Source organism: uncultured Paenibacillus sp. (genome assembly GCF_963515335.1).
Classification (GTDB): domain Bacteria; phylum Bacillota; class Bacilli; order Paenibacillales; family Paenibacillaceae; genus Paenibacillus_I.
Genome location: NZ_CAUPYC010000031.1, coordinates 1 through 44,850, shown reverse-complemented (window position 1 = coordinate 44,850; position 44,850 = coordinate 1). Strand labels below are relative to the sequence as shown.

Sequence of the window (44,850 nt, the reverse complement as noted above, 5' to 3'; positions counted from 1 at the left end):
CCGGAAAGCCTTGCTACGCCTGGTGCTGGAAAATTATGTCGCCAAACTTGGGTTGTAACTATAATTGTTACAGATGGCAGCCGCCTCCTTGGAGCCGGCACCTTATCCTATTTGAAACGAAAGGAAGGAACTACATGTCCATTTATGTTACAGGCGCCACAGGCGAGCTTGGAAGCCTGGTCATCACTCATCTGCTGAAGCAAATGTCCGCAAGCCGAATCACCGCGATCGTCCGCAATGTGGAGAAGGCCTCGTCTCTCGCCGAGCGGGGAATTGAGGTTCGTTACGGCGATTATTCGGATCCCGCCTCGTTGGCGAAAGCTTTTGCCGGCGCATCGAGGCTCCTGTTCGTTTCGAGCTCGGACTCCGACGACACGAACCGGATCGTGCAACATGCCAATGTGGTCAAGGCCGCAAAGGAAGCGGGTGTCGGACACATTGCTTATACAAGCTTCGCGTTCGCCGAACAGTCCGCCATTCCGCTCGCCCATGTCCACCTGGCTACCGAGCACGCGATTCGCACGACGGGCATTCCCTATACGTTTCTTCGCAACTCCCTGTACACCGAGGTTTTCGTGAATCCCGCTTTGCATGCATCCGTGGAACACGGCGCCGTCGTAACCAATACGGGAACCGGAACGTTGAACACCGCCACCCGCAACGATCTCGCCGCGGCGGCGGCCGAGGTGCTCGCGGGCGAAGGACACGAGAACAAAACTTACACACTGGTGTCCGATCAAACCTGGAGCTTCGACGAGTTGGCCCGAATCATGTCCGAGATCACAGGCAAGCCGATCGTCCATCGCGCCGTTTCCTTTGCTGAGCAAAAGAGCATGCTGATCCATGACGCCGGATTGCCTGAGCCGGTCGCCGGGATGATCGCCGGTATTTATCAGGCGGTTGCCGAAGGCGAGACTTCGAAAACATCGGGCGACCTGCGCAGCCTGATCGGTACCCCCGCCCCGCTGAAAGATACCGTGAAGCAAGTGCTGCAAGCATGAAAGGCCAATCTCCGGAGGTGCGATATGAAGGTTGAAATCTGGTCCGACTATGTCTGTCCGTTCTGTTATATCGGGAAGCGCAAATTTGAAGCGGCGCTCGAGCGCTTCGAAGGCAAGCGGAATGTGGAAACGATCTACCGCAGCTTCGAGCTCGACCCGAACGCCCGGCGCAATGCCGGGCACGACGTGCACGACATGCTGGCCTCGAAATACGGCATGAGCCGGGAGCAGGCCATGGCGATGAACGCCGATGTGGGCCGTCAGGCACAGGAGGTCGGGCTCAACTATCGTTTCGATACGATGATTCCGACAAATACGTTCGATGCCCACCGTCTCTCGCATTTTGCGGCCGCGAATGGCAAGGCGCATGAGATGACGGAGCGTTTGCTGAAAGCCTATTTCACCGACTCCAGACATATCGGTGATCATGAAACGTTGGCCGAGCTGGCGGATGAAGTCGGGCTCGACAAGCAAGCGGCGGCCGAAACGCTCGCCGGCGGCGATTACGCCGAAGAGGTCCGCTTCGACGAGCAAGAGGCGACTCGGTTCGGCGTGCGCGGTGTACCGTTCTTCGTCATCAACCGCAAATACGCCGTCTCCGGCGCCCAGCCGAGCGAAGTGTTCCTCCAGACGCTGCAGAAGGCATGGGAGGAAGAACGGCCCCTCACCATCCTGAACGATCCGGGGGACAGTGCGGCGGACGCGGCTTGTGTCGACGGGATCTGCGCCCCCTCCGCTTCGAAGACCGCGAACAACTGACGCCGAGCGCGCGGTCTGCTCGCTATGGTAAGCTAAAGGGACTTTCCTCAGCCGATGAAGAAAGTCTCTTTTTGCCATGTATAAAAAACCGTCATGTACCCCATTCGCCCTCCGCGAATAAAATAAGGGATAAATTGCATCACGGGATTTCGATCAAAAGGAGATCTGGTTATGGCCGTACAAAGAGAAATTGACTACGAAATCGATTTCGGCAACCCGGAGGTCACTTCCGGCATTTCCGTATTTTCGAGAGAATTCGACACCGCTTTCGCCTATCACGGGGACGACCTGGGCACGGCGTATACGAAAAACCACACCGTGTTTCGCCTGTGGGCTCCCACCGCAACCGAGGCTTATGTCGTGCTGTATGACCGCTGGGACGGCGAGCCTTCGCAAACAATCGCCATGAATAAAAGCGAATGGGGCACCTGGCTGCTGGAGGCGGACGGCGACCTTCACGGCAAATATTATACCTATAAAGTGCTGGTCGGCGAGCAGTGGAACGAGGCGGTCGACCCGTACGCCCGCGCGGTCGGCGTCAACGGCGACAGAGGCTATATCGCCGACCTCGCCGCAGCCGACCCGGAAGGCTGGCCGGGCGCCAAGCCCCCGCTTGAGTCGCCGCTCGATACGGTCATTTACGAGGTGCACATCCGCGATCTCTCGATCCATCCCGACAGCGGCATCACCAATAAAGGCCGATATCTCGGCTTGACCGAGACCGGCACGCGGGGACCGGACGGCATCAAGACCGGGCTCGACCACCTTCTTGACCTCGGCGTGACGCACGTCCAGCTTCTGCCGGTTTTCGATTACAGCACGGAAAGCGTGGACGAAACCCGTCCGCACGAGCAGTACAATTGGGGGTACGACCCCAAAAACTACAACGTGCCCGAGGGCTCCTATTCCTCCGACCCTTACGACCCTCTTGTCCGTATCCGCGAGCTGAAGTCCGTGATAAAAGCGCTTCACGATCAAGGTCTGCGCGTCATAATGGACGTCGTATACAACCATGTGTACGACGGCTACCGCGTAAACCTGGCGAAGCTCGTGCCCGGTTACTATTTACGGTACAAGCCGGACGGCACGCTGTCCGACGGCTCCCACTGCGGCAACGACATCGCTTCCGAACGGCTGATGACGCGCAAATACATCGTCGACTCCGTCCTCTACTGGGCGCGATGCTATGGCTTCGACGGCTTTCGCTTCGATCTGATGGGACTGCTCGACGTGGAGACCATGCAGGAAATACGCCGCCGGCTGGATGAGCTCGATCCTTCGATCGTCACGCTGGGCGAAGGCTGGGATATGGAAACCGAGCTGCCCGAGCCGCTGCGCGCCAACCAGCATCAAGCGTCCAGGATGCCGCGCATCGCCCATTTCAACGGATTTCTGCGCGATGCCGTCAAAGGCGGGGTATTCGACCCCGGCTCCAGAGGCTTTATCGGCGGCGACGACGGCATGGCTCAGAATATCCGCAAAGGGCTGGCGAGCGGCATCCCCTACAACGACGAAATTCGCCTGTTCGCGGACGAACCGGACCAGACCGTCAATTTCGCGGAGTGCCACGATAATTACACGATGTGGGATAAGCTGATGCTGGCCGCTCCCTGGGATTCGGACGACATCCGCACCAGGATGCACCGCTTGGGCTCGGCGATCGTGCTTACCGCCCAGGGAATCCCCCTTATTCACGCCGGCCAGGAATTTATGCGGACCAAATACGGTATCGAGAACAGCTACAACTCGCCCGACAGCATCAACCGGATGGATTGGCGGCGAGCCGCCGAGCGGAAGCATGACGTGTGGTATATGAAGGAGCTTATCGCGCTGCGCAAAATGCATCCTGCGTTTCGCCTCCGCACGGCGGAGCAAATTCGGGAGCATCTCTTCTTCGAACCGTCGCCTGAACGCACGGTCGCCCTGACTCTTCGGAATCATGCCGGCGGCGATCCTTCCAAGCATCTGTACGTGCTCTACAACGCGCGCGACGAACAAGTAACGGTCGAGCTGCCGGACTTGGGAAACTGGCGGCCGATTTGGGGGCAAGCGCATGTGGCAGCGCTCCAGGGAACGGCATTGACCGTAAACGGCATCGCCATGATCGTGTTGGAGATTGGCGAATAAAAAGGAGGAGCCCTTCGGCCCCTCCTTCTAAAAATCCCAATCGCGCCGTTACCCGACAGTCAGCCGCAAACGAATGCCCGACGGGTCGGTTACGAACCAAGCTCCATCCCCTTCTGCCGCTTCGACGCCGCCGCTTCGCAGATTTGCGAGCAAGGCATCCAGAGCTGCTCGGTCCGGCAATATAACCGTGGCGTACGCGATGCCCGTAGCGTTGTCCGGAGCCGGCCCCGCCCCGGCGCCCGCCCAAATATTCAAACCGAAATGGTGGTGGTACCCGCCCGCCGCCCCGAACTGGGCGCCCATGAACACGGTGGCATCCGCCATCACATCAAGACCGAGCAGACCGCAATAGAACCGTTCGGACTGCGCCAGATCCGCCACATGGAAATGAACGTGCCCGATCGTCGTGCCCGCGGGAATCCCCGACCAGGGATGCCCCTCCGCCTCCTGGAGCAAACCGTCCCAGTCAATCGGATCTCCGCCCATTCTGACATGTCCTTCCGCATCATAGGTCCATTCCTCGCGCGGACGGTCCCTGTAGATCTCAATGCCGTTGTTGTCCGGATCCGAGATATACAGGGCTTCGCTGACAAAATGATCGGATTGGCCGATATGGATGCCGGATTCGATCAGCCTGCGCAGCGATAAACCGAGGTCTTTGCGGGTCGGCAGCAACAGCGCGAAATGATACAGTCCGCTTGCCGATCTTCGTTTCGTCACGACCGCCTCCGGAATCTCTTTCAAGGCGACAAGCGTGTTTTGCCCGTCCGCCGTTAGCTCGGCCGTGTTTCCGTTGCGATGCAGCGTCTTTAACCCCACAACCTCCTCGTAAAATCGTACGGACCGCTCCAGATCGCTGACCTTGAGCTTTACCTCGCCGAGCCTCATGTCAGGATGCATGCGGTAGGTCATGACAGGTTCCTCCTCTTCCCGCGTTCTCCGATATGCCCGGAGCGCTCCACTTTGGTCCGCAAGTAATGTGCGTTATATTCCGACAGGCCGCCCCACAGCGGCATGCGCCCCGTCACGTTCATGCCGGAGGACTGCAAGGCCTCCAGCTTCTTCGGGTTGTTCGTAATCAGCGTGACCGGCTTCCGTCTCAGATGTTGCAGAATGCCGATCGCGTCGGAGTAATTGCGGGCATCGTCCTCGAACCCGAGCTCCAGATTCGCTTCCACGGTGTCGAGGCCGTTCTCCTGCAGCAGATAAGCCATCGCTTTGCTGAACAGGCCGATGCCTCTTCCCTCGTGATTCGCCAGGTAGAAAAGCGCGCCCGAGCCGCGGGCGATGATCATCCTCATCGATTGCTTGAGCTGGTAGCCGCAATCGCAGCGTTCGCTCCCGAAAATATCGCCCGTATGGCAGATGCTGTGCATCCGGATTAACGCATCCTCCGAATGGGCAAAATCACCGTACACGAGGATGCTCGACTGCTGCTTTTCCGCGAGATTATAAGAAGACAACTGCTCGATCAACGTTTCGGTGTCCGGGTTTTTCAAGCAAATTTGAGCCGCCGTGTCCTTGACCGGCAGCCAGCAGTACCACTGAAAAAGAACGGTTTCGCCGTCAAGGTTCACCGGCAGCTTGATCGGTCCCACGAGAATGTTGGCCCCGTCCCCGCTCGGGATCGTCTGGATGCGTTCGCTCAACAGGTCGACGATCTTAGTATGGATCATGGCGAAGACCCCTTATGAATGGATTAGTTATTACTTTTCGTAAGTAAGTATATAGTAGTTAATTTCATACGTCAAGTTACTATTTATATTTAAATTATATAAACACTTCGAGTAAGTATATGATATACTGGTTGGCGAGAGGTGATACCATTGAACGAACAAAACATATGCCCGCGGTTTGAGAAAGCGACGGAGCTGCTGAGCAAACGATGGGTAGCATTGATCGTATACGATTTGCTGTCCGGTCCGAGGCGGTTCGGCGAGATCGATGCCGACCTGGCCAACCTGAGCGGCAAAATGCTGGCCGAGCGGTTGAAGGAACTGGAGAACGAAGGCATCGTGAAGCGCGAAGTGTATCCAGAGACGCCGGTTCGAATCGAGTACTCGTTGACGGAGAAAGGCAAAGCGCTCGAGCCGATTCTCGGCGAAATCGCGAAGTGGTCCTCCGACTGGATTGAACTCAACAAATAGAGAGATCCCGCCCGAAGGCAGGATCTCTCTTTCAATTTCACCTAGCGTTACGGCTTGCTCAGCCGCTGCCAGTGTCCCTGAATCGTTTCCAGCAGCTGATCGCGGTTCTCCTTCTTCGCGATATACGCCTGCATGGCGGAGCCGATCTCCTGCGGCAGGCCTTCCGGGAATTTGAACCAGTTCCAGCTAAAGAGTAAACACGCCTCGAAAAAGGGTAAACGATACCAAAAGGACAAGGAGGTTATACCCGTGCCATTGCAAGGAAAACGCGTAGTCGTGATCGGAGGCACATCCGGGATCGGACTGGCGACCGCCAAGGCGTTTCTCGATGAGTCCGCCCAGGTCGTTATAGCCAGCCGTTCCGCCACCAAGCTCGCGGAAGCGAAACAGCTGCTCAGCGAACAAATTGAAGCGCACGAGCTCGATTTCCGCAGCGAAGAGAAAGTGGAGACGTTTTTCAACAAGCTCGAAGCGCTGGATCACCTGGTCGTTACGGCCGGCGAAGGCGCAATGGGCCCATTCGACGAATTGCCCGTCGCCGCCGCCAGAAATGCTTTCGACAGCAAGTTTTGGGGGCAATATATCACCGTGCGTGCCGCGCTCCCTTATTTGAACAAGTCGGGCTCCGTGACGTTGACGTCCGGCGTATACGGCTTGCGGCCGCCCAAGGGCGCATCCGCCCTGGCCGCGATCAACTCCGCGCTCGAAGGCCTGGTGCGCGGGCTCGCGGTTGAGCTTGCGCCCCTCCGCGTCAACGTCGTATCCCCCGGTGTCGTCGACACCCCGATCTATGCCGCGATGCCGGAGCAGCGCCGCCGCGGCATGTTCGCCGGCGTCGCACAGCAGCTGCCTGTCGGTCGAATCGCCCAGCCGGACGACATCGCGCAATCGTACGTTTATCTGGCGAAGAACGGCTTCACCACCGGTTCGGCGGTACTCGTCGACGGCGGAGCGCATTTGGTCTGATCCGTTACGCAGCAATAAGGCGGAGCCGCTTGGATGCGGGCTCCGCCTTATTGTTGTCAGCCTCCGATATGGGACATCTCGACTTTCTTTTTTTTCAGCCCGGGCGTATTGGAGAGCCGGACTTCCGAATAACGGTCCTCGCGGACACGCCAGAAACCGGTGATCAGCTCACGGATTTCGTCGTCGCTTCGGCCCCCGCGCAGCGGCTCGCGAAGATCGGCCCCCTCCGAGGCGAACAGACAGCCGAACATTCGTCCCTCCGCCGAAATTCTCATCCGGGTGCACGTCGAGCAGAACGCTTGCGTGACGGAGGAGATCAATCCGATTTCTCCGGGCTTCCCGGTTTCCTCCGCATAGCGGTACCGCGACGCCACTTCTCCGTAATGGTTCGGCTCCATCGGCTCCACCGGCATCTCCGCATGAATTAGCTTCACGATCTCCTGGCTGGGGACGACCTGATCGAGCCGCCAGCCGTTGCTGTTCCCGACGTCCATATATTCGATGAACCGCAGAATGTGGCCCTTCTCACGGAAATAGTTCGCCATCGGCAGCACATCCTGCTCGTTCACGCCCTTCTGGACGACCATGTTCACCTTCACCTTAAGGCCCGCCGCCGACGCGGCTTCAATGCCTTCCAGCACATGGGAAGGCTTGAAGCCGCGGCCGTTCATCCGGCCGAACCGCTCCTCGTCCAGGCTGTCGAGGCTCACCGTGATGCGGCGCAGCCCCGCTTCCTTCAGCGCCTGCGCATGCTTCGCCAGCAGCGAGCCGTTGGTCGTCATGGCAATATCCTTCACGCCGTCAACCCCGTTGATCATCCGGATGAGCTTCGGAAGCTCGCGGCGCATAAGCGGCTCACCGCCGGTAATGCGTATTTTTTCCACGCCGAGCGACACGAAAATCCGGGTAATCCGGGTCAGTTCCTCGAACGTGAGCAGCTTTTCCCTGGGAAGGAATTCATAGTCGGACCCGAACAATTCCTCCGGCATGCAGTACCGGCAACGGAAATTGCATTGGTCCGTAACGGACAATCTCAAATCGCGCAGAGGGCGCCCAAGCTTGTCATGTATGTGTCGAACCGGTTCTTGCATAGCTGATCACTCCCTGTTATCCTTCTACACTATAACAAAAACGCTTGCTCTTCAAGCGTTGGTGCGACAATATATAAAGGAAGAGCTTGCGGCTGCATTTCCGGCCGCATCTGCGCGTAATCGTCTATCAACCCTATTGAAGGAGGAGCTTATGGACGCCAATCGGAATAAGCGCTACTCCCGCCAAATACTTTTTTCTCCGATCGGGCCTGCCGGGCAGGACAAACTGGCGAACAGCCGGGTCGCGATCGTCGGCGCGGGCGCGCTCGGCACGGTGCTTGCGAATCATATGGTGCGAAGCGGAGTCGGGTTTGTCCGGCTGATCGACCGCGACTTCGTAGAGGAAAGCAATCTGCAGCGGCAGATGCTCTACGACGAACAGGATGCCGGGAATCATATGCCGAAAGCAGCCGCCGCGGCGGAGAAGCTGCGCAAGGTGAACTCGTCGGTCACGATCGAGCCGGTCATCGGGGATGTACATGCCTATAACGCGGAAAAGCTGCTGGCCGATGTCGATCTGATTCTGGACGGGACCGATAATTTCCAGATTCGGTACCTGATCAACGATATCGCGGTCAAGCACCGGATTCCGTGGATTTACGGCGGGGCAGTCAGCTCGAACGGGATGTTCGCGGCCATCCGGCCGCATGAGACGCCCTGCTACCGCTGCCTGTTTCCGAATCCGCCGGCCGGCCGCGGAGATACTTGCGATACGGTTGGGGTCATCGGGCCGATCATCCATATTATCGCCTCTTATCAGGCCACCGAAGCTTTAAAGATCCTGGTCGGTGCGGACAAGCATTACAATCCGTACCTCGAGCAGTTCGAGCTGTGGCATAACCAGCATATGCAATTGAATATCGGCAAAGGCAAGCGAGAAGACTGCCCGGCCTGCGGCCGCGGCGAGTTTGATTTTCTGCATCCGCACACGGAAACCGAGGAAATCTATACGACGCTGTGCGGCAGGGACTCCGTGCAGATCACTCCAAGCGGCGGGCGGTCCGTAAACCTCGAGGAGGAGGAAAAAGTGTTCGCGCGGATCGGCAAGGTGGATCGCAACCCGTTCCTTCTCCGGTTCCAGGTCGACGGCTGCACGCTTGTCCTGTTCAAGGACGGCCGGGTCGTCGTGCAGGGCACCCAGGATATCACGACGGCCAAGTCGTTGTATGCGAAATATATCGGCCATTGACCGTCGGAAAAAGCAAAAGCACCCTTCCCCAGCCGTTAATCAGGCCATGGAAGGGTGCTTCGCATGCGCTGCACCATTAAGTCCTATATTTTTCTGTTATTTTCGCAACTTCTGCGTCGGAACAATAACCCAACGTCCGGTACTAGGTTAACGCCCAGAAATTCGTCGATCTCCCAAGTGTGCCCCTCATAAGACAAGGTGTAACCAGGGATCTCATACTCGACTGAGGATAATCTCGTCAGGAAGCTGCTTTGACATCGATGGAACCTGTCTGGGATTGTACGCGATCATCTCTGAGGAGTATATGGAAACGAACATTTTGCCTCCTGCCGCGGTAGCCCGTATGATTATCGGTTGATTGTATTGGTTGCGAAACGCAAAATCCGGGCCGTACCAGCTTACGGTTGCATCCCGGCCGGGAAGTACATACGGGACGCTGCGGCTGTGGGAGTATCTTTTGACGATCTGAAGTCCTGCTCGGTCGGCAGCGTTGAATAAAGTCGAAGAAACCTGACAAATTCCGCCTCCTACCCCCTCCGACAGTTCCCCTCTCACGATCACAGGCGCATTCAAGTAACCCTTTTCCTTCGTGCGCTTTCCGACAACCTCATTAAACGAAAACGTCTCTCCGGGAAATACAACCGCATTATTAATGGTCTTAGCGGCTCGACCAATGTTATAGGAACGATTAGTATTGGCTGCATTGAAATAGGTTACATAATGACCAATCTGTTTTTCCGTAATCTGCACGAGCAGTTCACTATCTACCTTCGGGTAAATCATCTTAACGCGGGGATTGATGACGGCAGGTCCATTGCTGAATACATAAGTGTAAAACTGTTCGCCGAACCTTTGTTCATCCAGTTTCTGCCCCAGCTTTTCGGGTATAATGGTTCGTTGTTCATTCCACTTTGCGTTTTGCGGTGCCACAAAAAGCCGGTCATTAAGTTCTTTCACCAATTGCTCGTATTTGTATGGGTCGGCAAGTGTTGCGCCCGGCATTGTAAAATCTTCGCGGTTAATCGTCACGGATTGTCCTGGAAGTTGGATCGTTAGCGTATCGGTTTCGCTTATAGGCTGAGCAAATAGCAATAGTGAAATGAAAACCATCCGCTTCAAATTGCGCACCTCTCCCGTTATTTCATCTCAATCGTTTCCATTCGCCATGGCTGCCACAAAGCGTTTCTTCTCAATTGAAACACCCATACAGCGCTTTTTTTTGATCCGGCACTGAAAACGTCCGCCCTTATCGGTATATCTGCGGCCAACATGTCGCTCATGTCCTTTTCAACATAATCGGAAGTTCTGCGAATCGCGATGATCGGTGAGATGTCGCGCCTTACGTAAAATGCCGCGTGTCGTCGATGCTGGAACAGAGCAGACACGATTTCAGGATCCTTTTGATTGATGGCGGTAAAATATAGGTCCACCATTTGAAATGGCGATGAACGTTGAACATACGGCAGAAGACTGCCCGCCGCTTTATGAACCATAACCTGATGATCTCGATCAACTTGACCGGTTCCGTGCGTGCTGCTTCCGAGAAAATGGATACAGAAATGACCCCGAAACCCATTGTCCGGAATACCGTCTCCGCCATGGGGCATCCCGTGCATGGAGGCCGCGACGGTTTGTCCATTTTTAATGACAAGAATCGCCTTTCTTTTCCAGCTCCATTTGCCGCCGTATATTTGTTTCATTACCTCGGTATCCCGTTTCGTTAACGGTTGTACATCTGCATGCGTACTTCCAGCCCTCCTCTGTACTTGAAAATGAAGCCCGGTTTGCAAATCGGTCACGGTAAAAATGGACTTCAAATACAGGAACCGCTTCCCTTCCTCCCAAGTCATCATTTTTCCGTAATGCGTTATTCTCAATGCGGATACATATTTTTCGAGCAACTTCTTCACATGGTTCGGGGGCATAATAAGTTCGGCACGCCTGATGTCATACAGGTTACAGGACGGATCAACGATGTACGGCTTTTGTGTTATTTCGAGATATGTATCCGAGACTGGATATTCATTTGTTTTCATGGTGACGCCTTTAAACAGCATTTTTATCAATTTAGATGGGACTGCAACTTGTGACTGGTATGCAGCCTCCGGTGAGGACTTCACGATTAATTGAGCTGATTGATTTATTTCTGAAGGCAATGCTTGTACAACGGCAGATTCTGAACTTATCAGGCAGCAAACCAATAACAGCAAAATGATTCTGTTCGGCACTTCTTCCTCCTCACTTCCGCCATTTCGACGTTTTAGAAATTGCCTATTCGGTGCGATTTGATTCCTCCAGTTTTATCCTGCAGGAATGCCGGGTAGAATAACGATTGGATTTGACAAGCCCTTCTGCCGGGTTATCGCCGGAAGTCAAAAAGACCGCCTCTTCGGTTAATGGAAAGTACGACCCCACCATTCCGAAAAGAGGCGATCTCATGAATAAGTCTATTATATGATCGGTTCGGTTGTCCGGCCCGTATTAATGCCAATTTTGATACGGATGCTTGATTAAGTTTGAATTGTAATATTTGGAATCGCCGGATACCTCTTCGCCGATCCAGTCGGGCTTGCTGACCGCTTCGTCTTCGGTTTGCAGTTCCACTTCGGCAATGACCAATCCCTCGTTGGCGCCCAGAAATTCGTCGATCTCCCAAGTGTGCCCCTCATAAGAATAAGTGTAACGATATTTTTCGATGATGGGCTTTTCACAAACCGAACGAAGAAGCTCGTCGGCATCCTTCACGGGAATCTCGTACTCGAATTCGGATCTCGTAAGGCCGATATTTTTGGTTTTGATCGTCAGATAACCTTTATCCCCGGCAATCCTGACCCTGACGACTTTGTCGGCTGAATTCGCGATATAGCCTTGTCTGTATAAAATTCCTTCGGCGTAATCCTTAAAGGCGAGATTCTTAACCAGAAATTTTCTCTCGATTTCCTTCGCCATGGTCTCACTCCATCCTGCTTTCATTCTCACGCTCAGTCAACATTGGTTCAAACGATAAATAGCCCTGCAAAAAGAAAGGCTCTCCTTGTGTCGGAATTCATGCTGGCCAGCACCGACAAAAGGAGAAGCCTTTAGAATACATTATATTCCCAAAACCGGGAACAGGTCAACCTTTCAGTCGACTCTAAACGACTATACTAACGTGTTTGCGCCACTATACGAAGGGATACCGATTCACCGCTTAAAAAATGTAGCCATGTCACTAAAACCGTAGAGGCTATTGCTGCTAAAAGCAATCGTGTGGCCGCCGGTGTTCGCTATAAATTGTTCGTTCCAATACTCGACCATTGAAGTTGATAATTCAGCCAGTTCCTTATTGGCGAAATATCCCCATATGTAGTGCTCGGTGTCATGTTTGCTTATTTTCATCAATGATCCTTCTCCCCGCCATTGTGATCGGAGGAAAACCGTATAACCGGCTCTAATTCGTAATAGGCATCCCTCAGCCAAGGATGGATGACTCTCAACTTTTCCCGCTGTTGCCACAGATAGTTGATATACGCAAATGAAGCATGCTCAAGCGATTTATCAAATTCGTTCGTTATTTCCGCCAGATACGGAGGATTTCCCGGTTGATCCCATGCAATCTTGTCCGCAACAAAAAGCACTTTGTCGAGCCGCGTAGCGCTGCTGCGCAACGTTGTATGGCATCCGACCGCGTCCAGTATCTCCCGATCGTGTATGCCAAAAATATCTCTCGCCATTTCTTTGGAAAGCTTCTGATGAATAATCATGGGGAAAATCGTTATCGACCAGGAACCTAAACACGTCATTTCCGAGATCGCCCGTCAACTCGCGAATCTTCAGATTTGAATATGCCGTCTTCATAAAGCCCCTCCATCTTTCACTCTCTCTCAAAAACTACCTCACCGCAAATTCCATTTGCGCTTTTATTTTATAATTTTCTTGCCCGTTTTCAGCTGACTCAACAAAGAAATCAGCAAAGCCGTCAACTTCGTAACGACCGGCAGGAAATCCATTTCCCTCGGAAAAAGCTTTCATGAATGCTATATATTCCTTATTATCTTGTTCCGTGTAGCCTCCGCTTTTCCGATAGTCTTCACGCAACGGCTTTCCTCGCTCAAGAGTCGTAGAAATCAAAGGTTGATCCATAGCATATCCGATAACATAATCACGCGTTTTCTCCACAATGGGAAAATAGAACGGTGACGACGCATGATAGATCGTAACCGAATCTTTATCGCCAACATACTCCAGTTCGGCATAAATCAACACCGGTTCACCTTCAACGTACTCTTTTTTGTCCGAGACAAGCCGATACACGAAATCTCGCTCCGTTACTTCGGCTGCCGCCATATTGTCAACCTTTTTAATATCGATTCGACTCGGGAAGCATAAACCGGAATGTAGCCGCTGCTTCCTTCTGTCCCTCTTGACAGCCGGTAAGCTTGAAATCGATACCCTGCTCCGTGTTTTCGCCATCAATTCCGGTACAAAATGCATCTAATTTCTGCCGGCTGCCGAAGGCGTCGAACGTGCTGTCGTAAGTGTATGCGATCCGTTCGCCGTCGAACATCAAGTCGTAGAAAATCGGATCTCCCTCGATTGTATAAGACGTAATTTGCACTTCATCCGCTGAGCCGCTCTTGATGTTGGCGAGGAATTGCTCCCACTTGTCGGCATTCATGATTTTGCCGAGCAATTCCACGACATCCCCGTTGTTCGCCGCTTGTTCCGAACGATACTCTATGCCGTAGACATATCGCTTCAGAGCAACTGCCGATTCCTCAGTGAGCTTGTAGCCGGTACCCGTATCTTCCACATAGGCGTACATTCCGCTATCCGATTCCGGGTGCAGCCACAGTTGGAAAGATTGCTCGGTATTGTCCGAAATGAACGTCAGATCATAATCGGGTTTTATCACATCCATCACGCCGGATTGTTTTTCAGCGCTGAGAATGGCTTCTGCAAAGGTTCTCGTAATCGCAGGATCCGTAAACGATCCGAGCAAAGCGGGATTCACGCGTCCGAACGCTTTTGAACGGCTTACTTTCACCTCTTGAACGTCAGTGCCACTCCATTGTTTGACTTCAAGTTCCTCCGGACTCCGGGCGCTGCCGGTACTGCCTTTCGATTCCTTAGCTCCACAGCCGGCCAGGCCGACAGCCGCCAAAAAAACAAGCACAAACATAATGGGCATCAAACTTTTTTTATACATGCTGACCACCTCCACAACATCAGACGCGGCCAGCTTTGTATTTGTTTCAGGTGGTCCGTTAAATCTGCAAGTTGCGCTCCTCAAAAACCCGCTTGGCAACAAAAATGGCGTTGAGCACCCGTGGAAAACCGGTATAGGGAGCGCAGTGCATGATTGCCTCCACCACTTCGCCCGGCTCGATCTTCCCGGCGGGGATTCGTATTGTCCACCACAAATCTTTGCTTTGCCTGAAACGACGCCGCTAGGAAAATATCTTCCCGTCTCCTGGTTTTTAACAAGGTTACATTTAATAGTCAATATATTGACCATTATTCCAAAAAAAAGCTGCATATTCTTTCTGTTTGCTTCTCTTCTCTTATTGCGTCCGGTTTAAGTCGTTCACCAGCCGTCGAAGGTATGCAGACAGGTTCTCCAACTCCTCACGGTTGAAGCCGCCAAATGATTTCTCGTTGCTGACATTGGTCATCGGCTCTATAATGTCAAGAACCTTCTCCCCTTTGTCCGTCAGCTTCACTCGAGTAATGCGCCGGTCGGCCGAATCTTCATAGGTATGAATGTACCCTCCCTGCTTCAGACGCTCCACCATCCCCGTAATATTCTGCTTCGTTACCTGCGTATGCTCTCTCAAATCCTTTAAAGAGAGCTCACCCTCGACCGATATCGTCCCCAGCAATAACCATTGCTGCACGGTGGATAATCCCGCTTCAGCCGCCAGTTTGCGGCCGACCCGCTCCAAAAGATTGGAAGCCCGAAACAAATCCAACACAATGCCCGCCCTAAGTTCATCCATCTTGTCCATGATCAAACCCCATGTAGTCAATATATTGACTTTTATTCTGAAGAAGGTTTTGGAAAATGTCAACAGCTAACCGGTCAACCGACACTGACCTTCACCGACAAATCCCGTTCAGCTCGACGAGAAACGAATTATAGAAGCGCCACACACCGCAAACAGGACCCGCAGCGGGCCCTGTATGCGTTATAGGAAAATATCAGTTTCCATCTTTGTCGTCGGTTTCCCGATAAAACTCGTTCAACGCAACATATACTTTCCGGTAGCGCCGGTAAATCCCGTTGTATGCGTCATGCCGGACGGGCGAATGCTCCAGCGCCGCGCCGGTCCGCACCACCGCGTCGGCCGCGGCTTCCGCCGTTTCGTACACCCCGCTGCCGACACCCGCCAGAATCGCCGCGCCTGCCGCCGAGGCGTCACGGTTGGCCAGAACGGCCATGTCCTTGCCCAGTACATCGCCGATCATCCGGCACCATACGGAGTTCCGGCTCCCGCCGCCGCCGAGATGGACTCGCTGTATGCTATACCCCGCGGACTCGAATACCTCCATGCTCTCACGGATGTTATAGGCGACTCCCTCCATCACCGAGTGAAGCAGCAAGGCGGGGTCTTGTCCCGTGGACAGGCCTAACCAGGAAGCACGGTCGCTGGAATCGAAGTACGGTGTACCGCTGCCCATCAGGAACGGCAGGAACAACAAGCCCCCGCTTCCGAGCGGCAGGCCGTCCATCCGCTCGGACAGCTCTCCGATTGCATCGAAATCGGCCGCTTCGAGCCGCGTTTTGCCTGTCAGCATCCGGTATCCCCAGTCGACGCCGAGTCCGCCCGTGAATACGGAGCCCATCGCATAGAGAGAATGCGGAATCGCGGAAGGATGGAACGTCACACGGCCGGCCATCTCGGGCGCGATCGAGCCGACCCGGAGCACAACCTGCGCGCTCGTGCTGAGCGTAACCGCGAGCGTCCCCGGCTGCGCCGCTCCCGTGCCCAGTTGACTGCAGGCCATATCGGCTGCCCCCATAACGACCGGCGTGCCTTCGGGCAAACCGGTCAACCCGGCGGCTTCGCGCCCTACCTTGCCCACTGCATGGTGTGACTCCCCGACCGGCGGAAAAAGCTCCGGCGCCAGCCCCAGCTTGCGGATCAGAACGGCCGCCCATCGGCGTTCCGCCGCGCTGTAAAGCAGGCTGTTGCCGGCGTCCGTTGCGTCCGTTCCGATATGCCCCGTCAGCTTGAACCGGATGAAATCCTTCGGAAACAGAAGCGCCGCCGCCCGTTCCAGCGCCTGCGGATGATGCTTTTTGATCCAGAGCAGCTTGGACACGGTAAAAGCATCCACCGGGACGTTGCCGGTCAATGCCGTAAATTCGTCCCGATAGGTCTCCCGCAAATAACGGGTTTCCTCGAAAGAGCGCGTATCGGCGATCAGAATGCTCGGCAGCACAGGCTTGCCGCCCCCGTCGAGCAGGACGGGCGCGCTCATGTGGCCCGAGAACGACACCGCCCCGATGGCGGCCGGTCCGGTCTGCGCCATACAGGCGCGAATCGCTTCCGCGGCGGCCGACCACCACGACTCCGGGTCCTGCTCCACCCAGCCCGGACGGGGCGAACTTGTCGGATAATGCCCCGTGGCGGATGCGCGCACTTCGCCCTCCGCCGTCATGGCAATCACCTTCACAGCGGTGGAGCCGATATCAATGCCCATCAACAATTGTTTATCCCGCATGTCTTCCCTCCCCCGTAACCAGCGCCTATCCGATCTGCGACAATCCGCCCCTGTCTTCCCGTCTTCCTCACACCGCCGTTACAGATGCTTGATCCGTTTCCGGTACTTGTCGATATAGGCCTGATTGCGCTCAAACCCGCCGGGAATGTTGCCGCTGATATAGACCGGCGGCTCGATCCCCCTCTCCACCAGCTTCTCCGCCGCGCTTGTCATCACCATATTCAGGATGACGCTGCCGATAACGGTCGAGCCGGACGCCATTTTGACCGAAGACGACGGAATTTCCACCAGCGCATCGCCGTACGGCATATGATTGTCGATCACGAGATCGGCAATATCGCGCAGCCGCTTCCCCGAAGGATGGCGCGTTTCATCGCCGTAATAAGCGGAGGAACAGAGCGCGATGACCTTCAGTCCCTTGGCCTTGGCGGCCTGCGCCATTTCCACCGGCAGGCTGTTGATGCCGGAGTTGGAGATGACGATGATCACCTCGCCGGGCGTCACCGTATAATTATCGAGAATATGCTCGGCGTAACCCGCCATGCGCTCGATTTTCGAGCTTTTGACAGCGCCTTCGTGCAGCATGACGCTGGTCTCCAGGATCGGGTTCACCGGTACCATGCCTCCCGCTCTATAGAAAAAATCCTCCGCCAGCAAATGCGAATGGCCGCAGCCGAATAAATGAACAAGACCGTCCTGCGCAATGGAATCGGCGATCCATTCCGCCGCCTGGCGTATGGACTCCCGTTCCTCTGACTCCACCGTGCGGATATGACCGATAATTTTGTTTACGAATTCGTTCGCGAGCATATGGTTACCCCTTCCTTGCCGCCGACCTCGCTATCCGATGTTCGCCGGAATGCCCAGTTTGTCGAAAATGTGGTGGGCCGCGCGGACATGCTCCGCCGCCCTCGAAAGCGCGGGCTGACCGTGGCCGGGAAGCAGCAGCTCCGGCTCCAGGCCGGCAAGCCGTTCGATGCTTCGCGCCAGATCGCCCATCGAGAAATCGCTTGTGTTCAGCATGGAGATCCTGCCTCCGTACATAACCGTATCGCCGCTGATCAGGACAGGCGCGCCGCCGCCGGCCCTTTCCATATAGAAGCAAGTATCGTGGCGGGAATGTCCCGGGGTGTGCAGCGCCCGAAACGCATACCGCCCGACGTCAAGGCTGTCTCCGTCCGTGAGCAGGATGTCCGCCGGACAAGCTTCCCACCGGTAATCCGCCGGATAGAAGCCGGCGGAACGGGCCCGCGGCAGATCGATGGCATGCTCGTCGCCTCCTTCAAGCGCGTCCGCGGCGCCGGCCGGAACGGCTACGCGGGCGCCGGACCGCCGCCGGATTTCAGCCGCTCCGCCCGAATGGTCGGCATGCAGGTGCGTCAGCAGCACATAGGCGATCCGTTCAAGTCTGAATCCGTGCGCGGCGATGTTCCGTTCGATCTCGGAGACGGACAGCCCCGTCCCGCTATCGACCAGCACCAATCCTTCGCCGGTGTCGATCAAATAAACGTTGCAGTCGGCCGGGTGCGTCCAATCAAAGCCCAGCTTGCCGCTGCCCGCCAAATAGATGTCATGTCCGATCCTCATGGCCTAGTCCTTCACCTGAACGACCATTTCAAGCTCGACGGCCGCGCCGAACGGCAGCTCGCTCGTGCCGAGCGCCGCCCTCGCGTGGCGTCCCGCTTCGCCGAACACCTCGATCAGCAGCTCGGACGCGCCGTTGATGACAAGCGGCTGTTCACCGAAGCCGTCAGCGGAGCGCACGTAGCCGATGACGCGCACGATCCGCTCCACACGCTCCAGCGAACCGAGCGCCGCCTGCATTTCGCCGAGGCAGTTCAGCGCCGCGAGCCGGGCCGCTTTTTTCCCCGTCTCCACATCGAGCTCGGCGCCGAGCCGGCCGGGCATTTGCATGACGCCGTCAATTTCGGGCGTCGCGCCGGAAATAAAGAGCAGATTACCGACCCGCACGCCGGGTATGAAATTGAAACGGGGCGTCACGTCGGGAATTTCCAGACCCAGCTCCCGCAAACGTTCCGCAATCGTCATTCCTATTCTCTCCCTTCACTATAAACCGGTCGTTCCGCGCCTGTCAGCCGGCCCCGGCCGGCAGCTCCACCACGCTTCCCCGCTGCGCGGATCGCACGATCGCTTCGGCGATTTCCATCACGTGCACGGAATCGGACAGCGGCATGACGGGCGACGGCCGGTCCTCCGCGATCATCCGCACAAAATGCTCCAGCTCCGCGCGGATCGCCCCGCCGACGCCGTCCAGGCCGCTCGGCCAGAGCGTCGTCTCCGGGTGCTGAATGCCGCTGCCGGTCCAGACCGACAAACCGGGATGCGCCAGCTGATACTGCGCCGTCCCAAACTCGCCGATCACTTCGATATGGGCGTCGATCGTACCGTCCAGCTCAAGCGTTTCCACAAGATTCTGCGGCCCGCCGGCCGGCACCATCCAGCTCGAATCGAGCGAAGCGACGACGCCGTTCTCGAACGTGAGCATCGCGGTGAACAAGTCGGGATAGGCATACCCGCTCATGTTGCGCTCGAACGCGGACACGCGGACGCAACGGCTGCCGGCATACCAGACGATCAGGTCGAGCTCGTGCACGCCGGATTCGAACACCGGGTGAACCCGGTTGCCGAAGCCGTGAAACCAGCTCCTGCTGAAATTGCGTTTGGTCCGGATGGCCGCGACTGTACCGAGCAAGCCTTCTTCGATCGACCGTTTGATCGTGAAATACGGCTGGCTGAACCGGGAAATGTTGCCGACCATCACCTGTTTGCCCGCTGTCTGCTCCGCCTCGCGGATTTCCAGCGCTTCGCCGTAAGTGACGGAGAGCGGCTTCTCGACGATGACGTGCTTGCCGTGCCGCAGCGCGGCGAGCACGAGCGGACCGTGCGACTTTTCGTCGGACACGATATCGACGGCATCCACGTCCCCGCGTGTGATCAAATCGATCGGGTCGGTATGGCAATCCTCATCCCGGACTCCATACTCCGCCGCCGTCTTCCGCAGCGCCGTTTCGTCCACATCCGCAAGCGCGGCGATCTCCAGGCCGCGCATCTGCCGCAGCACCTTCAGATGAAGCCTGCCGAAACGGCCCGTGCCGATGAGGCCCAGCCTTAATTTCCGCATAGCCAAGCCAACCTCCTCTGTCGCCTCACCGCGGACTTACTTCACCGCGCCCGCGGTCAGCCCCTTGACGAAATATTTGCCGACGAACGCAAAGAACACGACGACGGGCAGCAGCGTCAATACGGCGCCGGCGGTCGTCCAGCCCCAACGGACGGTGTATTGTCCCATGATGGCGTTGAGTCCGATCGGCAGCGTCCGCAGCTCCTCGCTGCTGATGAGCACGGACGAGAACGCGAATTCCGTCCATGCCATAATGAAGGCGTAAATCGATATCGTGGCGATGCCGGGCCCGATGAGCGGCAGCACAATTTGCATCAACGTGCGCATCCGGCCCGCGCCGTCGATCGCCGCCGCCTCGTCGAGCGCGATCGGCACGGAGTCGAAAAAACCCTGCATGAGCCAAACCGAGAAAGGCGCGGCGAACGTCACATTGATGACGATCAGACCGATCAGCGAATCGACCAGACGAAGGTCGGCCATCAGCTGATAGACGGGAACCAGCAGCAGGATGCCCGGAAATACGTATGTGGCCAGGATGAGCCGGTTGACGAATCTGCGGCCGGCGAACTTCATCCGGTAAATCGCGAAACCGGCCGGAATGACGAGCAGCACCGAGATCAGCATCGTGCCGAAGGCGACGATGACGCTGTTGGACAGATTCGTTGCGTAAGACGTCTGGTCAAGCAGCTGCCGGTAATGCTCCAGCGTGAACGACCTCGGGACGAAGTCCGGCTTCAGAATTTGATCCGCGGGCTTGAAAGAGGACATGATGATCCAGTAGAACGGAAACGCGATCAGGAATATCAGCGCAATGCCGACGATGATGCGGACTGCTTTCACGCTAGTCACCTTCTTTCCGGGTACGGTCAAAACGGGTCTAACGGGTCTATACGGGAAAAATCTAATCTTCTTTTGGCGCGGCGTACTTGATGAAAAGGAAAGCGAATACGCTCAGGAACGCCGCCGTCACGATGGAGGTCGCGGACGCCTGCCCGATCCGGAACGACTCGAACGCCTGCTGGTAAATCATGACCGGTACGGTTGTCGTTGCGCCGGCCGGTCCGCCTCCGGTCAAAATATAAATCGTATCGAATATGTTGAACGACCACAGTGTGCCGACCAGTCCGATGGCGAACGTGATTTTTCCGAGCGAAGGGAAAGTGATGGTCCAGAACTGTTGCCATTTGTTCGCGCCGTCCACTTCGGCGGCCTCATAAAGTTCATGCGAAATTGTCGACAAGCCCGCGAGCACGATGACCGCCATGAACGGAAACCAGTGCCAGGTGTTGATGAAAATCACGATCGGGAACGACCACGTATTGTGGCCGAGCAGGTTGATCGGCTTGTCGATCAGGTCAAGCGATTGAAGCGCGTAGTTGAAAATGCCGTAGGAGCCGTTGAAAATCCACTGCCAGAAAATCGCGACCACGATGGTCGGGATGACCCAAGGGATGATCATCCAGGTGCGCGCCCAGTTCGAGAACCGGGAAGCTTTGTTCAGCAGCAGCGCGACGCCGAAAGCGAGCAGCGTTTGGGCAATGCCGTTGCCTAGCACCCATATGAGGCTTTTTTGCCACGCGTCCCAATAGGCGGACGAGGTCAATGTCTCCGTATAATTATCGAATCCGACGTAAGATCCTTTCGTGCCGATGAAGCCGGTACTGTAGAAGCTTTCCTTGACGACGCTGAATAATGGGACGAAAATGGTGACGACGATCCAGATGACGATCGGCGCGACGAGCAGATAAGGCAACAGCTTGCCGGTTGTTCGTTTGCCGAGCACTTCCATGCGTTTCACTCCTCCGGCGGCTGGAGGAAGGCGGGAAACCGATTCCCGCCCTTGCTCCCAACCTGTCCTCCGTTTATTTCACCGCGGCTTCCATCTGGGCCTGGCCCCAGCTAACCGCTTCCTGGGCGGATTTTCCGTTGCTTGTCATTTGCTCCAGCGTTTGCGCGATATAGTTCGGTCCGGCTACCTTGCCGATTTTGTTTGCCACGCCGTCTGTGAAGCCGAAAAGCGCGCCTTTGTTCGATGCATCAATCAGCACTTCGACCTGCGATTTGTACTTGCTGATGACCGGATCGTTCCAGAAGCTTTCCGCTTTGCTGCCGTCTTCCGTCACCGGCAGGAACAAGCCAGGCTCCGCGTTGACGAACTTGCCGTATGTTTCCGGCTCGAACAGATACTCGAAAAATTTGGCGATCGCATCCTGCTTCTTCGCGTCGTCGGTCAGCATCATGATGCCGTTGGAGTAATAGATGCTGCCTGCCTCGCCGCCTTCTGCGACCGGTACGGGAACGACGCCTAGGTCGGTTGCCGGGCGGCCGGATTCGGATTCGAACGTAGACAGGTACTGCCCCTTCTCGATCGCCATCGCGGCGCTGCCGGAGTTGAACTGCGCCTGCGGCTCGCCCCACTGGTACGTATTGCTGTCCGGCGGCGAGAATTTCAACAGGTCGTTGTACAACTGATAGGCGGCAACGGTTTTGTCGTTGTCGAACGTGATTTCATTGCTGCCGTTGATGATGTTTTTGGCGCCTGCCGTCACCAGGAAGCTGTACAGCACCTGGTCGGTGGCCATCGATTTCGATGCGGGCAGCGCGATGCCGTATTGGCTGCCGCTCGTCAGCTTTTCCGCGGCCGCTTTCAGCTCGTCCCATGTTTTGGGCGGCGTGACGCCCGCGGCCTGGAGCAGATCGTTGCGGTACCAGAGCACCTGCACCATGCCGAACACCGGGACGGCCCATGTTTTATCCTCATATTGATAAGGAGCAAGGGCGGCGTCGAGGAAGCCGTGCTTCTCGTTGAGCGATGCGATGATGTCGTCGACCGGCTGCACCACGCCGAGCTCCTTGATCAACGTCGTGTAATCCGGGATCGTGAACAAGAGGTCCGGACCGTTGCCTGCCTGGATAGCAGCCGGGAACTTGGAGTAGGCGTCGCCCCAGCTCTGCACTTGCGGCGTGATTTTAATGTCCGGATTGGCGGCGTTGAACGCATCGATGATTTCCTTGAACCGCGCTACCCGGTTCGGCGGTTCTTCCATGTGCCACAGGGTGAGCTCGGTCACTTCGCCGCCGGCATCGCCGGAAGCCGTATTGCCGCTTGAAGTATTGCCGCCGGCCGCAGGTTCGCCGTTATTGGACGAACAAGCCGCCAGAATCGTCTGCAGCGCGATGACAAGCGCCAGTAGCACATAAGATTTTTTTCTCTTCATTGCGTAGTTCAACTCCCTTTTATCGTTTTATTGCAGCGGACATGTCCTTGAGTCCATGTCCGGTGACAATCGCAATAACGGTATCTGACGGCTTGATGGCCGCCTTCTCGAGCAAACACTCCAGCACGGCGACCGAGGCGACCGACGACAGCTCCGCGAGCACGCCCTCCTTTTCCGCAAGCAGCTTGCGGTATCGGATCAGCTCCTCGTCTGCAATAGCTGCGGCCGTCCCGCCGGATTCGCGAATGACGGACAACGTGCGTGTTCCGTCCTCGGCATAGGAGAAAAGCGGATCGGCGATGCCGGACGCGATCGTCTTCGCCGCGCCGGACCATGGCCGCACATTGTTCTCCCCGGCCCGGAACGCCTCCGCTATAGGCGCGCAGCCTGCGGCCTGAATGCCGGCCATGCGCGGAAGTCTGTCGATATAGCCTGCGAGCTTCATTTCGCGGAAGCCCTTGTAGATGCCGGCCAGCAGCGGGCCGGCCCCGATCGGAACGGTAATCCAATCGGGCACGCGGCCGAGCTCGGCCAGCAGCTCGTAAGCGACCGTTTTGTCGCCTTCGGCGGCGTACGGGTTCAGGTAGGTTGAGGTCAGATTGAACGCATGCCGCCGCTCCGCCGCCAGACCGGCTGCCGCGTAGGCGTCGCTGAAGCTGCCGTCGACGGTTTCCAAATGTGCGCCGTACTGCTCCATGGCGGCAAGCTTTTCCGGCGGCGTACCCGCGGGAACATAAACGGTGCAGCGCATTTCGGCGCGCGCCGCATAAGCGGATGCCGCGACGCCGGTGTTGCCGGTGGAGGCGCAGACGACCTCCGCCATGCCGAACTGCTTTGCGGCCGTGAGCGCCACGGAGAGCGGCCGGTCCTTGAAAGCCAGAGTAGGATTGACGGACTCCGTTTTCAGATAAAGAGATGAAATATTCCTAATATTCGGAATTCTATTCGCCGGAAGGAGCGGCGTGCCTCCTTCACCGAGCGTCACAGGCGGAATACCCGGCAGGACGGGAAGAAGCTCCCGATATTTCCACATGCCTCCGCCTGAACGGACGGCCATGTCCTTAAACGGCGTATGCCGGAAAATCTTTTCATAATCGTAACGAATGTCCAGGCTGCCTCCGCACTGCCTGCATATGTACAGAGGTTCGACGCCGTACACGGCGCCACAGCTCGGGCACACCGGTTCAAATGCATTCATCGCCGGGCCTCCTTCTCTTCTTGTGAGGCGGAGGGTTCCCCGCATAACGCGAGGGCGGTTCGGACATACATCCGGCAAGCGGCATGAAGCTGATCGGTTTCGATATACTCTTCATCGGAATGCGCCTGCTCGATGCGGCCGGGCCCGCATACGACCGTTTCCCGGCAGCAGCGCTGCAGAAGCGCCCCGTCCGTCCAGAACTGCAAGCCGATCGGCTCGGCCGCCGCGGGAACTCCCCCCGCCATTTCCGCTTCGTAGGCCGCAAGCAGCTCTCGAGCCAGGAGGCCGTTGCCCAAGGTCTGCAGCGGGCCATGCGGCACGCCATGGAAATTGTCCATGATGCGAACCTCCCCATCGAAGCCGGGGTATGCCAGACGCGCTTCCGTCAGCGTTTCGCGCAGCTCATCGAGCGCCGTTTCGGCCGTTTCGCCGGGGATAAGCCGGCGTTCGAAGCCGACCGCGCACCGGTTCGGTACAATAACGGGCCGCGTTCCTCCCTCGATCGTGCCGATATTCAAGGTAGGGGAACCGAGCAGCGGATGCGACCGGGCCTTCAGCTTCGGTAGGTAATGGTCCTGAAGGTGGCAGATCCATCGGCTGGCCCGGTATACGGCATTGACCCCCTGCTCCGGCACGCTGCCGTGCACGGATAAGCCCGTGAATTCCGCTTCATACCAGGCTACGCCTTTGTGGGCGATCCCTACGCGCAGGCCCGTCGGCTCGCCGACGATCGCGTAATCGGCGGTAAACCCGCTGCCTGCGAGATGATGCGCGCCCGGACTGTATGTTTCTTCGCCGACCGTGGCCGCGAAGACGACATCGCCGGCGAGCAGGATGCCGCTGCGCTTGATGAGAGCCAGCGCCATCATCATGGCGGCGAGCGCGCCCTTCATGTCGACGCTGCCGCGGCCGTATATCCGTCCCTCCCTCTTCACTGCCGTGAAAGGCTCCGGCATACCGTAGGGCGGCACTGTATCGAGGTGTCCGTTGAGAAGCAGGGATGGGCCGGATCCGGCACCCGGAATGCGGGCGATCACATTCGGGCGATTCGGCAGCACTTCTTCCAGCCGGCATTCGATGCCGTGCTCCGACAACCAGCCCAATAGGAAGGCGGCCGCCGTCGATTCCAGTCCGGGTGCTTCGCCATGGCTTTCTATCGCGATCAGCCGGGCAAGCAGCGCTTCGGTTTCCTCTGGCTCCGCAGCCGCTAGGATTGCCTCCGTTAGCCTTGCTTGCCCCATCCGAATTCCTCGAGATATTCTTTGGATTCCTCGGCCACCCGGTCGAAGTCGGTCATACTCACGCCGGACGGATCGCCCACCCCGTAGAGGCCGCCGGTCTGGAAGCCTTCCCATTCCACGGAATTGTACCCTTTGAAGCCTGCTTCCTTCAGCGCTTCCGCCATTTCACGGAAGTCGACGAAGCCGGCCCCGAACCAGACGTGCTGCGACTGCATGATGTTCGGGAAACCGACCTCGTCCTTCACATGGGTGATGCGGATGCGGTCGCCCAGCTTGCGGATCGCTTCCTTGATCGGCATCCGCGGCTTGACGGTCGTGTAGAACGTGCCGACGTCCACGCAGGCGTATACATTGCCGCGGTCGACCAGCTCGAACAGCTTCAGCATATCGTCGATGTTGTTGATGATCGTGCCTTGGATCAGCTCGATGCTGACGTCGATGCCTTTCGGAGCGGCATAATCGGCTACCTCCTGCGTAGCGGTTACGACCTGATGCCAAGCCTGCTTGCGCGTCATCAGATTGTAGAGCGGCGGATCGTAGTACCCATCGCCGATAAGGGTGACAACCGTCCCGGCGCCCATGTCCGCCGCGGCGTCGACCGCCCGCTTGAACTTCGCGATCCCGGCGTCCCGGTCAAAATAACGCGGCGAAACGAACGTGGTATGGCAGCCGATCGACGAGAAAGCAAGTCCGGTTTCATCCATCGCTTTCCGGACCTTTTTCACGGTGTCGTCGTATTCATGCGGGAAAACTTCCTGGATTTTCGGATAAATGACATCAAAGCCTTCATAGCCGTAAGAAGCGATTTGGCGCACGCACCATTCCAGCGATTTGTCGCCCCATGAATTCCAGGCTGGGCCTGCGATTTCAAGCCTTCCCCACGGCATATTCGGCCAAATTTCAAACGATAGCTTCAAATGATCGCTCATAGTGCGCCTCCTTGGTCGTTAAACGTTCATTTCGATCGAAAACTTATAGCGGTCGCCCCTGTACAACGATCTTACATACTCGACCGGGCGGTCCGCGCCTTCGGTGTACGTCGTCCTCTCGATCAGCATGACGGCATCGTGCTGCCCGATGTCCAGCATGCTCGCTTCGTCGGGCCGAATGGCGGCGATTTCAATCGTTTGGATCGCCTTTACCAGCTTCAAGCCGCATACATCCTCAAGCATCTGGTAGAGCGAAACATTTTCCATGTCCATCCCGTACAAGGCGCGGACTTGCGAATAAACAAGACAGGAACGCTCGATTGCCATCGGTTCCCCGTTCGCGGTGCGCACCCGCACCAGCTCCAGCACCTCTTCGCCGGTGTCGATACGCAGCTGCGACGCAACCGGATTGGTGGCCGGAATGACGCTCATCGACACCACCTGTGCGCCCGGCACAATACCGCGGTTCCGCATGTCCGTGCTGAAGTTGCTCAGCTTCGTCAAAGGCTGCTCGATTTTGGGCGTGGATACGAACGTTCCCACACCCCGCTGCCGATACAGCAATCCCTCCTGCACCAACTCGTTAATGGCCTGGCGCACCGTCAACCGGTTGATCTCGAATTCTTCAGAAAGCTCCCGTTCCGAAGGGATCATCTCGTCCACTTTATACCGTCCGGTCATCATTTGATTTTTTAAGTATTCTTTGACCTGATGATAGAGAGGGATAACGCTGTTTTTGTCGATGACCCCTTTTGTTTCTTTCATGGCCTCACCTCCGAAGCAAATGGATTTCGAGAGAAATAGTCAGATAGTTGTCTATACCAGTTGATGTGTCAATTATAATAACACTGTTGAATGCCGTCAATAACATATTGAAAGAATTAAAATATATGAAGCGATTACAATTAAATTATTAAACGCTTATATATTTTTGAAATCGTTTATGCGTTAGTTTATTTAACATACGATGAATTGTCCCAATAATCAAAAAAGAAGAGGTTCCCCTCTCCCTTGGTTTATTGTTCCTTCTTGATTTTCCCCTGCAACGATCCGGCGTCTTCCGCTTCTTTATTTATCTCCATGACAGGCAGCATTAACTGAACCTTGGTTTCGTCGGACGTACTCTCAATATCCAGTTGACCGCCCATCTTTCGCATGACATGCTCACAAAAACTGAGGCCAAACCCGAGCGCATCGGGCTTTGTCGTGAAAAAAGGATGTTTTACGTTAGGCAGCATCTCTTTCGGAATGCCGTTACCGTAATCGATTACTTTGAAATAAGCGGCCTCGTCCGTCACTTCCATTTGAATCATGATCTTTCCGTTCGTTTCCGTTTCCTCGAATGCGTTGAGAAACAGCGCGTAGCACGCTTCCTCCAAATAAAACTCGTTTCCAAAGACGCGGGCGCACCGTTTCGGAAACTCACAGACCAGGCCGATGTTTTTTTCAAGAGCTTTCAATTGTATACGGGAAATGACGCCTTGGACGAAAGAGGTCCAGGCGATAGGAGTGAATTTCAAGTCTGTGGGTTTAAATAATAAAAAACGATGGAGGATCCCGTTGATTTCCGTCACTTGATCATACAGCGTTTGGAAATATTGAGCGCTCTTGAATTGAAAAGACGGAGCGGCAACCGCAATTTCGGATTTGATGCTTTTTTCCATCAATTGCAGCGTACCCTTCATGACAGCCAGGGGATTTAAAATAACGTTGGCCGTGCCTGCCGCCATCTCGCCGATCAGATCGACTTTCTCCTGCTGAATTTGGGACTCGTAATGTTGGCCGAAAAGAGAGTTATCGCATAACAGAACCAGAAAGGAGCCGGCGCTATCCTCCCGCGATAAAGGGTAAACGTATAATAAGAGCTGTAAGGAGGTTCCGCCGACCGTTTCCCGGACAGGGAATCCCGCAACCCGTTTTTGATGCTGCAAACAGAACTGCACCATCTGCCCCGTCTTGGTATCGGCGGGAAATGTATGGCCCTCCGTCAAGGTATACAAGCTTTTCGCTTTCTCGTTAGTAAAAACAATGCTGAGATCGGGAGCCACAATCGCAATGCCGATATCGCTGTCGTCCGCCCCGAATAAAAACTCCACTGCTTCTTTCATGATAAGCCAAACCCCATATCTTGTATAATTCACCATGTGCGTGAAAACACACATACCTATTTCATTCGACCTTTTCCGCCAATTTCCTATTGACATAATACCATAAGATAGGGATTCGCATTATGTATTTGTCGGAAAAAATAAAAAACGCGAGTCCCCGACCGGCAACATCCGCTGCCATTTGGCCGACATGCGAATGAAGCTCCGATATCCGCAGCATGTTCTCCAGCTTTTTCTTTTCGGTATATCAATGCCCGAGCCTGCGATACCGGCTGCCGCTCCGTTCTCATACAAAGGAGCCATCGTTTTCAGCGGAAAGTCGTCTCGTAATTGCAAAAGCCGCTTTTCTTCCGCAACAAGTCAAGGATGGCCGAACGATCTTCGTCTCGAACGTATGTATAATAACAGGTAGGATACAGGCTGCTCGACCGTATACGATTATTCGCTATCCTCCATTGTAACTTATTGTAGGCCCGATATCTATTATGTGTAATCGCGACAAACGCATTGTAATGGCGTCACTTATACGTCACGTAATTTTTCTTCATAGTCACATCAACCTTATTCTTCTCCATATAGTAGTAATGGATACTATCAGTGGAGGGGCAATGACATGGTAAGCAGCGTACGAAAAGTGGCCATTGTCGGAGTGGGTTATGTCGGCTCGAGCTGCGCCTATGCGCTTATCAACCAATCGATCTGCGATGAGATCATGCTGATCGATCGTACGCCGGACCGTGCCTATGCGCAAGCGCTGGATTTGTCCCATTGCATGGATTTCATCAACGCCCGAACCAAAATGTATACCGGTACGTACGAACAGTGCGGCAACATGGATATCGTCGTTCTTTGCGCCGGCACCTATCCGGTGAGCGGCAACAACCGGCTGGACGTGCTCGATACCGCCTATGAGATTCATAAGGATATGATCGGAAGGATTATGGACAGCGGGTTCGAGGGTATTTTCATCGCAGCATCCAACCCTGTCGATCTCGTCACCTATATGGTGTGGAAAATGTCCGGCCTGCCCCGCAGCCAGGTGCTCGGTTCCGGCACCTCGATCGACACCTCGCGTCTCAAAACGCTGATATCGGAATTTCTGCCCGTCGATCCCCGCAGCGTGCACGGGTACGTGCTTGGCGAGCATGGAGAATCGCAGTTCCCCGCCTGGTCGCATGTTACGGTCGGCGGAAAACCGGTTAAGGACATCCTCCTCCAGCATCCGCAGCGATTCGCCCATTTGAAGCTGGACGACATCGCGTTAAGAACCAAAAATGCCGGCTGGGACATTTACAGGCGCAAGGGCTCCACCCATTACGGCATCGGCAACGCACTGGCCCATATCGTACGTTCGATCTTGAACGACGATCATAAGGTGACCGCCGTTTCCGCCGTACTGGACGGCGAATACGGCCAGCGTGGACTCGCTGTCGGCGTCCCCGCCATCATCTCCCGCCAAGGCGTCAAGGAAATTGTGGAGCTTAACCTGACGGAAAATGAGAAAGAGCAGTTTGCCGCGTCCTGCTCGATTATTGCCGAGGCGATTCAGCGGATCGATTTGTGAAAGACATACCGTTTCAAATCCGGCCACATGAAAATGATGAGAGTTCACTTACAGCAACAGTACAGCATCCGGCAATGTTTCAACAAGAGCCTTCAAGCGATCTTCGCGTCGAGCCGCAATGACTAATTTTGCTCCTTCTTGCGCAAGTTTCTTGGTCGTTGCTTCACCAATTCCACTTGATGGCCCATAATAATGACAACTTTCCCTTGAATATATGACATAAAAAATTCACGGTTCCTTTCTTCATGCAAATGGATTGGGTTATATCAGGAGTTCGTTTCACGCGGTGCAACCTTGACTGTCGCAGAACGGGCTCGTGTGCTGATCATCGAGTTTAGATATGGGTCGCCAACCACAACGGATTGCATCCTCCTTCAATCTGGCTATTGATAAAATCGCCCCTCCGAACAATCTATCTTCAATCCAGTACATCGTGTCACGGGGCTTTAACCTTAGAATCTCTCCGCTTGCTACCCGTCAGTTAAGAGGCGGATTGCTTTTACTTTGACCGGACTTTCACCGGCTAAAAAGCCGCGATCTTTCATCGCGGCTTTGCCTGAACCAATCATCCGTGTTATCCCTTGACCGCGCCTTCCGTCATTCCGACGAGAACGCGCTTGTTTAAGATCGCGAACGGAGTGATCCTCAGGATCGTTGCGATCATGACGGCGGTGAACATCGGTGCGTAGTCAGTCGCGTACATGTCCGAGAAGCTGAATCAGAATGTGTACCTTCAAACGGCCTTACAACGAAATTATTAAAGCGTCCCATATGCCGATCATACGCTCATCTCGTTTTCTTGATACGGGTCACTTCGAATACTTCTCCTTCGGTAATTCCCTTTTCGTTAAATACATCAACCCGCACAAATACCGGTTGGCCTTTGACCAATGCGCCTATATTTACTTCGTTGCTTCCCAAAACCATATAACTGTGATACAGTTTATCCGGTGCAAAACCCCAAAGCACGTTCTTCGGACAAATGGGATGCTGCTCTCCACCATGTCTGAACGTTTTCATCTGTGGCCTTCGACGGATCTTTACCCTCTTCGAAGGAGGACGCATTAGCCGGCTTATTATAAGAAAGAAGCATCCACTGAGGATTTTCCCATGGGTTCATTCTGGCCTGTTCGATCTTCATCGGCCAGTCGCCATATCGCTGGTTGCAGAATAATTCCCCATCTTGATCAAAGCCGGCGGGCCATAACCCCAATCGCCTTTCAAATACGTGATTTACACTGATTCGCATCGTCGCGGCGTGCCAAACATTCCCGTGCCGATCCTCCATCGTCGATCCATGACCGGCGCCTGGTATAAAACCGCCCGGCTTATACGAGTAAGGGTTATTTTTAGCCAGTGTAAATGGCCCGAGCGGATTGTCCGATACAAAAACCCCATCACAATTTCTTTCATAGCCAATGACGGATGGGTTGCCGAAAATCAAGGCGACCGGCTCGCCTTTCGGTTTCATATCCTCCGGATTTAATTCAACCCCGTAAATGGGTTTATCATTGGAACACCCCCAGTAGAAATAAACTTTGCCGTCATCATCCACAAACAGATTCGGGTCCCAGAAGGGGAACGTTCTTTCTATCTCTTCGAATTCTCCTTGTATTGGATCTTTTGTTCGGAAGAATGAACAGTTCCGCGAGCGAGAGAAAGAAGGGCCCTCAAAATTCAGGGCACCGATCTTCAATTTCTCTCGCAAAGTTGTCGGTGATCCGCACCAAGCTTTTACCAATCGATTGGTTTGCCATTCCTGAAGAACCCTCCACGAGGCCCTTCCGATCCCATCTTCACTAATTCGAGGATCAACTCGGCAGCTCGTTTCGGCGTTCTCGGAGCAGAGGGTCCCCCCATATCCGAGCTTACCCAGCCTGGATCGACTGCATAAATTTTGATATCTCCTCTGACTTCCGCAGCTGCCAGTCGGGTCAATGCATTCATTGCAAGTTTGGAGATCTTGTATGCACCCACTCCAGGGGACGACATGGCGTTCATGGCTCCATATTCCGAGGAAACATTGATGATCCTACCATATCCCCGCTTTTCCATGAGCGGCATAAATGAACGCATGACATGGTAAACGCCGAAGAAATTCGTGGACATCGTTCGCTCCAGAATCGCAGGATCCATGGTCAATAACTTGGCATTCCCATCTAAATATACGCCCGCGTTGTTAATCAATACATCCAATCGGGGAGCGGTCTCGGTGACGGTCATTGCTGCCTGACGGATGCTTTCTTGATCGGTGACATCCATGTCCACGAACGAAACATCCAATCCGGAGTCGGCAAGTCGTTGCGCTGCTTCAGACCCCTTCTTCGGATCCCTGCTTGCCAAAATGACCTTGAATCCCATTTCAGCCAATTGTTTGACCAGTTCATATCCGATTCCCCGATTCGCGCCTGTGACAAGAGCTGCTTGCTTATCCTGCAACTTTGGAATCCTCCAATCGACCATACATAGAAATTCTTGGATAAACCGTCGCGATGCTTAAAATCAGGAACAAGATTCCCCCAAGTACGACGTATTGCGTACTTATTCCTGATATGAATAGTCCGCCTACAGCTGCACCAATCGTTGTTCCCAAGTTGGCGGATGTCAGAAAGATGCCATTCGCGAATTCGGGAGCCTCTGGCGCTGCAGACACAATCCAATATTGAGTGATGTTGCCTCCTATGCCGCCCAATATCCCCCAAATCAATATAATGAAGGCCATTGGCACACTGAATTGCCCCATGATGAAAAGCATGATGTACACTGCCAGCATTGCAAACGGATATAACATTACCGTTCTTAATGCATGATTAGCCAGCAGCTTCCCTGCAACCATGTTTCCAACTATGTTGGCCGCACCATATACGAATAACATCAAACTGATTGTGTTCCAGGCATAATTCGTCACGGTCTTCAGATACTCGGCAAGGTAACTGTACACCCCGAATACGGCTCCGTTCATGAAAATTACACCGGCAATGGAAAGCCAGGTCACGGATCTCCTTAATACGCGCAATTGCGTGCCGTAAGAGAGCCTTTCCGCAACAGGCATCGACGGTACGAACAGGAGTGTCGCGACGAATGCGACTGTCGTCACGGCAGCAAAGAACAACATCGCATGGGCAAGCGAAGTGGAGGTGGCAATCAAACTCGAGACCGGTACGCCAAGCACCATCCCCGCAGACACGCCAATGAATACTTTGGCCACTGCCTTCGAAGCTTCTTCCTTGCCGACGGACGCCGCTGCGACGGTAAATGCCAATGAAACATAAACAGGATGGAAAAAGGCCGGAACGACACGTGCAATCAATAACACGCTTGAGTGTTGCAAAAATCTCGCTGTCGAGCAGACTTGGTTAACGTCAAGATATTAGAACCTTTGTCGACTAACGGAATAAAAGAAGGACAACGAACCTTTATGGGAGAAATTCTGGTTACCAGACCAAATTTCCAAGATAAAGGGGTTGTCCCAATCTTATGGTATCCCTCTACCTGCCTATCGTCAAGTTTATTTTGGCTCTGAAATTGGAATTTTCCAAACCGCAGCTCGGTCATCTGTTCACTCTCGTTCATGGCATCATTCTCTGTGCCGGACGAAAGAATATCACTCAAATTCAGCACGCTGCAAAGGGCAACCGTCATCTGAGTAGCACAACGAATTTCCTGAATCATTCTCCCTGGTGCGTCAATCGGATGCAGCGCCGACGGATGCAGATGGTCATGGATCGGATTCATGCCAAACAGGCTAAGAACAGGGAAGACCGGAAGCTCGTGTTTCTAATCGTCGACGACACGTGTTGCAAAAAGGACAAATCAACCAAGAAAATGGAGGCGCTCAGTTTCCAGTATTCTCATGAAGCCGGAAAGTCGGTCTGGTGCCATTGTCTGGTTACCGCTCATGTGGTCGCAACCGGCTGCTCCTATGCATGGGATTATCGCCCATATTATCAAGAAGCGTATTGCCAGGCTCAACGACTGCCTTTCAAGAGTAAGAATGACTTGGCGTTAGAGATGATCGAGGCTTTTCCGGCCCAAGATGACGAGCGTGTTTACGTCCTCATGGACAGCTGGTACACCAGCGAAAAAGTCATTAACGCCTGCAACCGCAAAGGATTTCATGTTATTGCTGCGGTCAAGACCAATCGCCGGATTCGTCCGGCAGGGGTATCGATTCCGATGGATGATTTCGCGATGCAGTACATCCGAAAATCTGACCTCCACTCCGTTACGGTGGAGGGTCAAGGGACGTACTGGGTGTACCCCTACGAAGGGCCTGTCAGCGAAATCGAAAACGTCAAGCTGCTGCTGTCCTGGAAGGACGAGTATATCGCTTCGAGCAAGCCACAGGTTTGTCTCCTGTGTACAGATCTGTCTTTGGATCTCGTCACGATCCAGAGATACTATCACGTGCGCTGGAACATCGAGACGGGATACAGGTACTTGAAGGAGTTGCTGGGCTTCGACCAATACCAGTTGCTTTCGTTTACAGGCATCCAACGTTTTTGGGCCATCCAGTTCCTAACGCAAAACTTCCTGGAGTCCCAGCGACAGGAGTGGATGGAGCAGCAAGCCGGGTTAACGCTTGGTGATGTGGTGCGCCGCATTCGAGAAGAGTACTTTGGGCAGATCATCGTCTATGTGTATCAGCAGGCCCTCGAGAAGAAGCCTCTTTTCGACATCCTTCAGCAACTCAAGCTGTCTGCCTGAATTCGAAATACCCGTTTACACTACTGGTCTGCCCATTTGAACCTCTTTCAAGTGAAATTCGCAAGACTCAAGCTTTGTTATTTATTTTAGCGTGCTTTTTGTGTATATCAAATACTCATATCTTATATCAAGATATGCTTGATGAGCATTTCTGAAACGTGTATTGTAAAACATAAAGGAGAAGTATAGATGGAAGTTAGAGTTTTGCGTTATTTTCTTACTGTTGCAAGAGAAGGAAGCATTACGGGTGCTGCTGATTTTTTGCATGTTACACAGCCAACCTTGTCTAGACAATTAAAAGATCTTGAACAAGAGTTAGGAAAAAAACTATTTATTCGCAGCAGTCACAGTATCATTCTCACAGATGAAGGAATGCTCTTAAGAAAAAGAGCAGAAGAAATCGTTGATATGGTCGATAAATTAGAGGCAGAATTTAGATCCATGGAAGAAACAATAAGCGGTGATGTTTATATAGGCGGCGGGGAAACAGACGCCATGAAACAGATTGCACGGGTAGTAAGAGACTTACAGTTAAGTTATCCAAATATACGGTATCACCTCTACAGCGGAAACGAAGATGATGTGACTGAACGGCTTGACAAGGGACTGCTTGACTTTGGTGTTTTAATTCAACCGGCTGATTTATCAAAATACAATTATATCAATATCCCAGCCAAGGATGTTTGGGGCGTTGTTATGAGGAAAGACAGTCCTCTTGCTTTCAAAGATACCATTCAAGCAGCAGATTTAATAAATGTTCCGCTAATCTGTTCACGACAGGCTATGAAGCAGACATTTTCTAAAAATGAATTTGCGGATTGGTTTGGTGAAGATTTTGATAAATTAAACGTCGTGACTACTTACAATCTTGCATATAATGCTGCCATTATGGTTGAAGAAGGCATTGGTTATGCAATAACTCTTGATAAAATAGTGAATACGTCTAGTGATAGTAACCTTTGTTTTAGACCGCTAGAGCCAAGACTTGAAACTGACTTAAATATTGTTTGGAAAAAGCATCAGGTCTTTTCGGCTGCTGCCGATATGTTTTTAAAAGAAATTCAGGCGAAATTTTGAAAATTATTAACAGATGTGTAGGAAAATCTCGTAAGAGGTTTATGCACTCGTTAAACAACTTTCGGGGTAATGGTTATGGCAGGGGTTAATCAAGATAAATTGTTTGACCACAATTTGACCACTCATTGTGGTCAAATGTGGACATTTTCCGTTAATGATGTTACAGCAGAATTCTTACTGCTGTTCAGCTATGCACTTCCGCCACCTCGCGGTGTGCTGGAGACATTCACTCCTTAGTCGATGCGCTGCCAAGCGCACAAAAGAGGGGCCGAAGCCCCTCCCTCTTACGAACACTTGCTATAGCCGCAGCTGGTGCAGGTCTTGCAGCCTTCCACGTTCAGCAGCGAGGCCGAGCCGCAGGACGGGCACAGGTCCAGCGATGTGACCGGGCCCGACTTGCCTGCCGCGAACCCGCCGCCGGTAACGACCGACGCGGCCGATTCCAGTGTAGCCGCAATCGGCGGCACATGACCGTGCGCATGCTCCGCTTCCTCATTGGCCGCCACATGCATTTCCAACGATTTCGCGACGGCGTCGGCGATTGATTCGACGCGGTTGGCGCCGAAGCCGATTGCGCCGGAGCCGCCGATGCCTTTCAGGTGCTTAACAAGCAGCTTCACTTTGCTGCCGTGGTCGCCGTAGCGGAGGAACAGCGAGCAGACGCGGCCGAGCGCTTCCGCCATGGCGAACACGTCCGAGCCGGCTTTGCCGACGTTCAGAAAAATTTCGCCCGGCGTGCCGTCGATGTCGTTGATCGTGATGTACGCCATGCCGAACGGCGTGTTCAGCTTGTACGTGGCGCCGCGCAATACGGACGGACGGCGTTTGTACTGCTTGTCGAACACCTGCTCCTCTTGCTTGGATACGCCGGCGTTCAACGTGGCGTTCAATGCGCCTACCGCCTCTTCGTCACCCTCCGCAACTGGAGCACCCGCTGCCGCTCCTGCCTCAGCCTTCACTTCTTCGTCCTTCTTCGTGGACAATACCTGCACGTCGCGGCTGCCGTCGCGGTAGATCGTTACGCCTTTGCAGCCGAGGTCGAAGGCGAGCTCATACAGGCGCTTCGTCTCTTCGACGGTGAAGTCCGCCGGAGCATTAGCCGTCTTCGAGATCGAGCTGTCGACCCAGCGCTGGATCGCCGCTTGCACACGAATGTGATCTTCGGCAGACAGATCCATCGACGTTACGAAGCAATCCGGCAGATCCTGGCCGGGATTCGCGTCCTTCCACTCCTGCGCGATCGGCACGTACTGCTTGTCGAAGCCGAGGCGGCTTTGACGGTAATATTCGAAAGCGAAATACGGCTCGATACCGGTCGACGTGCCGACCATCGTACCCGTGCTGCCCGTAGGCGCCTGGGTAATAACCGTAACGTTGCGCATACCGCGCTTGGCGACCGCTTCGGTAACCTCCGGATAAACGGCGGCCATATTTTTCATAAACCCGCTCTCAAGGAACTTGTCGGCGATGAACTCAGGGAACGAGCCCTTCTCAGCCGCAATTTCGGTAGAAGCGAGATACGATTCCTTTGCGATGAAGCCGTACAGCTTATCGAGGAATTCCAGCGATTCCGGGCTGCCGTAACGGATGCCCAGCTTGATCATCAGCTCCGCCAGACCCATCGTGCCGAGGCCGACGCGGCGCTCCGCTTGCTGGTTCTTCCGGTTTTCTTCAAAATGATACGGCGTCTTGTCGATGACGTTATCCAGAAACCGCACCGACCAGCGCGTTACTTTGGACAATTCGTCCCAAGCGACGTCGTTGTTCTCGGCGTCGTAGAACTTGGATAGGTTCATCGCAGACAAGTTGCAAACGCCCCACCCTGGGAGCCCCTGTTCCCCACACGGATTCGTGCAAATAATCGGATTGAAATACCAGCTGTTCGACATTTGATTGTAGTACTCCATGAACACGACGCCCGGCTCCGCCGACTTCCACGCCGATTCGATGATCATGTGCCATACCTCGCGCGCCTGGACCGTCTTGTAATGGACGACCTTCTTGCCGAGCGAGCGCCATTTCTCCATGTCGCCGTCCCAAATCTCGTTGTACTGGGGATCCTTCGTGTCCGGAAAGACGAGATCCCATTCGAGATCCTCCTTCACCGCGCGCATGAAGTCGTTGCTGACGCATACCGACAGGTTCGCGTTCGTTACGGCCCCCGCCGTCTGCTTGACGGTGATGAAATCGATCAGGTCCGGGTGCCAGTCGTTGATCATCAGCATCAGCGCGCCGCGCCGGCTGCCGCCCTGCTCGATCAAGCCCGTTGTGTAGCTGAAAAGCCCGCCCCACGATACCGCCCCGCTCGACGATCCGTTCACGCCTGCGACGACCGCGCGGCGCGGCCGAAGCGATGACAGGTTGATGCCTACCCCGCCGCCGCGGGCCATAATTTCGGTCATCTCGTTCAGCGTGTTCATGATGCCGCCTCGGCTGTCCTTCGGCGACGGAATGACGTAGCAGTTGAACAGCGTCAGCTCCTCGCTCGTTCCCGCGCCCGCCGCAATCCGGCCGCCGGGCACCAGCTTCCAATCGTCCAATATATAACGGAACCGCTCGGTCCACTGCTTCTTTTTCTCACTCGTATCTTCCACGGAGGCCATGGCGGCCGCGAGGCGGTCCCACATTTCCTCCGGCGTCTTCTCGATCGTCAGCGTCAGCTTCTCGACGGACGTCTCGACGACGTCGCCGCCGCGGGTTCTCACCTTCACCGTACTGCCGTTCCGCTCAATCACTTCCCCGACTTCCTTGGCGGGGAATTTCGGGTCGTCCTTCGTCAGCGCCAGCACCACGTCTCCGACCTTCGTGCCGGACGTATCCGCATTTTTCCAGGCATACCGGTCCAAAAAGATTTTCTCGCTCAGCCCTTCCAGCCGGCTTTTCTTTGTCGTTTCCACTGCAACGCCTCCCATCAAATTGGCTGTAACGCGCACTAGTCGGCAGCCTGTCACTCTAAGCTTATGTAAAATATAACCACAACATATGGTGTACAAACACCATTTTACTACACTATATATTGTAACACCATAGCCGGATTCACAAAAAAATAACGTTCAAGCTCCCGTTATCGAAGCCGAACGCGCACTCGCTGTCCTTTTCGCACATTTCCTCAATTCCACATTTTTCGACAACTCATCCGATTGCGTTTTCACGAAACGCCTTATCTTCAAGCCCCGCCGTCTTCCGCATCATCATCCGCCACGCCCCGCTTATTAATCTTACTACGAAGGGCAATACTATACCATAATCCAACTTTTGGCTTGGAAAGGAGCCCTTATGCTGCCGACCGACGGTGCCAACCCATCCGAACAGCCGAAACCGGGCAAAAAGCTCCATCCGCATGCAACGCTTCAATTCGATCGCGCATGGCTCGACGAGCTGCAGAACCGTACCCTCCGCAACGGGCCCTGGGACGACTGGACGCTTTTTCAGCTGACGGTGGAAGCCGAGCAGGCCAAGCTTGTCACGAGCTTCGACGAGCTGCAGTGCATGCGCTCTCTTCCCGCGTTCGAGCCGATGGAGCATCAGATCGCGACCGCGCGCAAGGTGCTGCATGAGATGGGCGGACGCGCCATTCTGGCCGACGAGGTCGGACTTGGCAAGACGATCGAGGCCGGTCTCGTACTGAAAGAATACCTCGTGCGCGGCCTCGTCCGCAAGGTGCTGATTCTGGTGCCCGCCTCGCTGGTGCTGCAGTGGGTGCGGGAGCTGAACCAGAAATTCGGCATCCCGGCCACCGCCCAGCGCAAGCACTACAGCTGGCAGAACGACATCGTCGTCGCCTCGATCGACACCGCCAAGCGCGAGCAGCACCGCGACTATCTGCTGAACAGCGACTACGACATGCTGATCATCGATGAGGCGCACAAGCTGAAGAACAAGAAGACGACCAACTACCAATTCGTGCAGCAGCTGCGCAAAAAATATTGCCTGCTCCTCACCGCCACCCCGGTGCAGAACGATCTGGACGAGCTCTACAACCTGATCACCCTGCTCAAGCCCGGCCAGCTCGGCGGCCAAAGCGAATTCGCGGCCAACTTCGTCGTCGACAAGCGGCTGCCGAAGAACGAGGACCGGCTGCAGCAGGCGCTCTCCGGCGTGATGATCCGGAACCGGCGCGGCGACGGCGGCATCAGCTTCACGAAGCGGATCGTGCGCAACGTCACCGTGGAATTGTCCCAGGAGGAAAAAAACCTCTACGACGCCGTCACCTCCTTCGTGCGCGAGCGCTATGAAGAAAGCGGCGGCGACCTGACGAGCGCCCTCTCGCTCGTCACCCTCCAGCGCGAGGTATGCAGCAGCCGGGACGCCGTTTTTCTCACGCTTGTCAATCTGTTCAAAAAAACCGCCGAGGACTCTCCGGTCCGGGCGAAAATATGGGAGCTCGTCAACGTCATCAAGCAGATCAAGTCGAACTCGAAAGGCGAGAAAGCGCTCGAGCTGATCCGCGGCATGAACGACGAGAAGGTGATCGTGTTCACCGAATACCGGGCTTCGCAGGAATATCTGCTCCAGTTCTTCAAGCAGCACGGCATTCAGGCCGTACCGTACCGGGGGGGCATGAACCGCGGCAAAAAGGATTGGATGATGGACCTGTTCCGCGGCCGGGCGCAGGTGCTGATCGCGACGGAAGCCGGCGGCGAGGGCATCAACCTGCAGTTCTGCCACCATATGATCAACTTCGACCTGCCCTGGAACCCGATGCGGGTCGAGCAGCGGATCGGACGCGTCCACCGGCTCGGACAGCAGAACGACGTCAAGATCTACAACCTGTGCACGCTCGGCACGATCGAGGAGCACATCGTTCATTTGCTGCACGAGAAAATCAACCTGTTCGAGCTTGTCATCGGCGAGCTGGACGATATTATGGAACGTTTGGAAAAAGAGGAGCAGCCGCTCGAGCAGCGGCTTGCCAAAATGCTGCTGGAGTCCGCCGGCGACGGCGAGCTGCGCAGCCGGATCGATACGCTGGGCAAGTCGATCAACCGGATTCGCACCGAAGCGCAGATGGAGGCCCGCAAGGCGGGCACTCCTCCGATCGGCGCCATTCTGGACGGTCTGGGCGGAACCGTGGAGGTGCGGCCGTGAACGCGAAGCAGGTCCATAAATTCGTCGAACGGTATCTCGAGGCCACCGGCTGCGCGGTCCTGGAGCGGTCCCCCGCGCATTTCAAGGTCAAGCTCTCGCCCGCCGCGGACCGGGCGCTGACGAACCGGCCGTACTACTGGAGCTTCGTGGACAGAGTCGGAGCGGAGCCGGAAACGATGTCCTTTCTGTTTGTGACGGACGCGGCCAAATACGAGGAGATCGAAGCCGTCTCCGTCCCGCCGCAGCAACAGCAGCCGGGCCCCGATTCCGTCGAGACGGGCGTCAACGCCGCGCTCATCCGTTCGTTCGGCCATGTGAACGCCTCGGCGATCGGAGCGCGGATGCCCCGCGAGAACCTGTACTACGGCTCCGGCCGGATGAATCAGCTGTTCGACACCGTCCGCCAGAACGGCAAATTCGTGTACCTGTTCCAGCAGCCGGATGCGAAGGCCGCCCATCCGTTCGATTCGGCCGCCTACACCCCTTGGCTCGGCATCAACGTCAAGGTCGGCTTCGAATGCGACCGCAAACGGGAAGAACTCCATTCGTACGGCGTTTCGCTTGCTACGGGCGTATGTGTCGACCGTTTCTACGACCGGCTGCTTGGGCTTCGCATGACGCCAAGGCTGCCGCCCAATGTGCATGTCGCCAAAAGCGGGTTGACGCTCGGGAAGGCCGCGGCGATCGCGGAAGCCGCGCTCGAGCGCAGGCTTAAGCATTACGATTACGGCTGGGCCGAGGAAGCCGCGGCGCGGCTTGCCGACGAGCTTCGGCAGCTCGGCGCTTATTATGAGCCGATGCTGAAGCATGCGGAGGAAGAGCAGCGCGAGGCAATCTCGCGGCAATACGAGAACCGCAAGGCGGAGATCGTCTGGCAGCTGCAGCCTCGCGTAACGGCATCCGTCATCAACTGCGGCGTCTTTCATTTGGCGGGCATCGAGTAGACGGCCGCGTCACCGCCGCGGTAAAGTTCGCCCGAAATCGCCAAAAACATCGGCGGCGCGGCCGCATCGGCCCGACAGACAGCAACAGTCTTCGCACGGCTTGTCCGCTACAATGGAACAAACGCAATGACGTTAACACCCATACTTACCCGGATACCCGGACTACGAAGGGAGAACCGACGATGCGAAAATGGCTGCCTTATTTCGCTGCGCTGCTCCTGCTCTTGTGCGCAGCTCCCTCCATCTATGACACGGCCTCGGCAAACGGGTCCGAAGTGCCTGCCGACCTGGACGCCCAAATCGACGTCTGGGCGGCGGCGCTGTCGCGGAAGCCGGGCTTTCAGGCTCTCCCGCAAGCCGAAAGGCGCATCTCCGCGCTCGGCCCCGGAACCCACGGCTGGCTCGTCACTTTCCATGCCGCTGAACGCAGCGTAGGCTATATGATTATCCACGCCGTAGAAACGGGCGGATACCGGCTGAGCGAATACGGCGCGGCCGGGCACCCTTTCTCCCCAGCCGTCCTCAGACAAGGCCTGGCCAATCTGGAAACTCCTCCAGCCATCGGCAAAAAGCCTTTCCGGGCGGAAAGGCTTTACATCCATTCGATGCTGGCGGCTTGGCGCATTTCGTTTCCGGGACAGGAGCGGCCCGCCGTCTATATGGACGCGTACAACGGCGAGGAACTGCCCATTTCCGACGAGCAGTGGCGGGCTGCCGTTCTCCAGGCGGAGAAATCCCGCGCCAAAGCCGGTCCTTCCGCTAGCCCAGGCCGGTCGCAGAAAGCCGTCGCTCGCGCGCTTGAAATCAGCTCATTCGATCCTTACGAGCGTTTGCCGTGGCTCACGAAGCAGCCTTTGAAGCTCAAGGGGCCGAGCGGCGACAAGCTGCTGCAAAGCAAGCTTAAAGCGGGAAAGCAGCTTCGCCTGGCGGCCGAGAAATTCGACGGGCAATGGCTCAGCGTGCTGCCGGTCGTCGGCCTGCATGAATGGGATAACGGAGAGAGCTACGTCGCGGTGGATGACCGGGTAGCGCGCTATACGCCGTTCCGGGACGTTCAGCTGCACGCAAGTATCTATGACTGACGCATATCCCGTTCCTTGATGACCGAAGCCGCGCGGGTCCTCTCCTTGCGCGCTTTTCGGGCTTGCAGCCACATAACGATCCCGTACGGCGCCCATCCGAACCATTTGGCCAGCCACGGCTCACGCCGAGACTTCGCTTCGGTTCGCATGCGGCGTCTTTCCTCCGTCGGCGTCTCCATATAAGCAACGAACCGCTTCGCCATGAACGATACATATTCCTTTCCGTCCTTCACCGCCATTTTTCGTCCCCTCCCCGATCGCAAACCGTCACACACTAAGTAGTTACATTGTGCCCACCGAATTCCATGCTTAAACCTGTATAAAACTGTAAGAACTGCGCACCCTAACCGCAACAAACAGCAACGGAGGGGACGAGGATGGAGCCTTACGGCAAAAAGCTCCGCGGCCGGCTGCGCGCAATGTGCGCGGCCGCCGCTTTCCTGACCGCCTTACACACGTCGACCGGTGCCGGGGTTGCGGCTCCCCGATACGAGCGCTCGCTCCCGGAAGCCGAGGTTCTCATCGATGTCGGCCACGGCGGCATCGACGGCGGCGCCTCTGACGGCGGCATTCTGGAGAAGGACATTAATCTGGCAATCGCCAAGCGGCTGTATCTGATGCTGGGAAGCCGCGGCATCGTCGCCGTGATGAACCGCAGCGGCGATTACGCGCTCAGCGACGACAACCGCTGGCATATCACGCGTTCCCGCCATCGCAAGGACTTGTCGCAGAGGCGGCAGCTTGCCGATGAAATACCGGTGCGGCTGTTCGTCAGCCTGCACGTCAACTGGTCCTCGAACCATTCGGCGCACGGGCCGCTTGTGCTGCACCAGAATGAAGGCCGGAGCGCCCTTCTCGCTTCCTTCATTCAAGATTCGCTTAACCGCAAGCAGGGGATGACCCGCGAGCCCAAGCTAGGTAAGCCGTATTATTTGCTGCGGCGCGTGCAAAGCCCGGCCGTCATCGTGGAGACCGGCTTTCTGAGCCATGAGCGGGACCGGAACGACCTGACCGATCCGAGGGAGCAGCAGCGAATCGCTGAGGCGATCGCTGACGGCATCCGGTATTATCAGATCACCGCGGAGTAGCGCGCGGACACCGGTCCAAGCGAGTTCACTGAATATTTTTACTTCTCTGCTACCCTTGACTTATCCGCTCGCCGCGTGCTAATATGGGTAACGTTGCTGCAAAGCATGCGGTCGTGGCGGAATTGGCAGACGCGCTAGATTCAGGTTCTAGTGGTGTAACAGCCGTGGAGGTTCGAGTCCTCTCGACCGCACCAACTTTACAATTAACAAGGGTTTCAGCTCACCGGCTGAAACCCTTTTTCGTTTTTTTCCGATGAGCACTCTGTTACCGGGAGCCATGAAGCTTTTGACACCGTAATTGCGGCATCGGCAAACAGTCTCACATTATGGCATTTTCGCATTAGCACATTATGGCAATTAGCACATTATGGCACTTGACTCGCAATGCGCAACATGGTATCCTAATTTTTGTTCGCCGTACACATGCGGTCGTGGCGGAATTGGCAGACGCGCTAGATTCAGGTTCTAGTGGTGTAA

At 55.4% G+C, this 44,850-nt stretch carries 41 protein-coding genes, 1 tRNA gene and 4 pseudogenes; 14 read left to right on the top strand and 32 right to left on the bottom strand.

Annotated elements, in window-relative coordinates; translation table 11 throughout:
• The first annotated feature begins 134 nt into the window (after positions 1–134).
• The 3 genes from RWM61_RS11685 to pulA all read left to right on the top strand — a co-directional run bounded on the left by RWM61_RS11685 (position 135) and on the right by pulA (position 3,887).
• Positions 135–1,001: an SDR family oxidoreductase gene (locus RWM61_RS11685; protein ID WP_314000872.1), complete on the top strand. Its 867-nt coding sequence runs from the start codon at positions 135–137 to the stop codon at positions 999–1,001.
• Between the two features lie 24 nt (positions 1,002–1,025).
• The gene (locus RWM61_RS11680) at positions 1,026–1,760 is read left to right on the top strand and encodes a DsbA family oxidoreductase (RefSeq protein WP_314000870.1); all 735 of its coding nucleotides are present in this window, start codon (positions 1,026–1,028) and stop codon (positions 1,758–1,760) included.
• Positions 1,761–1,931: 171 nt separating this feature from the next.
• A complete protein-coding gene (pulA, locus tag RWM61_RS11675; RefSeq protein ID WP_314000868.1) occupies positions 1,932–3,887 on the top strand; it encodes a type I pullulanase in 1,956 nt (651 codons plus the stop codon).
• 48 nt (positions 3,888–3,935) lie between these two features.
• On the opposite strand, the gene RWM61_RS11670 is transcribed toward pulA, so the two are convergent.
• Entirely contained in the window at positions 3,936–4,799 is an 864-nt protein-coding gene (locus RWM61_RS11670; protein ID WP_314000866.1) for a VOC family protein, read from the bottom strand.
• Positions 4,796–5,563, bottom strand: a complete 768-nt coding sequence (locus RWM61_RS11665; RefSeq protein ID WP_314000864.1) for a GTP cyclohydrolase II — start codon at positions 5,561–5,563, stop codon at positions 4,796–4,798. The genes RWM61_RS11670 and RWM61_RS11665 overlap by 4 nt, the downstream gene beginning before the upstream one ends.
• A 150-nt stretch (positions 5,564–5,713) precedes the next feature.
• Here RWM61_RS11665 and RWM61_RS11660 point away from each other — a divergent pair, with 150 nt between their 5' ends.
• Positions 5,714–6,034: a winged helix-turn-helix transcriptional regulator gene (locus RWM61_RS11660; RefSeq protein ID WP_314000862.1), complete on the top strand. Its 321-nt coding sequence runs from the start codon at positions 5,714–5,716 to the stop codon at positions 6,032–6,034.
• A gap of 47 nt (positions 6,035–6,081) precedes the next feature.
• Here the strand turns inward: RWM61_RS11660 and RWM61_RS11655 are convergent, their stop codons facing one another.
• Complete coding sequence (locus RWM61_RS11655) at positions 6,082–6,270, bottom strand: hypothetical protein (protein WP_314000860.1); 189 nt, start codon at positions 6,268–6,270, stop codon at positions 6,082–6,084.
• A gap of 13 nt (positions 6,271–6,283) precedes the next feature.
• Here RWM61_RS11655 and RWM61_RS11650 point away from each other — a divergent pair, with 13 nt between their 5' ends.
• Entirely contained in the window at positions 6,284–7,000 is a 717-nt protein-coding gene (locus RWM61_RS11650; protein WP_314000858.1) for an SDR family oxidoreductase, read from the top strand.
• Positions 7,001–7,056: 56 nt separating this feature from the next.
• Here RWM61_RS11650 and moaA read toward each other — a convergent pair whose 3' ends face one another.
• A complete protein-coding gene (gene moaA / locus RWM61_RS11645; RefSeq protein WP_314000856.1) occupies positions 7,057–8,091 on the bottom strand; it encodes a GTP 3',8-cyclase MoaA in 1,035 nt (344 codons plus the stop codon).
• A 151-nt stretch (positions 8,092–8,242) separates the two neighbouring features.
• Between moaA and RWM61_RS11640 the strand changes: the two genes are divergently transcribed.
• Positions 8,243–9,280 (top strand): ThiF family adenylyltransferase, encoded by a 1,038-nt coding sequence (locus RWM61_RS11640; protein ID WP_314000854.1) that lies wholly within the window; start codon positions 8,243–8,245, stop codon positions 9,278–9,280.
• Positions 9,281–9,493: 213 nt separating this feature from the next.
• On the opposite strand, the gene RWM61_RS11635 is transcribed toward RWM61_RS11640, so the two are convergent.
• From RWM61_RS11635 to RWM61_RS11530, 22 genes and pseudogenes are all read right to left on the bottom strand, one after another.
• Complete coding sequence (locus RWM61_RS11635) at positions 9,494–10,390, bottom strand: VanW family protein (protein ID WP_399538462.1); 897 nt, start codon at positions 10,388–10,390, stop codon at positions 9,494–9,496.
• Between the two features lie 26 nt (positions 10,391–10,416).
• Complete coding sequence (locus tag RWM61_RS11630) at positions 10,417–11,508, bottom strand: hypothetical protein (protein ID WP_314000850.1); 1,092 nt, start codon at positions 11,506–11,508, stop codon at positions 10,417–10,419.
• A gap of 253 nt (positions 11,509–11,761) precedes the next feature.
• The gene (locus tag RWM61_RS11625; protein ID WP_314000848.1) at positions 11,762–12,229 is read right to left on the bottom strand and encodes a CYTH domain-containing protein; all 468 of its coding nucleotides are present in this window, start codon (positions 12,227–12,229) and stop codon (positions 11,762–11,764) included.
• Between the two features lie 234 nt (positions 12,230–12,463).
• Positions 12,464–12,658, bottom strand: coding sequence for a hypothetical protein (locus RWM61_RS11620; RefSeq protein ID WP_314000846.1), 195 nt, complete (start codon positions 12,656–12,658; stop codon positions 12,464–12,466).
• A pseudogene (locus tag RWM61_RS11615) lies at positions 12,658–13,029 on the bottom strand (HAD family hydrolase); the annotation flags it as partial. The pseudogene RWM61_RS11615 and the gene RWM61_RS11620, both read right to left, overlap by 1 nt.
• A gap of 121 nt (positions 13,030–13,150) precedes the next feature.
• Complete coding sequence (locus tag RWM61_RS11610; protein ID WP_314000845.1) at positions 13,151–13,606, bottom strand: hypothetical protein; 456 nt, start codon at positions 13,604–13,606, stop codon at positions 13,151–13,153.
• A 13-nt stretch (positions 13,607–13,619) separates the two neighbouring features.
• On the bottom strand, positions 13,620–14,483 hold the full coding sequence (locus RWM61_RS11605) for a DUF4362 domain-containing protein (RefSeq protein ID WP_314000842.1): 864 nt from the start codon (positions 14,481–14,483) through the stop codon (positions 13,620–13,622).
• Positions 14,484–14,526: 43 nt separating this feature from the next.
• Positions 14,527–14,649 (bottom strand): annotated as a pseudogene (locus tag RWM61_RS11600) (carboxymuconolactone decarboxylase family protein); the annotation flags it as partial.
• Between the two features lie 174 nt (positions 14,650–14,823).
• Positions 14,824–15,267, bottom strand: a complete 444-nt coding sequence (locus tag RWM61_RS11595) for a MarR family winged helix-turn-helix transcriptional regulator (protein ID WP_314000840.1) — start codon at positions 15,265–15,267, stop codon at positions 14,824–14,826.
• A 193-nt stretch (positions 15,268–15,460) separates the two neighbouring features.
• On the bottom strand, positions 15,461–16,987 hold the full coding sequence (locus RWM61_RS11590; protein WP_314000838.1) for an FGGY family carbohydrate kinase: 1,527 nt from the start codon (positions 16,985–16,987) through the stop codon (positions 15,461–15,463).
• Between the two features lie 78 nt (positions 16,988–17,065).
• The gene (locus RWM61_RS11585) at positions 17,066–17,797 is read right to left on the bottom strand and encodes an SIS domain-containing protein (RefSeq protein ID WP_314000836.1); all 732 of its coding nucleotides are present in this window, start codon (positions 17,795–17,797) and stop codon (positions 17,066–17,068) included.
• A 30-nt stretch (positions 17,798–17,827) separates the two neighbouring features.
• Complete coding sequence (locus RWM61_RS11580) at positions 17,828–18,574, bottom strand: MBL fold metallo-hydrolase (protein ID WP_314000834.1); 747 nt, start codon at positions 18,572–18,574, stop codon at positions 17,828–17,830.
• A 3-nt stretch (positions 18,575–18,577) separates the two neighbouring features.
• The gene (locus tag RWM61_RS11575) at positions 18,578–19,036 is read right to left on the bottom strand and encodes a RidA family protein (protein WP_314000832.1); all 459 of its coding nucleotides are present in this window, start codon (positions 19,034–19,036) and stop codon (positions 18,578–18,580) included.
• Between the two features lie 43 nt (positions 19,037–19,079).
• On the bottom strand, positions 19,080–20,129 hold the full coding sequence (locus tag RWM61_RS11570) for a Gfo/Idh/MocA family oxidoreductase (protein ID WP_314000830.1): 1,050 nt from the start codon (positions 20,127–20,129) through the stop codon (positions 19,080–19,082).
• A 36-nt stretch (positions 20,130–20,165) separates the two neighbouring features.
• Positions 20,166–20,969: a carbohydrate ABC transporter permease gene (locus RWM61_RS11565; RefSeq protein WP_314000828.1), complete on the bottom strand. Its 804-nt coding sequence runs from the start codon at positions 20,967–20,969 to the stop codon at positions 20,166–20,168.
• A gap of 61 nt (positions 20,970–21,030) precedes the next feature.
• Positions 21,031–21,918, bottom strand: a complete 888-nt coding sequence (locus RWM61_RS11560) for a sugar ABC transporter permease (RefSeq protein WP_314000873.1) — start codon at positions 21,916–21,918, stop codon at positions 21,031–21,033.
• Between the two features lie 73 nt (positions 21,919–21,991).
• Positions 21,992–23,347, bottom strand: a complete 1,356-nt coding sequence (locus RWM61_RS11555) for an extracellular solute-binding protein (protein ID WP_314000826.1) — start codon at positions 23,345–23,347, stop codon at positions 21,992–21,994.
• Between the two features lie 19 nt (positions 23,348–23,366).
• Positions 23,367–24,545: a threonine synthase gene (gene thrC, locus RWM61_RS11550; protein ID WP_314000824.1), complete on the bottom strand. Its 1,179-nt coding sequence runs from the start codon at positions 24,543–24,545 to the stop codon at positions 23,367–23,369.
• Positions 24,542–25,786, bottom strand: a complete 1,245-nt coding sequence (locus tag RWM61_RS11545) for a M20 family metallopeptidase (protein WP_314000822.1) — start codon at positions 25,784–25,786, stop codon at positions 24,542–24,544. The genes thrC and RWM61_RS11545 overlap by 4 nt, the downstream gene beginning before the upstream one ends.
• Positions 25,768–26,715 (bottom strand): sugar phosphate isomerase/epimerase family protein, encoded by a 948-nt coding sequence (locus RWM61_RS11540; protein WP_314000820.1) that lies wholly within the window; start codon positions 26,713–26,715, stop codon positions 25,768–25,770. The genes RWM61_RS11545 and RWM61_RS11540 overlap by 19 nt, the downstream gene beginning before the upstream one ends.
• 18 nt (positions 26,716–26,733) lie before the next feature.
• Positions 26,734–27,480: a GntR family transcriptional regulator gene (locus RWM61_RS11535; protein ID WP_314000818.1), complete on the bottom strand. Its 747-nt coding sequence runs from the start codon at positions 27,478–27,480 to the stop codon at positions 26,734–26,736.
• A 251-nt stretch (positions 27,481–27,731) separates the two neighbouring features.
• Positions 27,732–28,919, bottom strand: coding sequence for a HAMP domain-containing sensor histidine kinase (locus RWM61_RS11530; RefSeq protein WP_314000816.1), 1,188 nt, complete (start codon positions 28,917–28,919; stop codon positions 27,732–27,734).
• 517 nt (positions 28,920–29,436) lie between these two features.
• Between RWM61_RS11530 and RWM61_RS11525 the strand changes: the two genes are divergently transcribed.
• A complete protein-coding gene (locus RWM61_RS11525) occupies positions 29,437–30,387 on the top strand; it encodes an L-lactate dehydrogenase (RefSeq protein WP_314000814.1) in 951 nt (316 codons plus the stop codon).
• Between the two features lie 63 nt (positions 30,388–30,450).
• On the opposite strand, the pseudogene RWM61_RS11520 reads toward RWM61_RS11525, so the two are convergent.
• The 4 genes and pseudogenes from RWM61_RS11520 to RWM61_RS11505 form a co-directional block, all read right to left on the bottom strand.
• Positions 30,451–30,608: pseudogene (locus tag RWM61_RS11520) on the bottom strand (SDR family NAD(P)-dependent oxidoreductase); the annotation flags it as partial.
• A 722-nt stretch (positions 30,609–31,330) separates the two neighbouring features.
• Positions 31,331–32,095 (bottom strand): hypothetical protein, encoded by a 765-nt coding sequence (locus tag RWM61_RS11515; RefSeq protein ID WP_314000812.1) that lies wholly within the window; start codon positions 32,093–32,095, stop codon positions 31,331–31,333.
• Positions 32,096–32,121: 26 nt separating this feature from the next.
• Entirely contained in the window at positions 32,122–32,850 is a 729-nt protein-coding gene (locus tag RWM61_RS11510) for an SDR family NAD(P)-dependent oxidoreductase (RefSeq protein WP_314000810.1), read from the bottom strand.
• Positions 32,816–33,706 (bottom strand): annotated as a pseudogene (locus RWM61_RS11505) (MFS transporter); the annotation flags it as partial. The pseudogene RWM61_RS11505 and the gene RWM61_RS11510, both read right to left, overlap by 35 nt.
• Before the next feature lie 158 nt (positions 33,707–33,864).
• Here RWM61_RS11505 and RWM61_RS11500 point away from each other — a divergent pair.
• Positions 33,865–35,094 carry an IS701 family transposase gene (locus RWM61_RS11500; RefSeq protein WP_314000808.1) on the top strand — a complete coding sequence of 410 codons (1,230 nt, stop codon included), beginning with the start codon at positions 33,865–33,867 and terminating at the stop codon, positions 35,092–35,094.
• A gap of 189 nt (positions 35,095–35,283) precedes the next feature.
• The gene (locus RWM61_RS11495; RefSeq protein ID WP_314000806.1) at positions 35,284–36,171 is read left to right on the top strand and encodes a LysR family transcriptional regulator; all 888 of its coding nucleotides are present in this window, start codon (positions 35,284–35,286) and stop codon (positions 36,169–36,171) included.
• 284 nt (positions 36,172–36,455) lie between these two features.
• Here the strand turns inward: RWM61_RS11495 and RWM61_RS11490 are convergent, their stop codons facing one another.
• Complete coding sequence (locus RWM61_RS11490; protein ID WP_314000804.1) at positions 36,456–39,068, bottom strand: adenosylcobalamin-dependent ribonucleoside-diphosphate reductase; 2,613 nt, start codon at positions 39,066–39,068, stop codon at positions 36,456–36,458.
• 379 nt (positions 39,069–39,447) lie between these two features.
• Between RWM61_RS11490 and RWM61_RS11485 the strand changes: the two genes are divergently transcribed.
• The 3 genes from RWM61_RS11485 to RWM61_RS11475 all read left to right on the top strand — a co-directional run bounded on the left by RWM61_RS11485 (position 39,448) and on the right by RWM61_RS11475 (position 43,285).
• Positions 39,448–41,259: an SNF2-related protein gene (locus RWM61_RS11485; RefSeq protein ID WP_314000802.1), complete on the top strand. Its 1,812-nt coding sequence runs from the start codon at positions 39,448–39,450 to the stop codon at positions 41,257–41,259.
• Positions 41,256–42,203 (top strand): YqhG family protein, encoded by a 948-nt coding sequence (locus RWM61_RS11480; protein WP_314000800.1) that lies wholly within the window; start codon positions 41,256–41,258, stop codon positions 42,201–42,203. The genes RWM61_RS11485 and RWM61_RS11480 overlap by 4 nt, the downstream gene beginning before the upstream one ends.
• A 182-nt stretch (positions 42,204–42,385) precedes the next feature.
• The gene (locus tag RWM61_RS11475; protein ID WP_314000798.1) at positions 42,386–43,285 is read left to right on the top strand and encodes a hypothetical protein; all 900 of its coding nucleotides are present in this window, start codon (positions 42,386–42,388) and stop codon (positions 43,283–43,285) included.
• Here the strand turns inward: RWM61_RS11475 and RWM61_RS11470 are convergent.
• On the bottom strand, positions 43,276–43,524 hold the full coding sequence (locus tag RWM61_RS11470; RefSeq protein ID WP_314000796.1) for a YqzE family protein: 249 nt from the start codon (positions 43,522–43,524) through the stop codon (positions 43,276–43,278). The genes RWM61_RS11475 and RWM61_RS11470 overlap by 10 nt on opposite strands.
• 138 nt (positions 43,525–43,662) lie before the next feature.
• Between RWM61_RS11470 and RWM61_RS11465 the strand changes: the two genes are divergently transcribed.
• Together RWM61_RS11465 and RWM61_RS11460 are read left to right on the top strand one after the other, a co-directional pair.
• The gene (locus tag RWM61_RS11465; protein WP_314000794.1) at positions 43,663–44,373 is read left to right on the top strand and encodes an N-acetylmuramoyl-L-alanine amidase; all 711 of its coding nucleotides are present in this window, start codon (positions 43,663–43,665) and stop codon (positions 44,371–44,373) included.
• 107 nt (positions 44,374–44,480) lie between these two features.
• Positions 44,481–44,567: transfer RNA gene (locus RWM61_RS11460), tRNA-Leu, on the top strand.
• Positions 44,568–44,850: the final 283 nt, after the last annotated feature.

Bases quoted from the DNA above. Each gene is read 5' to 3' on its own strand.
- RWM61_RS11685 (WP_314000872.1), top strand. From the start codon at position 135: ATGTCCATTTATGTTACAGGCGCCACAGGCGAGCTTGGAAGCCTGGTC.
- RWM61_RS11680 (WP_314000870.1), top strand. From the start codon at position 1,026: ATGAAGGTTGAAATCTGGTCCGACTATGTCTGTCCGTTCTGTTATATC.
- pulA (WP_314000868.1), top strand. From the start codon at position 1,932: ATGGCCGTACAAAGAGAAATTGACTACGAAATCGATTTCGGCAACCCG.
- RWM61_RS11670 (WP_314000866.1), bottom strand. From the start codon at position 4,799: ATGACCTACCGCATGCATCCTGACATGAGGCTCGGCGAGGTAAAGCTC.
- RWM61_RS11665 (WP_314000864.1), bottom strand. From the start codon at position 5,563: ATGATCCATACTAAGATCGTCGACCTGTTGAGCGAACGCATCCAGACG.
- moaA (WP_314000856.1), bottom strand. From the start codon at position 8,091: ATGCAAGAACCGGTTCGACACATACATGACAAGCTTGGGCGCCCTCTG.
- RWM61_RS11640 (WP_314000854.1), top strand. From the start codon at position 8,243: ATGGACGCCAATCGGAATAAGCGCTACTCCCGCCAAATACTTTTTTCT.
- RWM61_RS11635 (WP_399538462.1), bottom strand. From the start codon at position 10,390: ATGGTTTTCATTTCACTATTGCTATTTGCTCAGCCTATAAGCGAAACC.
- RWM61_RS11625 (WP_314000848.1), bottom strand. From the start codon at position 12,229: ATGGCGAAGGAAATCGAGAGAAAATTTCTGGTTAAGAATCTCGCCTTT.
- RWM61_RS11620 (WP_314000846.1), bottom strand. From the start codon at position 12,658: ATGAAAATAAGCAAACATGACACCGAGCACTACATATGGGGATATTTC.
- RWM61_RS11610 (WP_314000845.1), bottom strand. From the start codon at position 13,606: ATGGCGGCAGCCGAAGTAACGGAGCGAGATTTCGTGTATCGGCTTGTC.
- RWM61_RS11595 (WP_314000840.1), bottom strand. From the start codon at position 15,267: ATGGACAAGATGGATGAACTTAGGGCGGGCATTGTGTTGGATTTGTTT.
- RWM61_RS11590 (WP_314000838.1), bottom strand. From the start codon at position 16,987: ATGCGGGATAAACAATTGTTGATGGGCATTGATATCGGCTCCACCGCT.
- RWM61_RS11585 (WP_314000836.1), bottom strand. From the start codon at position 17,797: ATGCTCGCGAACGAATTCGTAAACAAAATTATCGGTCATATCCGCACG.
- RWM61_RS11580 (WP_314000834.1), bottom strand. From the start codon at position 18,574: ATGAGGATCGGACATGACATCTATTTGGCGGGCAGCGGCAAGCTGGGC.
- RWM61_RS11575 (WP_314000832.1), bottom strand. From the start codon at position 19,036: ATGACGATTGCGGAACGTTTGCGGGAGCTGGGTCTGGAAATTCCCGAC.
- RWM61_RS11570 (WP_314000830.1), bottom strand. From the start codon at position 20,129: ATGCGGAAATTAAGGCTGGGCCTCATCGGCACGGGCCGTTTCGGCAGG.
- RWM61_RS11560 (WP_314000873.1), bottom strand. From the start codon at position 21,918: ATGGAAGTGCTCGGCAAACGAACAACCGGCAAGCTGTTGCCTTATCTG.
- RWM61_RS11555 (WP_314000826.1), bottom strand. From the start codon at position 23,347: ATGAAGAGAAAAAAATCTTATGTGCTACTGGCGCTTGTCATCGCGCTG.
- thrC (WP_314000824.1), bottom strand. From the start codon at position 24,545: ATGAATGCATTTGAACCGGTGTGCCCGAGCTGTGGCGCCGTGTACGGC.
- RWM61_RS11545 (WP_314000822.1), bottom strand. From the start codon at position 25,786: ATGGGGCAAGCAAGGCTAACGGAGGCAATCCTAGCGGCTGCGGAGCCA.
- RWM61_RS11540 (WP_314000820.1), bottom strand. From the start codon at position 26,715: ATGAGCGATCATTTGAAGCTATCGTTTGAAATTTGGCCGAATATGCCG.
- RWM61_RS11535 (WP_314000818.1), bottom strand. From the start codon at position 27,480: ATGAAAGAAACAAAAGGGGTCATCGACAAAAACAGCGTTATCCCTCTC.
- RWM61_RS11530 (WP_314000816.1), bottom strand. From the start codon at position 28,919: ATGTCAATAGGAAATTGGCGGAAAAGGTCGAATGAAATAGGTATGTGT.
- RWM61_RS11525 (WP_314000814.1), top strand. From the start codon at position 29,437: ATGGTAAGCAGCGTACGAAAAGTGGCCATTGTCGGAGTGGGTTATGTC.
- RWM61_RS11510 (WP_314000810.1), bottom strand. From the start codon at position 32,850: ATGGTCGATTGGAGGATTCCAAAGTTGCAGGATAAGCAAGCAGCTCTT.
- RWM61_RS11500 (WP_314000808.1), top strand. From the start codon at position 33,865: ATGGTATCCCTCTACCTGCCTATCGTCAAGTTTATTTTGGCTCTGAAA.
- RWM61_RS11495 (WP_314000806.1), top strand. From the start codon at position 35,284: ATGGAAGTTAGAGTTTTGCGTTATTTTCTTACTGTTGCAAGAGAAGGA.
- RWM61_RS11485 (WP_314000802.1), top strand. From the start codon at position 39,448: ATGCTGCCGACCGACGGTGCCAACCCATCCGAACAGCCGAAACCGGGC.
- RWM61_RS11475 (WP_314000798.1), top strand. From the start codon at position 42,386: ATGCGAAAATGGCTGCCTTATTTCGCTGCGCTGCTCCTGCTCTTGTGC.
- RWM61_RS11470 (WP_314000796.1), bottom strand. From the start codon at position 43,524: ATGGCGGTGAAGGACGGAAAGGAATATGTATCGTTCATGGCGAAGCGG.
- RWM61_RS11465 (WP_314000794.1), top strand. From the start codon at position 43,663: ATGGAGCCTTACGGCAAAAAGCTCCGCGGCCGGCTGCGCGCAATGTGC.